The organism is Dyadobacter sp. HNCC25DJ185, from assembly GCF_056895195.1.
On the sequence record NZ_JBXHAR010000004.1, the window covers coordinates 57672 to 115342 of the forward strand.

Here is a 57671-nt window from a genome sequence, read left to right on the forward strand (position 1 = left end):
TGCATTACGCTGAAGATAAATTGCAAGATCACCTTCCTTGGACTGCAGGGGCATATATTTGACTTTTTCTTCAGTTTCTTTCCAGGGTTCTTCTTCCACAGCGACGGGTATCGGGTAGCCGGGCCCTACTTTAATCACATAGCCGCTTTGTACCTGCTCTCTTTCCGTGACGGTCGGAGGGAGATAAAGACCGCTGTTGGTACGTTCATTGGGGCTTTTGGGCCGGATCAAAACCCGGTCACCTACTACAATTAGACTTTTTAACCGGTTGTCAGATGTTACTTCGTACATTTTTTATAAAAAACTTTAATCTGGATTACGAATATCAGTTGTTCCTGTGTAACAAAAATGAAGAGGAAATGTGCTTCCTTTTACTCCTAAAATTGAAAATAGATAAACTGATTTTCCGTCGTAACACCTAGGAAATAGCTCAGAAATGCGGTGATTGGAAATAAAATGAAGAACAATACAGTATTTCGCGTCGGGATTTTCTCATAAAAATGCTCCTTAATCAACAGGAACAATATCAGAAAAACGCAAAACCACATTTCGACTGCATTGAAGGGGGTAAGAACCTGGTCCGATAGTGACAGGTTTGCAATGTTTCTCAAAATGGCAAACGACCGGCTGATGGAATTTCGAAAAAAAACCCAGGCGAGCGTAACCAACGTGAAGGTAATCAGCACGTTGATTGTCTTAATAAATGCGTTATCAGGTACGGTAATATTCAACTTCTTCAACCACTTGTCCTTTAAAGCCGCCAAAATCTGGAACAATCCGTGAAGCCCTCCCCAGACTACAAAACTCCAGCTCGTCCCGTGCCACAACCCACTCACCATAAAGACAATCAACTGGTTGCGGTATTTCATGAATTCGCCTTTGCGGTTACCGCCCAGTGGAATGTACAAATAGTCCCGGAACCAGGTCGACAGGGAAATATGCCATCTTCCCCAGAACTCCGGAATAGATCTCGCCTCATAGGGAGTCCGAAAATTGTCCATTAACGTAAAACCCATCACCCGCGCTGCGCCAATGGCAATATCGGAATACCCGGAGAAGTCGCAGTAGATTTGAAATGAATAAAATACCGTAGCTACCAGTAAAGTAAGCCCATTGTGATCGGCCGCAGGATCATACGCATAATCGACCATCATCGAAAGCCTGTCCGCAATGACCATCTTCTTAAAAAAACCAAAGGCCATTTGCATCAACCCCTGCTTGACCTGCTCAAAATCATATTTGAAATAGGAATGAAACTGAAAAAGCATGTTTTGCGGACGCTCGATGGGCCCTGCCACGAGTTGGGGGTAAAACATGACATACAATGCATAAATCCCGAAATGTGTTTCGGCTTTCTGATTGCCACGGTACACCTCGATGGTGTAGCTCATGGCCTGAAAAGTATGAAAGGACAATCCGATCGGCAGCAAAACTTTTCCTTCGCCGGTCGTAATCCAGTCTACGACCGGGCTGGGGATAAACCGGGTTAAAGGCGGAACAAGCGGGCGAAGATGAATACCGGCAAGGATGTGATTGACCGAATCCTGTAAAAAATCGTAGTATTTGAAAAATGCCAGGATACCAATGTTTGATATCAGACTGATGATAAGGAGCAGCTTTTTTTGCTTTTGATCTTCTGATTTTTCGATCCAGATCCCCGCGTAGTAGTCTATGATGATAGTACCAAAAAGGATCAGGATAAAAATCGGCTTGAAAACCATGTAGAAATAGCAACTGGTTATCAAAAGCAGTATCCAGCGACCTTTCCACGACAGACTAAAATAAGCCAGCGTAACAACGATAAAGAAGAGAATGAATTGGATCGAGTTAAACAGCATCAGATCAAATGTACTCGCGGTTGACTATTTCCTCTTTGATAATGAATAAAGGGCGGTTTTTGGATTGGAAAAAGATACGCAGCACATATTCCCCGATGATGCCCAATGCCAATAGCTGGACACCACTGAACAGAATGATCACAAAAAGCAATGCAGTAAAACCCTCAATCACATGCGCGAAAAACATTTTCTTCACCACGACTGTCAAAAAGTAGACAAGTGAAATCAGAATAGCCATAATTCCAACCCTGCTCATAAATTTGACCGGAAACTCGCTGAAGTTGAAGATGCCGTTGTAAGCCAGCCTGAATAACTGCTTGAAAGAATACTTTGATTCCCCCGCAGCCCTCGCGTCCCGGTCGTATTCGTAACCAATTTGTTTGAAACCGATCCACGATCGCATACCCCTGAGGTATCGGCTCTCTTCGGGCATTTTGTTCAGGACATCTGCTACCCTGCGGCTGATTAATGCAAAATCTCCGCTGTCCAGGGGTATTTCCACGTAGGATATGGAGCGCAGGATCCTGTAAAAAAAATGATAGCCCATCCTTTTTAGGAACCCCTCTTTACGCTTTTTGCGGACGGCGTAAACGACGTCATTGCCTTCTTGAAAAAGCTTGTAGAATTCAGGTAACAGCTCTGGCGGGTCCTGCAGGTCGCCATCGATCACAAATAATGCCTCTGAGCCTCTCGCAGCCGAAATACCGGCAGTTAATGCCAGCTGATGACCGTGGTTACGGGAAAGAAAGACGCCATGATAGCGCTCGTCTGTCAGGGCCAATTGCCTTATCCTGAGCGCCGTGTCATCCTTGCTCCCATCGTCTACCAATACCACCTCTATCTCAAGCGGGCTCGCGTCCATCAAAGCATTGATGCGCTGAACCAAGATGGGAAAAGATTCGGATTCATTGTAAAGTGGTGCGACGATGGATATCTGAGGGGTTTTCAATATGCTACGGTTTTCGATGGAACCAATGCCGGTAAAAATACACCTTTAAGTGTATTATAGAAACATTGATTTATTTAAGGTATTATGATTTTTCGAAGGACACCGCCAGAAGTACCCTCTTCTGAGGTTCGTCCGAACCCTAGCTCGTAGGCGCCTGGCAAAAGGGATGAATATGGGATTAGCACATCCGATCCCTTGTCGTATTGACGGAAAACATTCCTTCCTGAATACTTATGGGGCTCCATTTTGAACAGATAGAGACGCTCCTGGTTTCTTACAAATACATACTGGATATTCGTCCTGGAAAGGGACATTCTGCTGGTCTCGTCATTGATATACAAAGTTGAATCACGATTTTCCACCCATATATTTTTCGGCGAAACCATATTGGAACCGATCAAAGCGGCTTCATGACCCAAACGATTCCCTTCGGACGGATACTTGTAAATACCCCTTCTGACCATATCTTTCATCAACACATCAACATAAGCTGCGCTCTTGGAATAAGGGACATGACCCAGACCATACCCGTTTACTTCCTGATTATACCCGTTGAGCGTATAGTATTTTTGTCGCTCCGAGATTTGAGGCAGATAACTGTACATAGACATCCCCCAAATGAACGTGGCCGCTGCGGCAGATATCCTAAAACCCAGTTCGCGAACATGCTCGCGACTTGCGGAACTTATAAAAGACAGATACGCAATGGTTAAAAACAGCGCCGGATACAATTTGTAGTTGCTGACAATCATGACAAAAAAACCGAACCTCGTTCTTAGAAGTCCGATAATTACCGCATCGACCAGTAAAAACGTAAGGATACCCAGCAAAAAAGTCTGAAAAGTCCTGATTTCAGGGGAGCTTTCGGAATACAGGCTAATCCATTGGGGCAGCTGCTTTGGCCAGTTCAAAATGTTCCGGACCCAGGGAGTTATTTGGCGAATAAGCCAGATCAAAATCCATATCATGCATAAAAAACCCATGATCACCGGCAATGCCGAGCGGACCACAATCGTCTTTTCGGGAAAGAAGTCAAACAGACCGCCCAAAAAAGCGAAAAAACCCAATACCGGTAAATGCGGATTTTGAATAAGAAAGGCCAAACTGGACTCATTTCCCTGGGCCGATAGCCCGTAAAAATAAAACCCAACCGCCAGAACCGCAGCAACAAGCCAGATCATCAATTCTTTGTAGCGCGATCCCACCAGCAACACCACTGCACCCGCCGGCCAGACGAAGATGCCACTACTCATCGCATAAGTGGCGCATATACCCGCTACGGCTGCCCAGACAAACCGCTTTCTGGCCAGGAAAAACATAGAGAGTGTGGCAAAAAAGACCACTGGCGGATGTTGCAGGCCGCATATCGCCCAAAGAAACGACAGGTGAAATTGCAATTGAAATAACAGGAACGGAACGGGTAAAAAGTACCACCATTTCAGCCCGCTCTTTTTAAATGACAGCCAGAACAAAATCAATGTACCAACCGTAAAACAGCCTCCCGCGATATGCAGAAATGTGAAATTTAAATGGCCGGTGATCCAGAAATACCCCAGCGTTACAAGTTTCCCAATGACCATCCGATGCTCATTATTAGGCTGAAAAAGCAGTGTCAGACGAGTTGATAATTGCGCGTCCGTAATCCATTTGTGCAAAAAATCCGGAAATGGGTCGAAATCGTCGTACCAGGGCAGGTTGACGGAATAATAAAAAATAACAAATACCCAGACCAGGATGGGCACGAACATGAGAAGGCCTGAAAAAAGCTTACTGTTTTTGTTCACTTTCTATCGGTTTCATAATAATCGCCTTTTTGCCATAGTAACCCGCCAGACATTTGTTCCACCAATGCTTGGGGTCTGTCTTGATGTCATCATCCACGAAAATAGAAAAGGGCTTTGTCTGGATCGGCGGGAGGTATACGACGTCTTCTTTTGAATTTCGAAGCATGGCATACCGATCAAACATTTCCTTATCGAATGCGGCCGCCCTTCCTTTTAACAGATCAGTATAAAGCAATCGCACATTGGGGCTCCGGAAAAATGACAGCGCAATGGAAATAACCAGGATGACATACAATGCACCGTACCTCACCATGGTAAAGTGGAAATAGTCGATCTTTCTTTTTTTGAAATAATGGAAAATCACTCCAATCACATAAAACCAGCCGATCAGGAAGAAAAAATATACACAGTTGACAATTCGGGGTGAAGGTTCGATGCCCACGCCATAGTAATTAGGAAATAGCTGTGCAGCGAGTATGCCAATAAACAACAACAATGCATACCAGACCGGAATTGAAAAGTAATTTCTAGCGCCGTCGGATAACCTGGACAGCACGACCAGCCAAGCAACGGAAAAGAAAATTAAAGGCGTGGTGAAAATCCATTCATAACTTAGTCGCGCCAGCTTTTTAAAAGAAGAAACAAGAGAGAATGGAATATTTCCGCCCAGCGGATTGGTTCCAATACGGGCGTTGTTACCCTCCGCGCTGAAATAGAAATAGCAGGAGACGAGGGAAACCAGCAACATCGCGATCATAAAACCATCCACCTTTCTGTAATAAAGCAGCCGGTAAACCCACCACGCGCCAATGAGGAGCACGATTGTAAGCAAGGTAGCCTCTCCGCTGCCAATTACGGCGAAAACCAGAAAACCGGACAATGACCCCACCAGTATTTTTGCAGGCGGGGTATCCTGTCGATACCAGCGCAATACGAGCACAATCCAAAATAATGTAAAGACACTCGGTATGGTAAAAGTCACAAAAGATGCCATCCAGTAAAATGCTTCCGCCATACTGGGCATTTTCAATACATATAAAAAGAAGACGATGCCCGCAAAACCGATGTGCGCCATCCGGGACAAAGTCGGCGTCAGATGCCTGAACAGACTGTACAGCGAAAACACAACGGCCAGCAGCAAAATACCTGGAAGTATCTTAAAGCCGGTCACAGAATGAAAAAGAAGTGGATTGCTGTGATTCAGGAAAATGCCGAAGTAACGTCCGGTCCAGCCCGAGTAATAATAATTCATGGCTTCCAGCCAGCCAAACTTGAAAACGGTATCTATGTAGCAATAATCGTCTGCCGGAGAAGGATGATTGAAGTAGCAAAGCGCCAGCATCGGCAGAAGCACCGTGAGCATCAAGCCAATGTTGATCCAGTTACCAACGACCCTGTATTTTTTATAAAATCTATTCATTGACTGTTTTTTCAATAATGTACCGCGGACGTCCTTTTACTTCCTCATAAATTTTCCCAATGTACTCGCCGATCAAGCCGAGCGCCATCATATTGGACCCGCTGAAAAATGTGATCGGAAGCATGGTCGATGTCCAGCCAGGAACGGTGAAACCTACCAGGTAAGAAAAAAGGATATAAACCACGATGATCATGGCTATAAAAAAATTGAAAACACCAAAGTAAAGTACCAGCCGCATCGGAAACGTCGAGAACGAAGTTATGCCGTTCCATGCGAAAAGGAGCATTTTGGTGAGCGGATATTTGGTTTCCCCTGCCTCACGTTCTAGGCGGTTGTAATAGACTTTGTCGTTCCTGAAACCAACGAGCGGTACGATGCCGCGCAGGAACATGTTGATCTCCTTAAAATTCCCGAGCTCCTGCAAAACCCTGCGGTCCATCAGCCTGAAATCAGCGTGATTGAAGACTACCGGAACGCCCATTTTTTGCATTAAGACATAAAATTTCTCGGCGGTAAAACGTTTGAACCAGGTATCGGAGCTCCTGTCGCCCCTTACCCCATATACCACCATTGCCCCTTCGCGGTGCTTTTCAATCATGGCTGTGATGGCGTTGATATCGTCCTGAAGATCGGCGTCTATGGTAATGAAACAATCGAAGTTATCAACATGTTTTTCCAGGCCCGCCATGATGGCGCTCTGATGTCCAAAGTTCCGGGATAACCCTACACCAATCACGTTGGGATCCTTTGCGCACAATTCTTCAATGATATGCCAGGTACGGTCACGACTACCATCATTCACAAAGCACATACGGCTGTTGTCCGCAATCAGACCTCGTCTTTTGATATCAGTAAAGTAAATGTTTAATTTAGAATACGTCAGATACAATATGGCTTCTTCATTGTAGCAGGGTATTACTAAAAGTAAACGTGCTGGATTCATATGTCCTCAGTTGATTGAATCGACAAAAATAGCAGTAATAAGTTAATATGTGCTTTTTGTGCCCAAGGCCTGTTGCAATATGGCTTATTTCGCCCTATCCGTCACTTTTTGGATTCTTCCTGCTCAGGACGATGTTGAACAGCACCGGATATAACAGCACGGCCAGCAGGATCAGCAACGTACCCAGATAGAACTCCCGAGTCATGCGCTCCTTTTCTCCAAAAAAGAAAAATGCCAGTGCAATGCCGTAAACAGGTTCAAGATTAATGGTCAGGTTGATCAGGTAAGCTGAAAATTGTTTCATCAGCTGGGTAGCCATGGTACTTGCATAAACGGTGCAGATCAGTGCCAGGAACAATATCCAGATCCAATCTTTGCCCGACGGGATAAATGGCTCGCCGCCTGTCCAGCGCTTCCATTCGGAAATAGCCAGGAAAACCAGCGAAAAGAATGTCGCGCCGATCATCTCATAAAAAGTAATGACATACGCGTCGATCCGCTGGACGAGCCTGCTGTTGGCTACTGTGAAACAGGCAGCCAGCAGCGCTGACCCCAATGCCAGCATCAACCCCAGCGCATGATTGAATTCAAACCGGAAAACGACGTACAGGCCGGCAAATGCCAGGATACCCAGTCCAACTTCCAGCGGACGTACCTTTCTTTTATTAACAAGCGGCTCAATCAGGCTGGTCCACAAAGAGGTAGTTGCCATCCCTGCCAGGCAGACGGACGCCGTGGAAACCCGGGCCGAAGCAAAAAACAGCATCCAATGCGCAGAAAGAATAAACCCCACCGCTAACATGCGTACCAGGTCCGGAAATGCGGTTTGAAAAGATTTTTGTTTGATCAGAATGATGCCGCCCAATCCGACGGCCGCAAACAAGGTACGGTATAAAACCAGGGACACCGGGGAAATGGTGACGAGCAGACCCACTATCGCGGTAAAACCCCATATCAAAACCAGAAAATGAAGGTGCAGATAAGAACGTAATGCGGTGGGTGAAAACATGGTTATCTGGGCAATGTTTTGTACAGCACGACGCCGATCAATGAAAAGACGATATTGGGTAGCCAAACGGCAAATAAAGTATTAATCGTGCCCGCTTCCGCGACCCCTTTTGATAAAAGGAAAAACAGGATATAAATAAAAGCCAGCATAAAGCCCAGGGCAATTTGCCAGCCAACCCCCCGCCTGCTCTTCCGTGCAGACACAATGACACCGATAGCCGTCAGAATCAGAATAGCGAAGGGCTGCGTGAAACGAATGTATTTTTCAATCAGATACACTTCCAGCCCATCGGCGCCACGGCTCCTTAACAGCTCAATATAAGCATTGAGCTCGGGAAGCGTGAAAGTTTCGAACAGGTTATAGTCGCTTTCAAAATCTTTGGGGGAAAGGTTGATGGTGGTATCGATCTCGCTTCCGTGACTGAGCGTTTCTCCAAGGCTGTCCAATGTCCTGATCTGGTAATTTTGAAGGGTCCATTTCCCTTTTTTGGGCTGCCAGATAATTTTATCCGCATAAAACTTTTGTAAAAGCTTGGTGCCTTTAATCGTTTCCATGGTAAACTTGTTACCTGTTTTGGAAGCCGTATTATAGCTCTCGAGGTAAGCATACACATCCGGCGCAATGGTAATATGCACATTATGCCCGCTGAAATAAAATTCCTGCTTCACATAAGTCTTTTCGAAATTGTTCCGGATTTTGTTGGCCTTGGGTAAAACCCAACCTACCTGAATAAAAGTGACCGCGCCCAGGATAGCTGCACCCAGCATATAAGGAAGCAACATTCTTCCAAAACTGATCCCGCTGCTCAGCATGGCGATGATCTCCGTGCGGGCAGCAATGCGTGAGGTAAAAAAAACAGTCGCAATGAAAACCATCAGCGGACTGATATAATTGATCCAGTAGGGAATCAGATTGAGATAATAATCAATAAGGATCTCCTTGATCGGTGCTTTTTTATCCAGAAAGTCATCCACTTTCTCGGTGTAATCGATCATACAAATGATGAGCACGATCACAAAGGCAACGAAGACGTAGGTAATGAGGAAATTTTTGATCAGGTAACGATCGAGTATTTTAAATCTCATGGCTGGTTAAATCTCATCTGCGCTGTACCAATAGGTTTTTAGATACCTCGAGACTGATAAACAACGTCTGGCCGCCATTTATTTGTACAGAAGCGGATTTGTCGTACTCATTAATTTCCTTGACCTCGATCAACGCGCCCAGCGTAATGCCCGACCGGTCGAGATGTTGCAGGAACGAAGGCGCATGGTCCAGCACGCCCATCATTCTCACTTTTTCACCGATCTGCACGTCTGTGAGCACCCAATAATCCGGTTCTGTCAGGTTTCCTTTTGCATCGGGAATCGGGTCGCCGTGCGGATCAAATTTGGGATGACCAAGGAATGTGTCGAGCTTTTCCACCAATATTTCTGATGGCACATGTTCCAGCTCCTCTGCGATATCATGTACCTCGTCCCAGCCGAAACCAAGCTTTTCGACCAAAAACACCTCCCATAGCCTGTGCTTACGGATCACTTTGATAGCTACTTTTTCGCCCAGTTCGGTAAGGCGCACTCCCTGGTATTTCTTGTAGTGGATCAATCCTTTTTCCGCCAGCTTACGTAACATATCTGTAACAGAAGCTGCGCGGGTAGCAGTGCTCTCCGCCAGCGCATTGGTGCTCACTTCTACCCCATCCCTGCCGGAAAGGGAATGGATGATTTTAAGATAATTTTCTTCTGTGAAGGAGTTCTGCATTTTTGATTAGCAGCGTTGGCATGATATCTGAACAGTGACAAAAGTACAACTTACAAATCGTAATAATAAAATTTAGACCAGCCTAAAATATATTTGAGAATTTCCTTATCTTTGTTTTCAGCAGGTTGAACTGTTTTTTCGAACAACACTAAAAATGATAGACGGCGTAAATATCAATAGATCATTGGAAAAGCAAACCCCTGATCCTGCGGATCGCCTGGCGTCCTTATCGGAGGTGCACTCTTCCATAGAAATTCCCGAAGGTGCAGGGTTTTGGAAAAAAATGATGGCATTCGCAGGTCCGGGGCTGATGGTATCCGTAGGATACATCGATCCTGGCAACTGGGCTACCGATATTGAAGGAGGTTCCCGGTTTGGCTATGCACTGCTTACTGTCATCCTGATTTCCAATCTTTTTGCAATGCTTCTTCAGCACCTTTCGCTGAAGCTGGGCATCGCCTCCGGCCGCGACCTGGCACAAGCTTGCCGGGACTACTATTCCAGGCCGGTTTCGCTTATCCTTTGGGTACTTTCTGAGATCGCCATTGCCGCTACGGACCTTGCAGAGGTAATCGGCTCTGCAATCGCTCTTAATCTGCTGTTCGGCTTGCCGCTTCCCATCGGCGTACTGTTTACCGCTTTTGATGTGTTGATTGTACTTTATTTTCAGCAAAAAGGGTTTCGCATCATCGAAAGCATTGTCGCTGGCCTGATGGGTATTATCCTGCTCAGCTTTCTTTACGAGATGGTAGTATCCCAACCCTCCGTTTCGGGGATCCTGGGAGGGTTACTTCCTAAAACAGAAATCGTCACCAACTCTGGCATGCTGTACATTGCAATCGGCATCCTCGGCGCGACGGTCATGCCCCATAACTTGTACCTGCATTCCAGTATTGTGCAAACCCGCGCATTCAGAAAAGACTACGAAGGGAAAAAATCCGCTATCCGCTTTGCAACGATCGACTCAACCTTTTCGCTGGCGCTGGCTTTCTTCATTAACGCATCCATACTGATCCTTGCCGCCACCGCATTTCATGCAAACGGCCATTTTGAGGTCGCCGATATTACCGATGCCTACCACCTGCTCGATCCCATACTCGGAGTCAGTTTCGCCGGGATTTTCTTTGCATTGGCATTGCTCGCTTCGGGCCAGAGTTCAACGCTCACCGGCACGCTTGCCGGGCAAATTGTCATGGAAGGTTTCCTGAACATCCGCCTGAAACCATGGGTACGGCGTTTAATCACCCGCGGTATTGCCATCGTTCCTGCTTTGATCGTATCCTATCTGTACGGTGAGAAAGGAACTGCCGAATTATTGGTTTTCAGTCAGGTTATCTTGTCTTTGCAACTCAGTTTTGCGGTGGTGCCACTCGTTTTATTTACTTCCAACAGTAAAATCATGGGCAGTTTTGCCAACTCAAAACTGGTGACTGTCGCCAGCTGGGTTATAACACTCACCATTATCAGCCTGAATGGCTACCTTCTGTTCAATACCTTAACCAGATAAGGCACTGTTTTCCAAATTAAATTTGCCTGTGACCGTCATTTCTTTGCAAGCGGTTTCCTAACTTTCGCCGTTTTTTAAAAGGTGAATGGAATCGAAGCATAAAATTGATAAGTTATCGGCCGCTGGTGTCCTGGTTGCTTTTGGAATAATTTACGGGGATATTGGCACCTCACCCCTCTATGTAATGCAGGCCATTATCCTCAACGAAACAATCACTGAGGAAATCATTTACGGAGCGATATCGTGCATTTTCTGGACACTCACGCTTCAAACTACCATCAAATATGTAATCCTGATATTGCGGGCGGACAACCGCGGTGAGGGCGGTATCTTCGCACTTTACGCACTGGTCAGGAAACATGCCAAATGGCTCACTGTGCCTGCAATTATTGGCGGAAGTACTTTGCTGGCCGATTGTGTCATTACGCCACCTATTTCTGTTTCCTCTGCTGTAGAAGGATTGAGGTTGCTTTACCCCAATATTCAGACCGTTCCGATTGTCATTGGCATTCTCACGTTCATTTTTGTCATCCAGGCATTTGGGACAAAGGTGGTTGGAAGGGCCTTTGGACCGCTGATGGTCACCTGGTTTGTCATGCTGGGGGTTCTTGGCTTGTACCAGATTATGGAACATCCCGAAATTCTGAAGGCACTCAATCCCAGATACGGTTACGATCTGATTACCAGGCATCCCGGCGGTTTCTGGATATTGGGTGCCGTGTTTCTCTGTACCACTGGCGCGGAAGCCTTGTATTCCGATCTGGGGCACTGTGGGCGCCAAAACATCCGGATTAGTTGGATTTTCGTTAAAATATGCCTGTTGCTTAACTATTTTGGCCAGGGAGCATGGCTCATTACGGAAATGGGCAACCTGCTCAACGCACGCAAACCTTTTTACGAGATCATGCCCGAATGGTGGCTCTTGCCCGGCGTTGTCATTGCAACCCTGGCTGCAATCATTGCCAGCCAGGCAGTGATTACAGGTTCCTTTACCTTAATTTCAGAAGCGATCCGGCTCAACTTCTGGCCAAAAGTGAGGCTGATCTATCCCAGTGATCAAAAAGGGCAATTGTATGTTCCAAGTATTAACTGGCTTTTATGGCTCGGATGCAGCGGGGTTGTGCTTTACTTCAAGCAATCGTCCAATATGGAAGCGGCCTATGGCCTGGCGATCACGCTGACGATGATCATGACAACGATTTTGTTTTCGTATTACCTCTATATCAAACGGGTAAATCTCTGGATCGTAATTGTTTTCATGCTGCTTTACCTGTTCATTGAAGGCTTATTTCTGGGTGCAAATCTATTGAAATTTACCCACGGAGGTTGGTTTACTATTCTGATCGGCACCCTTGTTGCAGGCTTGATGGCTGTTTGGCTCAAAGCATTTTACATTAAATTGAAACTCACGGAATACACCAAGCTGGAAAGATATTTACCCGCGTTGCATGAACTTAGCCGTGATATCAGCATCCCCAAGTATACCACGCACCTGGTGTTCATGACTAACGCTTCGCGGGCTAACGAAATAGAGACAAAGGTCATCTACTCCATTTTCCAGAAACGCCCCAAGCGCGCGGATGTGTACTGGTTTATCCATGTGGACATCACAGATGACCCCTACACCATGGAATACAAGGTCCTGTCCGACGAAGATAATGGCGACAATGTGATCAAGATCAATTTCCGGCTTGGCTTCCGGGTTGATCAGCGGATCAACATGTTTTTCAGAAAAGTAGTGGAGGACATGGTTTTGAACAAAGAAGTGGATATCACCAGCCGGTACGAATCGCTTAGCAAGCAAAATATTACAGGAGACTTTCGTTTCGTGGTACTGGAACGCTTCCTGTCTTTTGAAAACGACCTGCCTTTGATCGAGCAGCTGGTCATGAAAACTTACTTTTTTGTCAAAGATTTCACTACTCCCGAAGACAAATGGTTTGGACTCGACAGCAGCTCGGTGAAGATCGAAAAAGTACCGTTGATCATCCGTCCGGTCGAGAATGTGAAACTGCGCAGGGTTTTCACCTGATAATCAATATCAGATGCGTTTTTACCGATAAAAGGATCAGGAATACTAAGTAACAACCGGTATTTCCGGTCCTTTTTCATTTTCTGACCACATCCTTATCTTCTCTGCTCAATGAATTCTGCCTTCCGTATTCCTTTTGTTTTGACAATCCTGATGATGATGAATCATGTTCTGCAGGCTCAAAACGGCGTTACGATCCCCATTGAGACACTCCACCATGCATTAGTCCTGCAAACGGACCGGGAAAATCATCTTGGAATCACCTATTTCGGCAAAAAACTCGGATCATTGTCGGAGTACCAACTGGTACCGTCTCAAAGCAGGCAGCGTGATGGCAATGCTGGAATTTATAACTCCGCCTACACGCCCGCCGGTTCCTGGAATGTGTCGGAACCAGCTTTGCAGCTCACCCATCAGGACGGTAATAAGTCGCTGGATCTCATTTACGTAAGCCATAAAACTTCCAGAGAAGACGATAACGTTTCGCTCACCAGCATTGTACTGAAAGACCCGGTTTACGCTGTAGAAGTAACATTGAATTACAAAATCTACTTCAATGAAGACGTTACCGAGCAGTGGAGCGTGATCAAAAGTGCCGAAAAAGGCGAGGTTACTTTGCAGAAATACGCCAGCGCCAACCTGTATTTCATTGCAAAGGATTATTTTCTGACTCATTATAATGGCACATGGGCAAAGGAAATGAATCCCGAGCAGGAGCAGCTGACAGCGGGGATCAGGGTATTGGACTCTAAGCTAGGTACCCGCGCTAATCTCTTCCAGCCTCCGAGTTTCATGCTCTCTTTCGACAAACCCGCAACTGAAACGGAGGGGAAGGTCTTATTGGGAACATTGGCCTGGTCCGGGAATTTCAGAATGGATTTTGAAGTAGATTCCTATCATAACCTGCGCCTCATCGCCGGGATTAACAACTATGCTTCTGAGTACCCTTTGGCTTCGAATCAGGAATTCAAGACCCCTTCGTTCATTTACACATTTTCGGAAAACGGAAAAGGAGTTGCCAGCCGCAACCTGCACAACTGGGCACGGAAGTACAGGGTACTGGACGGCGAAGGCGAGCGCCTGACCCTGCTAAACAATTGGGAAGCCACTTATTTCGATTTTAACGAAGAAAAACTCTCGGAGCTTTTTAAAGACGGGAAAAAACTGGGTGTGGACCTTTTTCTGTTGGACGACGGGTGGTTTGCCAACAAATACCCAAGAAATAACGATCGCGCCGGGCTGGGCGACTGGCAGGAAAATGTGAAGAAGCTACCGCACGGCATTGGTTTCCTGGTAAAGGAGGCCAAGAATGCAGGCATCAAATTTGGTATTTGGGTAGAACCGGAAATGGTGAACCCAAAAAGCGAATTATACGAAAAACATCCCGATTGGGTGATCAGGCAACCGCAGAGGCCGGAACATTATATGCGTAATCAGCTGCCGTTGGATTTGTCCAATCCCGAGGTTCAAAATTTTGTTTACGGCATCCTGGATAAGCTTTTCACAGAAAACCCCGAGATCGCCTATATCAAATGGGATTGTAATGCAATCACATTTAACGCGCATTCCGCCTATCTGGAAAAGAGCAAGCAAAAGCAATCGCAGCTTTACGTGGATTATGTGAGAGGGCTGTATAAAGTGTTAGAAAAATTAAGAGCGAAATATCCGAAAGTCCCAATGATGCTCTGCTCAGGCGGAGGCGGTCGCGTGGATTATGAAGCGTTGAAATATTTTACCGAATTCTGGCCCAGCGACAATACCGATCCGCTCGAACGCATTTTTATGCAATGGGAATATTCCTACTTCTATCCCGCGATCACGCACAGTGCGCACGTGACCGATTGGGGTAAGCAACCTTTGAAATACCGTACCGACGTTGCAATGATGGGAAAACTGGGTTATGATATTGTAATAAGCCATTTGAATGAAAAAGACCTTCAATTCAGCCAGCAGGCAGTTGCGACCTATCATTCAATTAAGGATGTCGTGTGGCATGGCGATCTTTACCGGCTTGTCGATCCAAGAGAAAACAGCTTTGCTTCTCTGTTGTTCTCTACCAAAAATAAAGACAGGGCAATCCTGTTTTCATATCTGACCGGAAACCGTAATGGGGACGGATCTGATACGCCTTTCAGATTGCAAGGTCTTGATCCTGCGAAAAAATACAAGGTGAAAGAGTTGAATTTATATCCCGAAACGAAAACCGGCATCAGGGAGGACCAGGTTTATTCAGGTGAATTTCTGATGACCGTCGGTTTTAACCCCGCCGTCAGCGCCAGAAGGACCAGTGTTATTATAGAGATCTCAGCTGCGCCTTGATGCCAGGCTGCAATTTCACAATAAATTCATATTACTTGAGATAAACGCCCTCTTCGTCCGCATTGCTCAGGACTACTTCCACATGCTCGGTAAGTGTGGTGCTCAAGGAATACCCCACATAATCCGCATGCACAGGGAACAGATGATGCCCGCGGTCTACCACCACAGCGACCTGAACTTTCTTCATACGTACTTTGAGGAAAGGCTCTAATGCAAATGCCAGGGTACGGCCCGTATTCAATACATCATCGGCAACAATGACTACCTGATTTTCAACATCTACCTCTCTGTCAAAAAGGATAGGGCTCTGATAATGAATATGTTTATCAAACATCAGCTCCACGAGTTGAACATCCAGTGGAGAAATATCCAGGAGTTCGGCGCTTAACCTTTTTGCAAACGCATAACCCTCTCCTGCTATCCCGGCAATGATGATCCCGGTTTCTTCAAAATTCTGCTCGTATATTTCAAAGGCAATTCTGCGTATTTTCTGGCCAGTCTGATGGGAGCTGAGGATTTGTCGGCCGGATGCCATGTTGCTGTCACTCATTGGGGGTACTGATTCGTTGAATAAGGAAAAGTAAAATTAAGAATACAAATCAGTTCTTCATAACGCCCGCAAAGTTCTTCATCCACCGCGCCATAATAGTCCCGTATATGGGTAGCTGCAGGCTTTTGACGCCTTCATCTACTTTCTGCTGTCCGATCCGCTCAACCCTCAATTCCATCAATGCCCGGTCGTACGATTTCGAGAATTCTGGATGTGCCTGAATACCAAGCATATTCGTACCGACCCTGAACATAGCAACGGGGCAGTCGGGCTCAGTTGCCAATACGGTACTTTCGGCCGGCAGTACGGCCACCTGATCCTGGCACATCATCAACAGGTTCAGCGATGGCATGGATGGGGTCATCCAATCTTCATTCTCCACCATGTCGAAAGTATGCACACCAACACACCATCCCTTTTCAGACTTCTGTACTTTCCCACCCAAGGCCTCGGCCAGCATCTGGTGCCCAAAACATACGCCCAGGTACATTTGGCCGGAATTGTAAATCTCTCTTACCAGTTGCTTCAGACGAACGATCCAGTCGAGTTCGTCATAAACAGAAAAGCGGGAACCCGTGCAAATGTAAACGTCACACTCGCTGGCAGAAGAGGGAAACTGTCCGTTGCAGACGTCATAAAAAACAAAGTCCCATTCTGGTGCTACGCCTGCGAATAACGACGGGAACATCTGTCGATAATCCCCGTCAATATGCAGCAGCTCTTCCCGCACATGGTCGCACTCGAGCAATCCGACTTTCATAAGCGGCTTAGGCGTTGATTTTCAAATGGAACGATTTCGGGCGGGTCAATGCTTCGTACCCCACCGTTGAAAGTGTGCAACCCCTGCCCGAATTTTTTACACCTGTCCAGGCCAATGCAGGGTCCAGGTAATCGCAGCGGTTCATAAACCACGTTCCGGTTTCGACCTGCTCACCTATTTTGATGGCCGCATCGATATCTTTGGTCCAGATCGAGGCTGTTAACCCATACTGGCTATCATTCATTAACTGGATCGCTTCCTCGTCGCTGTTTACCGGCATAATTCCTACAACCGGCGCGAAAGTTTCTTCCTTCATCACTTCCATGGAATGGTTTACGTTGACCAACACCTGCGGTGCCAGATAGGGCGTACCGCTTTGATGCGCAGGGAATAGATCAGTATCAATTAAAGCAGTAGCACCTTGCGCGATCGCTTCATCGATTTGCTTTTGAGCGAACCCGGCCGCCGATGTGCGAACCATTGGCCCCAATGTAGTATCCATATTTAAAGGATCGCCCAATGTGTACGTTTTTGTCAATTCGGCAAAATCATTGACAAATTGCTCATAGATATCCCTATGCACATAAATGCGTTCGATACCACAGCACGACTGGCCCGAATTGAAGAAAGAACCGTCAACCAGATTTTCCACCGCATCGGCCAGATTGGCATCTGCGCGAACATAGGCAGGATCTTTTCCGCCCAGTTCCAGCCCGCCAATAATGAACCGCTCATTGATTGCCTTCTGAACGGCATGTCCACCTTCAACAGAACCCGTAAACGCAACATAATCGACGCGTTCGTCCCCAATTACCTGTGCTACCTGTTCATGGCTCAAATGTAAATATTGAAAAACCCCTGTTGGCAGGCCGGCGTATTCAAATGCAGCGGCATATCTTTCGGCGCAAAGCGGTGTCTGCTGTGCATGCTTCAAAACCACCGCGTTACCCGCCATGATGGCCGGAATAACCGAGTTCACAGAAGTCAGGTAAGGATAATTCCATGGAGCGACCACAAACACAACGCCTAATGGGTCTCGACGAATAAATCTTTTAAAACCCGAAATTTCCTCAACCTCAACATCCGCAAGTGCCTTCCCTGCGACCGAAATCATATAATTGGCGCGTTCCTGAAACCCTTTTCTGATTTCGTTGGCTGTATAGCGGATCGGGCGCCCCATTTGCCAGGTCAGTTCCAGGCCAATTTCGTCTGCGTTAGTAAGAAAATATTCAACCGCTTTACGGCAAATGGCTCCCCGCTCGATAAGAGACGTTTTTCTCCATTCCTTTTGAGCCTCAATCGCGTTGGTTAATGCTTTTTCAACAGCATCCGAATCCGCCAGCTCACGCTCTACGTACACAGAGCCATCGATCGGGCTTATAGTTTTTTGAATTGGCATCTTAAAAAAGATAAAAGATTTGGCTTTAAAAAAGTTAAGGACGAACCGCAAAGAGTGACAAGATTAAGGGCCATATTTTAATCGAATCCCTTAACCGTTCACCTTTTAACCCTTAACCATGACTTTTAAAGCGGTGTGACATATGCAGAAGTGATCCCACCGTCGACCAGAAAATCGGTACCGGTTACGAACGACGATTCGTCGGAAGCAAGGAAAAGAGCAGCATAGGCCATTTCTTTGGCTTCGCCGAAGCGTCCCATTGGAATGTGTACCAGTCTTCTCTGCTTCTTTTCTTCTGTATTTAAAAACTTCATCAACAATTCAGTACGTAATGGGCCAGGGCACAACGCATTGACGCGGATGTTTTCACGGGCGTGAATAATCGCCAATTCCCGGGTAAGTGCCAGCACCGCGCCCTTGCTGGCCGTATAGGCAACCTGCGGAGTCGCCGCGCCAAGGATCGCCACAAACGATGCGGTGTTAATGATCGATCCGCCGCCGGCCCTTTGCAATGCAGGAATTCCGTATTTGCAACCCAGAAAAACACCCTTCGCGTTGATATTCATTGTCAAATCCCAAATGGATTCTTCGGTGGTCATCGCATTGTCATCGTCGCTATGCATGATCCCGGCGTTGTTGAAAATGATATTCAGCTTACCGTATTTCTCTTCCGTAAATTTCACAGCACCTTCGCAATCGGCCGCTTTGGATACGTCGGAGCGGAGAAAAAGCGCCTCGCCTCCATTCCTGACAATTTCATTAGCGGTTTCCTGTCCAGCCGCTTCATTGACATCGGTCACGACGACCCTTGCTCCTTCTTTTGAGAACAAAAGGGCAGTTTCCCGGCCGATGCCACCGCTGCCTCCTGTAATGAGGGCTACCTTATTTTCTAAACGCATTGATTTGATTGTTAACAGATTATATGATTTTAGTAATTGAGTTATTTTTTGTTTGAATTACATAAGTGGCCCCGCAGGGGATTTAAAAATTGTTCGCGCTTCCATGCTAGAAACAGGGATCCGCTCTGCGACTTATCAGCCAATACTTTCATCATCTGCGGGAGTTTGCTCCGGAGGAGCTTCCTGTTTGTAGAAAGCATTCATGTTGATAATTGGTCATGCCCCTTAGGAGCATCCTGTTTTTCATCAATGAAATCGAATAAATATTTTTCTTCAAATGTTATTTCAAACTTTTTCAAAAAATCGAGATCCTCTTCCCTGAATGTTCGCTTTTTATGATGTTCTTCCTGATTTTAAATGTACTTGACGACTGCATCGATATGAGAATGTGAGTATGAGAAAACACCGTATCCCTCCTGCCATGCAAATTTATACCTTGTCCATTTCTTTGCGTTTATGAATTCATTGCATTCGATTTTAATTTCTTTGATAAAATCAGAAATGGATAAAGTTGGTTTTAATCCTACAAAAATATGTACATGGTCAGGCATGCAATGGACCGCCAGCATCTTTGCATTTCTATGCTGTACTAATCCGGTTATGTATTTATGCAGCTCCTCTTTATGATCTTTTGATATCAGGCTCTGCCTGCTTTTCACACTAAAAACAAATTGTAAATAAATTTGAGAATAGGTATTTGCCATCATTTTCACAATTAAGTGTGTGTCTTATGAATTCGTCAACCGGAGGCCCTGCAGGGGCCATGGTAACTTCTATGCTACCTTGTTACTAGAAACAGGGAGCCGCTCCGCGGCCAAAAATATCTTCTGTCTTTCTGTTGGCCAGGCCGTATTAGTAGAAACAATACTATATCTGCTCGAAATAGCGCTTCCTCTCCCAATCCGTTACCGATGTATCGTATGCGCGTTGTTCGCTCCTGAAAAAATGGGTATAATGTTCGACAACCTCGGGCCCGAAGGCATTTTTTGCAAACTCACTGCCTTCAAAAAGGGCTACAGCCTCTGCGAGTGTATAAGGGACCCGCGGTAAATGCGCGGCTGCATAAATATCCCCGACAAAACATTCCGGCGGCTCGATTTTATTTTTGATCCCGTCCAAACCAGATGCCAGTGAAGCCGCAAATGCCAGGTAAGGATTACAATCGGCTCCCGGTATCCTGCATTCGATCCGCAAACTTGCACCACTACCTACTACACGAAATCCTGCGGTACGGTTATCGTAGCTCCACGCCAAACGGGTGGGTGCCCACGAACCATCCACAAATCGTTTATATGAATTAATCGTCGGCGCGTAAAATGGCATAACATCCGGTACATGCCTGATCCATCCTCCTAAAAACCATCGGAACAAATCTGAGCCCTTTACCGGTCCGAGTTCCTGGTCGCCGGCAAATGCGTTTTTGCCATCTTTCCATAAACTCATATGGATATGACTACTGGAGCCAGCCTGGTCGGAAGCGAATTTCGCCATGAAAGTAACCGAAACACCCATTGCATCTGCGACTTCCTTCATGCATTGCTTGTAAATCACATGGTTATCGGACATCGAAAGTACATCAGCGTACTTCACATTCAGCTCGTGCTGCCCAAGCCCCCACTCGCCCTTGGAAGTTTCGACCTGGATGCCTGAATTTTTCAGATGCCGCCGTACCGCAGAAGTGAATTTTTCATTCCGTGTGCCTTGCAGAATATGATAGTCTTCCAGATAATAACCTGCCGGGGTGAGATTTTGATAGTTCTGTTGAAAGGCCTGCTTATAGCTGTTTTCCAGCAAGTAATATTCCAGCTCGGAAGCGGCAAAGCATTCCATACCGTCGCCGGAAAGTACTTCCAGCTGTTTCCGCAGGACCGACCTTGGCGCTATGGATTCTAATGCGTGTGATTTTTCATTGTGAACATCACAAATCACAATTGCAGTATTTTCGAGCCAATCTGCAACGCGTAAAGTCTGCAGGTCAGGAACGAGGTGAAAATCACCGTAACCCAATTCCCAGTTCGCATATTGATATCCGGGCACGGGATCCATCGCCATATCAGTGGTTAACAGATAATTGCAGCCATGGGTACCGGACAGCAGAACCGAATCCAGAAAATAATCAGCATCCACGCGCTTGCCCATTAACCTGCCATAGTGGTCAGTAAAAGCAACTACTACGGTTTCTATCGTACCCTCTCCTATCCTGTTTGTCAGCTCTTGTTGTGTCAGAAATCCTTTTTTACTCATCGAAAAGGGAAATTATATAGCGTTATATGTCAGCGTAACTTGTCAATTTTTGCGTTCAGCGGGAATTTCAATACTACTTTTTTGCCTGACGCCTTTTCAAGGACCGGGGTCAGTATCTTCCTTGCATTTTCTTTGGTCTGTTCCAGGATACCCATATCCAATGCCGATTTCTGGATCTGCTTTTCGGCTTGTTTATAAGCTTCCTGCACCAGCTTACCTTCGTCGGTAAAAGCATATTCGGTATTGTAAACCTTTGACTTACTGTGATCTATTTTAAAAACACACAGCTCAGGTTCCGGAAGATTGACGACCAAAGTTTCTTCGTCCGAAGTAATATCTGCTATTTCGAGCTGAGTTAAGTCTACACAGCCGATCGCCTCTCCCTGCACGATCAGGACCGCTTTTGCATTGGGTAGCCATATTTTCACGATCTCCTGCTCCACCACATCTTTAAAATTGTACTTCACCAGTTCCAGCTTTCCCATCGAACTGATTTCCTGCAAAACCAATGTGTGCATGGTCTCGGTCTTATCCTTCCCGCTGACCCAGTCCGGCAGCCAGTTGCCTGAGCGAAAACTACCCCACAAAGACTGGATCCCTGAAAGCAAAAGTATCAGCACCAGCAATCGCACCAACCATGATATCCACCGCATAATTTTATTTTAGTATTAAACCGACGCGTCTCCATTCGCTTCCCGTGCCATTCGCTGGGCGATCATACTGGCTGCAATAAGCTGCAAAGCATGATAAAGCATAATCGGGAGCAGCATGATACCAGCCTGCGGGCCTGTGAAAAGTACTTTTGACATCACCGCACCCTGGACCAAAGACTTTTTTGACCCACAAAAAACGGCTGTAATCCGGTCCTCCCGGGTAAAGTTCAGCAGATCGCCAATGAATGTGAGCAAAAAATAAATCGCAAAGAACAGCGCCAGCATTCCTATTCCTAAAAGTACAATTTCTTTTATTCCCAGTGAACTAAACAAATGCTCCCCGAAAGATTCACAGAAAGAAGTGTAAACAATCAGGAGGATCGATGATTGGTCGAAATAACGGATGTACTTTTTGTGGCGCTCGGCAAAATGGCCCCAGCGTTTATTCAGAAAAATACCGGCAAATACTGGTAATAGTACTTGCAAAGACAACTTTCCGACTACTGAAAGCAAGTCGAAATGTTCCGGACCTGCATCCATCACCAGGCCCATCCAGAGAGGCGTAACAAAAACACCGATCAGGCTGGATATGCTTGCATTGAAGATGGCAGCGGGGATGTTGCCCCTGGCAATGGAGACCATCACGACGGAGGAAGAAACTGTTGACGGCAAAGCTGTCAGGAAAAATATCGCAAGCCACATGGTTTGACCTTCTGAAGATCCGAACAGCGGCTTAAATGCCAGCGCAACCAATGGAAATAACAGAAATGTTGACAAATGCACCATCAGGTGCAACTTCCAGTTTCCCAAACCGGCCTTTAACTTTTCCGGGCTGAGCCGGAGCCCGTAAAAAAAGAAGATGATCGAAACCGCATAACTTGAAACTTCAGAAAGATGCAACGGGCTTTCCTTCATTCCCGGAGCAGGCCAGAGCCAGGCCAGGACAATCATGCCAAGCAATGCAAACATAAAGCCGTCCAATCCTGCTTTTCTTGCTGTCTCGAATATTTTACTCATATGTGTAGCTATTAGCTGTCAGTATTTGGCCTCTAGCTTCCGAAGCGCCCTTTCGCAAAAAAAGGGTAAAAGAATGTTAAATAAAATTCACGAGGCTTATTAAAAATGATCCCGGCAGAACCCGTTTCCATTTGTCAGGTAGATTGTACGGGCCGCCCGCTTTTCTGAGATGAATTACCTGGCGCCTTTTGAAGCCTTACTGACCGCGCAATGTCATCTACTTTCAAAATATTACTCCTTTCCGCTTTTTTCTTATCTAAACTAGCGCCCTGCAAAGCACAATGGAAACTGGTATGGGCCGATGAATTCAATACGGACGGCCCTCCTGACCCTGCCAATTGGGCGCCTGAAAAGGGTTTTACCAGAAACCATGAAGCCCAATGGTTCCAGGCGGAAAATGCTTTTTGCAAAGACGGTTACCTCATCATAGAAGCGCGAAAAGAGCGGGTTAAAAACCCAAATTATGTAGCTGGCAGCAACAATTGGAAGGAAAACAGGGAATTCGCTAAATATACGTCTGCAAGCCTGATTACCAGGGGAAAGCATAGCTGGCAGTATGGAAGATGGGAAATGAAAGCACGGATCGACACCAGGCTTGGCATGTGGCCCGCCTTCTGGTCTCTTGGGAATAAGGGCGAATGGCCCGATAACGGTGAAATCGATATCATGGAATTCTATCGGGGCACGCTCCTGGCGAATCTCGCTTGGGGATCAAATGAACAATATAAGCCTGTCTGGAATTCGGCAAAAACACCGCTGGCCAAATTCAATGATCCGGAATGGCCAAAAAAATTCCATATCTGGCGCATGGACTGGGACGAAAAATCGGTCAGGTTATATGTGGATGATACACTGCTGACCTCGCAGGATATCCATGCGGAGATGAACCTCAAAAACAAGGGCATTGCTCCTTTCAACCAGCCTCATTACATGCTTTTGACGCTGGCCATTGGCGGTGATAACGGCGGCGACCCGTCGCAAACCGAATTCCCTGCGAGATTTGAAATTGATTATGTGAAAGTTTTTCAGAAAGAATAGCGATCATCGTCCGATCAAATCAGGCTTCCTACTTTTGAGGCCCTTCTTCACTTTTTTAGAGGATTTCTTTCCGCGTCCCCACCAGATGATCGTTCCGGTCACCGGCAAACTGGCACAAATGAGGCTTGCAAAAAACATCAGCATTTTTCCGGGAAGTCCAAGAATTGCCCCTGTATGCATATCATAGTTCATCCGGCGGAGCTTTTGAGCAAAGTTGGCTTCAATGTATTTCCCGGTATAAGGGCCTTTAGCGTCAATCTTTTTTAATGAGTATTGATCAAAATAATTGTAGTCTACTTGATAATACGTTCCTTCCAGAAAATTCACATAGGAATAAATGGACTCGGACCTCAATTGCGGAAAAGAGATGTTAAGGCTCGAGTATCTGGGATATTCCTTCTGCAGAGTATACCAGGCGCGGTCCACCGCCTGCATGGGCTTCGCAACGCCAGAAACGATCGTTGTGTCCGAAGTCGGATTATAGTATTGGTCTGAGCCCTCTCCACCGGTAACCTTATATAACCCTTGTGAAAACCATTGAAACCCCCATACAAGGCCTGTTAGCGACAAGATGATACCGATTGACATCGCATAAAATCCCAGCACATTGTGCAGGTCGTAGTTTTTACGACGCCAGGCAGCACTCCATTTAATTGAGAACCTTTGTGTAGCGGCCGACTTATTCTTGGGCCACCACAATACCAGTCCGCTTACCATCATTATAAAAAAGACCAGCGTTGCAGAAGCTACCACTGGCTGGCCGATGTTTTCGGGAAGCCAGAGATAATAATGCCCATGCAGGATGAAATGAAAAAAGTCCTCGTCCTCGTCCCATACTTTGGCCACCTTTCCGTTGTATGGATTAAGATATACAACATAGTAAAATTCAGGGTCAGCATTGTAGAACCCGACCTGGGCATTTTTTCCGGGAACGTCGTATAACACGCCATTTGCCTTTTTCCCTGGCAGTTCCTTCTCCGCGATCGCCGCTAGGGCGGATGGCGGCAATAACTTTCCTGTTGCGGGTTGATCGGAAAACAGATAAGGCTGGGTAAAACTTTTGATTTCCTGCTCAAATGCCAGTATGCATCCGGTAATCGATATAACAAATACGATCATACCCGAACCAAGCCCCAGGTAAAGATGAATCTTTCCGATCAGTTTTTTCATCAACTTTGCGCCTTTCTTCTTATTTAGACTTAATCAAAATGCTAAGATATAACTTAGTGGCATTTCAAGCCTAAATAATTTCTTAAAAACCAAAGCTACTGGTCTTGGAAATGGTAAATTTCATTCATCTAATCAAAATCATACCTGTAAATCCCCTTTACCTCCGTACCAGGCGGCATATGAACAATGGTTTTGATAATCCCGTCGTGCAAGCCAAAAACCCAGCCGTGCAGTGATAATTCCTCTCCTCTGTGCCAGGCTTTCTGAACGATGGTTGTTTCCGACAGGTGATTTACCTGTTCTACCACATTTAATTCCACCAGGCGATCGAAACGTTGCTTTTCATCTTCAATAGCTTCCAGCTCGATCGAATGTTTGTCGTAAACATCCTTGATATTGCGAAGCCACTTGTTGATCAGTCCGAGGTCACTGTGGGTCATAGAAGCCCTTACCCCCCCGCATTGATAGTGACCTACTACCAGGATGTGTTTCACTTTCAGCACCTCCACCGCGTACTGCAATACACTCAGCATATTCATGTCGGTGTGGACCACAAGGTTGGCAACATTGCGGTGAACAAACATTTCGCCGGGGAGGGATCCGGTAAGGTCTTCGGCGGGTACCCGGCTATCGGAGCAGCCAATCCAAAGAAAATCCGGTTTCTGGTCTTTTGAAAGATTGGTAAAATAGTCTTCATCGAGATTGAGCTGCTCCTGAGCCCAGGTTTTATTTGCCAGCAAAAGTCGTTTATACTGTTCCATTCGATTTTTGTGTTGAGATTGTTTTCGGACCTGACTGGTCAATTTAGGCTACAATATGCTACATATTCATTTAAAGTCACCCATCCCGTTTAGGAAAAAAAAACTGTAATTTCGCACCTTTAAAAACCTGAAAGGGTTATAAAAAATAATGCGATTTACATGACAAGCTAACAGCCAGCCGCTAATAGCTACCAGCTTCTATGAAATATAACGAATATAAAAACCTGAGTTACCCGCAAATCGGGGACGAAGTCCTGCAATTCTGGAAAGATCAAAAGATTTTCGAAGCTTCGGTCGACACCCGCGAGGGAGCCCCGACATTTACGTTTTTTGAAGGCCCCCCTTCGGCAAATGGAACGCCCGGGATTCACCACGTTATGGCGCGTTCGATCAAAGATATTTTTTGCCGTTACAAAACACTGCAGGGTTTTCAGGTAAAACGTAAAGGCGGCTGGGATACGCATGGCCTGCCCGTAGAGTTGCAGGTTGAAAAAGAGCTTGGTATTACAAAAGACGATATCGGAAAAACCATTTCGGTAGCAGAATATAACGAGAGATGTCGCCAGACGGTCATGAAATTCACGGACCAGTGGAATGACCTGACCGAAAAAATGGGCTATTGGGTCGATCTCGAAGACCCCTATATCACCTATAAAAGCGAGTACATCGAAAGCCTTTGGAACCTGCTTAAAAAGCTGTACGACAAAGGGTTGCTATATAAGGGATATACTATACAGCCTTATTCCCCCGCCGCCGGAACCGGGCTTTCGTCTCATGAATTGAACATGCCGGGGACGTACAAGGACGTGAAGGATACCACCATCGTGGCCATGTTCAAAGTGACCGGCGCACAGACTTCCCCGGTATTTGGAGCGTTTGCAAATCTGGATATCCGGATATTGGCATGGACCACAACTCCCTGGACGCTTCCGGCAAACTCTGCCTTAACAGTGGGCGCCCATATCAATTATGTATTGGTAAAAACCTTCAACCCCTACACTTATGAGCCGGTTGCGGTAGTGCTGGCGAAAGACCTGCTTGGAAAGTATTTTTCTGAAAAAGGTCTGGACGGTGATTTCGAGGGATTTGCAGCCAGTGATAAAAAGCTGCTTCCCTGGTCGATATTGTCCGAGTTTAAGGGAAAAGACCTGGAAGGGGTCAAATACGAGCAGTTACTTCCGTATGTGCAGCCTGATAAGCCTGCTTTCCGGGTTATTCTGGGCGATTTTGTCACAACCGAAGACGGTACCGGTGTTGTCCATACCTCGCCAACTTTTGGCGCGGACGACTTCCGGGTTGCGCAGGCCAATGATATCCCGGCCATCATGGTCAAAGATGAGAACGGCAAAGAAGTACCGATTGTAGATCGCCGGGGACGTTTTGTGAAAGAAATAACCGATTATGCCGGCCGTTTTGTAAAACCTGAGTATTATTCCGAAGAAGAGCAAAACGACCCGGAATTCAGGGCGACCGATGTGTTGATCGCGATCAGGCTGAAAGAAGAAGGGAAAGCATTTAAAGTCGAAAAATACGAACACCCTTACCCACACTGCTGGCGCACGGACAAGCCCGTTTTATATTATCCGCTTGATAGCTGGTTTATCAGAACAACTGCATTAAAAGACAGATTGGTTGAATTGAACAAAACAATCAACTGGAAACCTGAAAGTACGGGAACCGGGCGTTTTGGCAACTGGCTCGAAAACCTGGTTGACTGGAATTTATCACGTTCGCGCTATTGGGGAACGCCACTTCCAATCTGGCGCAACGATCACGGCGATGAAGTATGTGTGGGTTCTATTGAAGAATTGAAAGATTTATTGGAAGAAGCCATCATCTCAGAGCACCTGACAAAAGAACAGGCTGCCAAAAATTCGGACTATCTTTTGAAACTGCAGCATGGTGACTTCGATTTGCACCGACCTTATGTAGACGACATCGTGCTTGTTTCTAAAAGGGGCAATGTTATGCACCGGGAACCGGATCTGATCGATGTCTGGTTCGATTCCGGGGCAATGCCGTACGCGCAGTGGCATTACCCCTTTGAGAATCAAGATATATTCAACCAGAGCTACCCAGCCGACTTTATCTCGGAAGGTGTAGACCAAACCCGCGGCTGGTTCTTCACGCTCCATGCGATCGCCGGAATGCTGTTTGACTCGGTAGCATTTAAAAATGTCGTGTCGACAGGCTTGGTTTTGGACAAAAACGGCAACAAGATGTCCAAGAGGCTCGGAAATGCTGTGGATCCTTTCAAAACAATATCGGAATATGGCCCCGACGCGACGCGCTGGTACATGATCACCAATGCCGAGCCCTGGGATAACCTGAAATTTAATATAGATGGAATTGGCGAAGTTCAGCGCAAGTTCTTTGGTACACTCGTGAATACCTATAATTTCTTTGCCTTATATGCCAATCTGGACGGATATGAATTTCACGAGACCAATTCCGTTCCAGTCGAGCAACGTACCGAACTGGACCGGTGGATCTTATCAAAACTGAATACGCTGGTAAAAGAAGTCGGTGAGCAATTTGATGACTATAACCCGACGAAAGCCGGTCGCCTGGTCCAGGATTTCGTGACCGATCAATTGTCTAACTGGTATATCCGTCTGAACCGTCGTCGTTTCTGGAACCCGTCGCAGGGGGCAGGATCAGGACTGACTGAAGATAAAAAAGCAGCTTACGAAACATTACAGCATTGCCTTGTAACTGTTTCCCAGCTTATGTCCCCAATTGCGCCTTTTTTTGCAGAATGGCTCTACAAAAGCCTGACAGACGGCGACCGGGAAGCATCTATTGTGAATAACACAGGCTATCGGTATGAGTCGGTACACCTTACCTACTGGCCGAAAATCGAAAACGAAGTGGTAGACTTGGACCTGGAACAATCAATGGAACTGGCCCAAACGATCAGTTCATTGGTACACTCGATCCGGAAAAGCCACAGGCTCAAAGTTCGCCAGCCTTTGTCGAAAATATTGATACCTGTTTTGAGCGATAAGACAAAACAGCAAATCGAGCAGGTAACTTCTATCATTCTGACAGAGGTGAATGTCAAGACGGTCGAGTTTGTCCACGACGATAGCGGTATCCTTAAAAAGAAAATCAAGCCTAACTTCAAAACCCTGGGTCCCAAATTCGGACCGCAAATGAAGGCTGTGGCGGCGGCTATTTCCGCTATGAGCGAAGCTGAAATCAAAGAAATCGAGAAGAACGGGAGAATTAGTCTGCTAACTTCCACCGCTCCTATCGACATTGCAATCAGCGATGTCGAGATCATCGCTGAAGATGTTCCTGGATGGCTGGTAGCCAGTGAAGGCGGTTTAACTGTTGCATTGGACATCACCGTTTCAGACGAATTAAGACTGGAAGGTATCGCCAGGGACTTTGTTAATCGTGTCCAAAATTTGAGAAAAGACAGCGGATTTGAAGTAACCGACAAGATCCGGATCATCTTGCAGAACAACGACAGCCTGCTCGCCAATGCCGTAACAGCCAATAAAGATTACATCTGCCAGGAAGTCCAGGCACTGGACCTGAGCTTGGTAGGCGACCTGAATGGCGAAGCCAAAGAAATTGAAATGGACGAGTTTCTATTGAAGGTGAAGATCGAGGTGGTTTAATCATAAGAATTAGGAAACCTATTCATTCTTAATGAAGAAAAGACCCAGTCCCAATTTGCAAGTGCCGGAAAACGAGATATATTTCAAAAGCATGTAGTAGTCTCGCCAATCGATAGAAATATTAAAAAACATCTTGTTACCGAACATTTGTTTAGGAAAAGTAAACAATGCAGCTAAAAAATGCCACAGCAATTATAACAGGCGGTGCTTCCGGATTAGGGGAAGCCACCGCCCGTTTGTTTTTAGAGCAAGGTGCAAATGTGGTCGCGCTCGACCTCAACGAAGCTGCCGGGGAAAAACTGGGAAGCACATATCCTGGCAAGCTTAAATTCATAAAAACCGACGTTTCCAGCGAAGCCGACGTCCAAACAGCGATTAGTACGGCCCTGGCGATATTTGGTTCATTCCAAATTGTTGTGAATTGCGCAGGTATTGCGCCTGTAGGGAAAATTGTCGGCAAGGTTGATGGCCGCTACGGACCGCATTCATTCGAGGTTTTCGAAAAAACGATCCGTACCAATCTGATAGGCACGTTTAATGTAATGCGGCTTGCCGCATTTGCAATGGAGAAAAACCAGCCCAATGAAGATGGCGAACGCGGCGTAATTATCAATACTGCCTCCGTTGCAGCTTATGATGGGCAGATGGGCCAGGTTGCTTATGCGGCAAGTAAGGGAGGTATTGTGAGTATGACGCTGCCAGTTGCACGGGACCTGGCAAAATCAGGTATCCGTGTCATGGCTATTGCGCCGGGCTTGTTTGAAACACCTTTAATGCTTGGTTTGCCCGAAGAAGCACGTATTTCGCTTGGACAACAAATTCCATTTCCTTCCCGTCTCGGTCGTCCGTCGGAATATGCAATGCTGGCCAGATCTATTGTTGAAAACCCAATGCTGAACGGCGAAGTCATTCGCCTCGACGGCGCTATCAGAATGGGACCGAGATGATGAAAGCAATACTCAGCTATTTGTTCCTTGTAGTTCTGTCGACCGGAAATGCTTTGTTTGAAGAAAACTGCAGTTCTCCATTTTACAGAATAGAGCAAACGGTTGCAGGAGGTTCAAGTGGAATATCGCGCACTCAGAGCCTATTTGACACCTACCCATCCGGGATTGGGGCAAGTTACCATTTCTCCAGGAGCAAAAATCTGCAGAATCTACATCTAAATCTGCTGGCGACAGCGCTCGAAATAGCTGTTCCCAAACCCATTGATTACCCTAATTTTTGCATTACCCATATCGTCCGCTGCCAGCATTACCGAAGCCGGACCTTGCCTTCCGAATACTCCTCCATTTCTCCTTCCTGAACAGAGTTTTCTGCTCTGTATCACTAGCCCGCAGTCAATGGCGGCTGAAATCTTCTCATCACGTCTTTTCCAGGTTCCCTTCGGGAATGTGGAATGATTTTTCAATGGAAAAATGGAAATCAGAAAAATAGTAGTCGGTGCAAAAAAATGGCTCCTGAGGTTTACAATGGCATTTATGCTCGGATTTGCAAACGCAATAAACCAGGAAACAAAAACCATGGATGATACTTCATTTAAGACTGAGCAGCCGGACAAAAAATAAAATTACTTAAACAAATCTGGTTAAATCATACGTATGCCCATCCTGGTGTAGATGCCAAAAGCTTCCTTGTCTTCCGACTGATCGGTTATGATCATCGATAACCGTTCGGTCGGGCAGACGTAGTGTGCTTCTGCAGTTCCCAGCTTTTCCATTGTCGCAAGCGCTACAATCTCTTTGCTCGAATCGACCATGGCCCGTTTTACTTCACTTTCATCGTAATCTGGCCCGGTCACGCCGAGATCCGGATGAATACTGCAGATACCCAGCAAGCAAACATCCGGTCTGAATTTTTTGAAAAACTGAATGGTATCATTGCCTATCGTGACAAAGGAAGTTTTGAGAAGACGCCCTCCGGCAAACAACACTTCTACATATTCATGCTCTTCAAGCAACGATGCAATGGGAAAGCTGTTGGTTACAACGGTAAGACGTAAATCCTTAGGCAACAGCTGTGCAATAAGCATGGCAGACGTGCCTCCGTCAAAAACCACGACCTGTCCCTCTTTCAATAATCCTACCGCCTTTTCTGCAATAATTTGCTTCCTTTCCCGGTCATGTGACATCCTGTCCCTGAAATGGTGTGGCCCGGGAGCATGCGGAACAGCGCCGCCACGCACCGATTTAAGTAAGCCCTGATCCGCCAACTCCTTTATATCCCGGCGAACTGTGTCTTCTGAGACATTTAAAAGATTGCTCAGTCCTGCTAAATGGACTTTTTGATCATGCATCAGCCTTTCAAGTATGATCTGAAAGCGTTCTTCTTTTAACATAGTAATCTGCTTTTTGCAAAATTAACAGATATTTAAAGAATATATTTGCAAAATATTGCAAATAATGAATATTTTTGGAGCACAATATTGCAAATTATAAAATCTTGGAAAATGAGTAGGAAATCAATTGCAGTCGACATGGATAATGTGATCGCCGACATTGAAACCAATTGGATCAGCAGATACAATGCAGAATTTCGCACAAAAATTTCAAAGGAAGACCTGAGAGGAAAGCCCGAAGACGAAGCTTTTCCGGATCCTGTGGGGGCGCGAAGCCTGATTTATAAGCCCGGATTTTTCAGAGATGCGCCAGTTATAACCGGAGCACAGGAAGCGCTATTGAAACTTCAGGAGCATTTTGACGTGTACATCGTTTCCGCTGCAATGGAATTCCCCAACTCCCTCCCTGAAAAATATGATTGGCTGACCGAACATTTTCCTTTCATTCATTGGAAAAATATCGTTTTCTGTGGTAACAAGCACGTTATTGCCACAGATTATCTGATTGACGATCACCTTAAGAACCTAGACTTTTGTAAAGGGAAACCAATCCTTTTCACGGCCAGCCACAATGTGGATGTACAAAAGTACCAGAGAGTTAATAATTGGTGCGAGGCATTGGAGTTACTGGAGGCTGAGTTGGCTCCATAAAATACCTCTTGCCCGAACAAACTGCGCTCAGTGAGTTACTGCTTCATAAAAAAGGCATTCGCAGCAGGAAAAACCAAGTCAAGATCCTGGCAAGATATGAAAGCTAATCGTCGGTCTTTAATAACATTCCAATTTCAAAGACAGCGTAATTGGAATTTTCAGAACCTCTTTGATTGGGATGAAGAAAAGGGACTTGGTGGTCAATTCTTAAAAAATATCCTACTCACTGAAAGTCATTGCAAACAACACCTTAAGGTTCGCTACCCAGCATAACAATGAATTCTTATTCTGACCCCTTAAAATCCTTCTCCAAATCATAGCACATTGGGTTAACAAGGATCAACCTGCGGTATTTGTAGTTTCACTTTTCGTGCAAACCGAAATTCAGTGACTACATAAATTAGTGGCTCAAACCTTCTCCTTTGCTCGATCCTTCAATTGTAGCAACTCGTCACGAAGCCTCGCAGCTTCCAGGAAGTCGAGATCCCGCGCGGCAGCTTCCATTTTTCTTTGCGTTTCAGCTATGAGCTTCTGAAGATCATTTTTACCCATATATTGAACAACAGGATCAGCGGCAATGCGCACTTCGCTTGGCTCGACATATACTTTCCGAATTTTGGAATCAGCCACCGAGGTCTGTTCCATGATCGCCTCCCTGGATTTCAAGATGGTTTTGGGGACAATGCCGTTTTCAATGTTATATTCAATCTGAATGCTCCGACGGCGGTTTGTTTCATCGATTGCCAGTTGCATGGAACCGGTGATCACGTCTGCATACATAATTACCTTTCCCCGGTCATTCCGCGCTGCTCGACCGATTGTCTGGATCATCGAGCGGGTATCCCGTAAAAATCCTTCCTTGTCCGCATCCATGATTGCCACGAGGGAAACTTCCGGCAGATCCAATCCTTCTCTCAGTAAATTGACGCCTACAAGGACATCAAAAACACCAAGCCGCAATTCACGCAGAATTTCAACCCGGTCCAGGGTCTTGACTTCCGAGTGGATATAACGGCATTTTATACCCACCCTATCCAGGTATTTGCTCAGTTCCTCCGCCATTCTTTTCGTTAGGGTGGTAATCAGCACCCTGTCACCCATCTTGATTCGCTTCGTAATTTCTTCTAAAAGGTCATCGATCTGATTCAGACTTGGCCTCACTTCAATTTCCGGATCCAGCAATCCTGTTGGCCGGATAATTTGCTCCACAACGACCCCCTCGGATTTCCTCAATTCGTAATCGGCCGGCGTGGCGCTCACAAAAATGGTTTGGGGTGTCATATCTTCAAACTCCTGGAATGTCAGTGGGCGGTTATCCAGTGCGGAAGGCAGACGGAATCCATATTCCACCAGCTGCTCTTTCCGGGAACGGTCGCCACCCCACATCGCCCGTATCTGCGGCATGGTAACGTGACTTTCATCCACCACCATCAGAAAATCATCCGGAAAGTAATCCAACAGGCAAAATGGCCTTTGCCCGGGCAGCCGGCGGTCGAAGTAACGGGAATAATTCTCGATCCCGGAACAATAACCCAGTTCGCGCATCATTTCCATATCAAACTCCGTGCGCTCTTTTACCCGCTCTGCCTCAGCCAATCTACCCTCCTTTGTGAAGTATTTGATCTGCATGGCCAGGTCATCCTGGATCTCTTTAATAGATTGCATCAGCACATCGCGACCGGTCACGAACAGGTTTGCCGGAAAGATTGCAATGGCCCGGTCGGAAGATATTTTCTTACCTGTTTCGGGTTCGATACGCTGGATTTCCTCGATTTCATCCCCGAAAAAAATAAAACGGTAAGCAAAATCAGCATACCCCGGAAAAACGTCCACCGTATCACCCTTTACTCTGAAAGTACCTCTGTTGAATTCAACTTCTGTTCTGCTGTATAAAATCTCCACCAGCCTGAACAAGAACTGGTTACGACTAACGATATCGCCAACTTTCGCACTTACAATGCTTTTCTTGTATTCGTTCGGGTTTCCGGCACCATATATGCAGGAAACAGAAGCCACGACAACAACGTCGCGCCTCCCGCTCATCAATGAAGAAACGGTGTGCAGCCGGAGTTTTTCGATTTCCTGATTAATCGCCAGATCCTTCTCTATGTAGGTATTGGTACTCGAAATGAAGGCTTCCGGCTGGTAATAGTCGTAGTAACTGATGAAGTATTCGACTGCGTTATTGGGGAAAAACTGTTTGAATTCGCCGTATAATTGTGCGGCTAGTGTCTTGTTGTGGCTGAGTACAAGTGTGGGTTTGTTAACGCGGGAAATTACATTGGCAACTGTAAAAGTTTTCCCGGAGCCAGTTACACCGAGCAGGGTTTGGGAAGGTTCCCCGGCCTCAATTCCCTGAACTAATTGGTCAATTGCATCTGGCTGATCGCCTGTAGGTAAGTAATTGGAAGTGAGTTCGAAGTCCATAGTAAGTTAAAAAGCCGTACCTGAGTAAACGCATTTCAAAGATAGATTAGTTCTTTCAAACGGGTAATTCCGGTACGGCCCTTTCACTTATGCTTGTTGTCTCAGCACAGATTCCGCGTTTTCGACCGCTTTCTTTTCTTTCCAGTGCTGCCATTCAAGACCAAGCAACTTGGTCATGCTTTTATCCACAAACGTGTGGCGTACCAGGTTCATACCACCTCGTACTGCGGTAAAAATGGAGTTATTAGCCCTCAATGCCAGACTGAAGCCGCCATCCACATAACGGATATAATGCCACCACAATGAAGGAATGAAAATGGTTTCGCCGTGGTACAATGTGGTTTCGTGGCCTACAGCCCCTTTAAGTGCCGGAAAACGTTCGTAATCGGGGTTCAGAGGATCCACTTTGCTCATCACCGTGAAGGGGTGGTGATAAAGTCTGCGGCTTTCTTCAGGGGAAAACAAAATGAGCTGTTTGCGCGTCTGAAATTGTGTTAAGAACACATTGGAGCAATCCATATCATAATGCAAACTGGTGATAGAACCCTCGCCCCCAAAAAATACGAATTTATAATATTTCAGGAAGCCGTCCATGATCGTTGGAAAACGTATATCGTTGGCCAACTCGGGGATTTTTTTGAAAATATCAAAAAGAAAAATACGAAGATCGGTAGGCCCGTTTTCTATCAGGGTAAGATAGTCCCCAAACTTCATTGTCTTGGCTATCTGAAAATACTTGTCGGCGTCGTGAATGTGGTTATCGACCAGCGGGACATCCAGGCTCCCGTGATTTTCCCTGAGCCACTCAAAAGTCCATTTTTCAATTGCAGGCCAGTCCTTTGCAAGATCGGTAAAAACAACAGGCTTACTTGGCTTCAAATAATTTTCAATAAATTCTTCACGGGTAAGCCCGCTTCGCTTCTCTATGGGCACTAATTTCATAATAGAAACAGAGTAATTGGTAATCGACTATGTTAAGATATCGTCAGATCGAATGTCAACAACGTCCATTACGATGCATTTTTGCTGTACGTATATCTGATCAAATGTATTAAAGAGATTTCAAAAATATAAATTTCATCGTTACCTTTCTTTTCCGGCTTTCTGAAACGTCCATGTAATGAAATACCTCACTTTCAATCCCCCACCTTACCTTGCCAGTTTTGTCAGGTACTATTGGGCACTTGAAAATGAAGTTTCAGCCGGATCACCGTACTTTCACAGGACAATGGCCGACGGCTGCGCCGAGCTAATCTTTCATTACCAGGGAAGGTTCGACGAAATTGCCGCTGACCAGACAACAGTTCTTTCCTTTACGTCGGGCATCTCAGGGCCAACGAAGCGTTTCAGAAGATTTGCAATCGGCGAAAACTTCGGAATCTTTGGTGTCTATTTATATCCATTTGCTATTCCGGCGCTTTTTGGAGTTCCTGCTGCCGAAGTTTGTGACGAAATGCCCGACCTCATTACTTTTCTGGGTCAACCCGGCGCCGATCTTGAAGAAAAAATGATGCTCGCTCCCGACAACCTGACACGGGTCGAAATCGTTTCAGGATTTTTGAAATCCTGTCTCAATCGGTCGCAAGTGCAGGAACCAGCTGTTTTTTCTGTGATTAACCAGATCATTCAAGGTAACGGTCTGTCCAGTATACCGGATCTTGCTGCGCAAAGCTTCCTTTCCACGCGGCAGTTCGAGAGAAAATTCAAAGAGTTTTCGGGCCTCAGCCCCAAATTATTCACTCGCATTATCCGTTTTCACGGTGCTATGAATGCTTATGGCGACCGAGGCAAGACGCTCACCCAAATCGCGTACGACTGCGGCTATTACGATCAATCCCATTTTATTCATGAATTCAGGGCTTTTTCCGGCCAGCATCCCCGGGAATATTTTTCTGGTAAGACAGAGAGCACCGAATATCGGGATGTATGAATGTCGTATTTTTCCAATTTTGATCTCGTACCTGCATTTACATTTGCTTAAACAATAAACAAAAAAGCAATGAGCACTGTAAAAATCCCCAATGGCCATCAGGCCGTAATGCCCTATCTTATGCTGGATGGCGCTACAAAATTCAAAGCATTCACGGTAAACGCGCTGGGTGCCGAAGTTACTTCGACGCATTACCACGACAATGAACCCGAAATGATCAAACATTCGGAGCTGAGGATCAATGGGAGCACCATCATGTTTTGCGACAGCCGTCCGGAATGGCCCGCCCATCCCGCTAACCTGTTTTTGTATGTGGCAAATGCTGATGACACTTATCAAAAAGCGCTAGAAGCCGGCGCGACAAGTGTGATGGAGCCCGCGGATCAGGATTATGGCCGCAGCTGTGGGGTGACAGACCCTTGTGGCAACGTTTGGTGGATTACCTCCGTATTATAGTCAGCAGAATTAAACTTTTTAACCTGTGATCAATTACAATAATAAAATTTTTGTAGCTGTTTCTAATTCAGAAAATGGCGAAGTCGATTCGGGAATGGAGTTTCTGTATCATCAGTCGGGCAGTATCGTTACATCGACTTACCATGGCGATAAGATCCTTTATGGTCATCTTATCGCTTTGGTGGATAAAACCGGAAACCTTGACATGCGTTATCACCAGGTCAATCTGAAGGGTGAGATCATGACGGGAACCTGCCATTCGACACCAGAAATTTTGCCCGATGGCAAGATCCGTCTTCATGAAAAATGGAAATGGACATCGGGTGATTTTTCCGAAGGGGAATCACTTTTGGAAGAAAAATAAATCACAGACTTACGATCAAACTCATGAACACCCTGAAAAACCTGTCTTTTACCCTAATGGCAATCTTTTGCTCAGTTACTTGCTTCGGACAAACGTCGAAGATAGTTTCAGGAGCTACAAGTTTCAGCGTCAAATTTATCCTGGGAACTTGCAACGGCACTTTCGATGGCCCCAGGGGGACCGCAATTTTCGATGAAAAGAATGTCGGAGCGTCATCATTTGACTTGAAAGTGGCCGCCGCCAGCTTCAAAACCAATAATAACTCAAGGGACAAGGACATGAAGAGTGATAAATACTTTTATGTTGAAAAGTACCCTGACATCCATTTCAAATCTTCCAGAGTCGAAAAAAAAGACTCCAAATTCCAGGCAACCGGCACACTTACCATGCGCGATGTTTCTAAAACCGTCACTCTGCCTTTTGAGGCAAAAAAGAATGCGGATGGTAGCTATTCGCTGACGAGCACGTTTGAAATCAACCGTCTGGACTTCAAAATTGGCGAGAAAGACTGGAAGCTGAAAGACATTGTAACCGTCACGCTTTCAGCCATTATCAAATAAGTTTCTTTTATTTTCAATAGGGCTCATCTAAAAAATTTAAATGTTTAATTGTAATTAGTCTAAATAATATTTTTATTCGCAAAATATATTTAGTCTAAATAATTATTCGATGAGATATCTCTTTACCGTTCTGTTCATTTTGCTCTCTTTTACGATAGCTGATGCACAAACCAGCGGCACGGTGCAAGGCAGGCTTATTTCGCAAGATGGAATGCCGTTGAGTGGTGTGAGCGTATACCTCAAAGGAACTCCTCACGGAACCGAAACTGCCGAAAATGGCACATTTTCTCTCAAAGCCCCTGTCGGCAACTACACGCTGATCGCCAAAACAATTGGAAATAAAGACAAACAGACGGCGGTAGAGATCATATCCGATAAAACACTGAAGTTAGCAGACATCGTGTTTTCTGAAACCCCGCTGGTATTGAATGAAATGGTCATTACAGGCCAGTCTGAGTCACAATCACTTAGAAAGTCAGTTTACCAAGTAAGGACCATAGATAGTGAAAGAATCAGGCAACGCGGCGCAACCAATCTGCAGACAATCCTGAATACCGAACTTGGTATACGCTTTTCCAATGATCTCACACTCGGAACCACTGATATTCAGCTGATGGGTATGACGGGCCAGAGTGTCAAAATACTGCTGGACGGCGTTCCGATGGTCGACCGCGGAAGTACGCGCGAAAGTCTGGGCCAGATCGACATCAATACCATCGAACGTATAGAGATCGTCGAAGGGCCGATGTCGGTGATCTATGGGACAGACGCATTGGCAGGCGTTATCAACATTATTACCAAGAAAGGGCGCAGCGGCTCCAATATCACCTTAAATGCGCGGATGCAGGAGGAAACGGCAGGCGAAGAATACGATGCATTCACCAAACGCGGCACACATAATCAAAGCGTAGGAGTAACCTGGCAGAACCTGCACTTACAGTTAACCGGTAATGTTACCAGGAATAATTTCGGCGGATGGCAGGGGGCTTCTGCGGGCAGGGCGAAAGACTGGATGCCCAAAGATCAAATGTTTTACACAGCAGGAGCGGGATATCAAAGCAATAGATGGAACATCTGGTATCGCTTCAACGGAACGGACGAAACGATCCAATACTTCGGTAACCGTAACCCGATCAGCGGGATAGCTGCCGACAAAGACTATCACACTTACCGGTGGTTCCACCAGTTCCAATCACAGCTTAATGTTACCGAAAAACTGAGACTCACAGGCGTTCTTTCTTATACCGACTATTCCAGAAAAACACTCAGCACCAACGTCGATTCACTGGGTCGACGGACACTTTCCCTGGATCCCGGCTCCCAGGACAAATCCATTTTCACTACTGCTTTCTTCCGCGGGACCATGTTCTACAAGTTTACCGACAGCTTTGTATTACAGGCCGGAATGGACCTTTCGGACAATAAGAGCTCAGGTGCACGAATCCAGGGCTCACCATCCATTTCGGAATATGCAGTGTTTCTGGCACCTGAGATCCGGATCGGGCACATGTTTAAACTTGCTCCCGGTTTAAGATTTCTCAAAAACTCCGTTTACGATGCTCCTCCGGTAATCCCTTCTGTAAACGGCAAGCTGGCCCTTACAAGGACACTTGATTTTCGATTTGGCTATGCACGGGGCTTCCGTTCGCCGGCTTTGAGGGAATTGTATTTCGACTTCCATGATGCCTCCCACTCCATCAGCGGCAATGTGAATCTTAAAGCGGAATACTCCAATAGTTTCAATTCGTTTCTGGTATGGCAATCGGTAACCAAGCCAAATGTGCGCGTCAGCACAACCTTGGGAGGGTTTTACAATATATTCCACAATCTCATCGATACCGGAATTGACCCAAAAAATCCGAGCGAAACGACTTACCTCAATGTGAATCTCTTTAAGACAACCGGATTTACATTGGACAACAAAATCTTCGCCAAAAATCTGCAGGCCAGCCTGGGCGGCTCATATATAGCACGTTACAATCAGTTCTCGGAATATCCGGAGGAATACGGAGCGCTGCCGCAATTTGTCTGGTCGCCAGAGATCAACGCCAATTTCCTCTATACTTTCAAAAAAATCGGTACAAGCGTTAACCTGTTTTACAAATATTCAGGCAAAAGACCGATTTACGAAATAGTCGGCCAGGTCAACGTGCACCTTGCCGAAACCGCCGCATTTCACATGGCCGACCTTACGGTAAACAAGACAATCGGCAAATACATTAACCTTATAGGTGGAGCTAAAAACCTGCTGAATGTGACTACGCTCAACAATTCTTCCACAGACACCGGCGGGGCGCATAGTACCGGTGGAGCGGTGCCGATGTCATACGGCAGGTCTTATTTTCTGGGACTTCATATTCAATGGTCAAAAAATTAAACAATACCCTTTCAATAAATCAAAACAAACATGAAGAAAATAGTTAAGTCGCTCCTGCTGATTACGTTCCTGGGAAGCTTCAATGCCTGTAACGACGATGAACCACCATTGCCCGACAATCTCGCAGGATTTGAAAGTTCCGCAAAAGGCTTCGAAGGTGACGAAACCGAAATTAAAATTGTGCTTACCCGTGCCGTCGATACTGCGACGCCCATCAGCATATCGCTGACACCCACCCAGCTTACCTACAATACAGAGTTCACTACAACACCTGCCGCCACAAACGATGCCATCGCATTGTCGGTACCTGCCGGTCAATCATCCGTTTCTTTCAAAGTGACAAAAAAAGCGGGAATTTTTCTGGATGGGGATGAAAGCATTGCTTTTAAGATCACTTCCGTAGGAACGCCTGCGCTGATCGGGACCGTTGCGGATTTGAAATTAAGCTTCAAGGCGATCATTTCCGAAGGTACCAGCATCCAATTAAATGGTATAGCCGGTTCGGAATTAGGCAGCAGCGCCGCCAACTCTGTTTTCCTTGATCTGAGCAGCAACACGCAAACTCCTGTTTTGCGCGACAGCTGGGACCTCGGATTCTACGGGGCCACTGATTTCCGCGTCATTATCAATGGGACAAATGGTGCCTCTGCGCTGATGGTCGACAAATCGGACATCACCACGGTAACCGATAAAGACCTCGTTGCAGATTCGCTGGCTGTCGGGCAGGGAGTAGGCAAGCTGAGCCTTGTAGATGACGCTACTGGCGACCTTACCAAAACAGTGATTAAAGAAATATCCGCAACCGATACCGACAACAAAGTATATGTTTTGAACCGCAAAGGAGGATCAGGAACGGTCCTGCCAGCTGCTGACTTATACAAAATCAGAATTCTGCGCAAAGGGACCGGTTATACGCTTCAATACGCCAAATTGAATGATACCACATTCAAAACATTGGACATCACCAAAGACGCAGCCTATAATTTCGAATACGTTTCACTTGAAAAAGGGGCAACCTTGGACGTTGAGCCAGCAAAAGATCGCTGGGATATCGAATGGGGATATCGTATGTACTACACCAATTTCGGTACCGGCCTGATCCCTTATGGATTCTCCGACCTTGTATTTATCAATAAGTTTGCCGGTGTGCAGGCGGCTGAAGTTCTTACTACCACTGCCACCTATGATGCGTTCGCAGAGGCAAGCCTGACCGGAATTACTTTCTCATCGGCGGCAGACGCCATAGGTTCCAAGTGGCGCGTGACTTCGGGCGGTACTGTCGGGGTAAAAACAGACCGTTTTTATCTGATTAAAGATCCGGCCGGTAATATCTACAAGCTTCGGTTTGTAAGCTTCCATCCAAACGACGGCGGTGAGCGCGGCAAGCCGAAACTGGAATACAAACTGGTTAAAAAGGGAGCTTAGTCCTTCACACGCTCCCAGAGGCTTGCATCATGTAACTCTCTGGGGGCATAACACTTAAAGGTATGTTACTGAAGACAATTATTTTTCCCGTTTCATTATTACTGGTTTCCGGAAATGAAATAATCTCCCCCATTGCAAAGAACGATGGCATGACAATCGCTCCTGCTAAATCAGAAGTTGTCGTCATCAAAGACCTCGACGCCAATACAAAACCTTACATCTATTTCAGCCTGGTAACCGGCAAAGCGGTTCCCGCGACTGACGCCAAGAGTAAAAACTGGGACATTGCGTTCAGCAAAACAACGATCGCAGTCAATGGTGGTACCAGCGGTCCGGGGGAAGGTGGAGCGATCGTCCTGGAAAAACCTTTTGATCTGATTGCGGAGGCTGTAAAAGAAGGCTATAAATCCGACGGTGACGCGGGTTTTGCAATTCCCGGCGGCAGCGGCAATTCCTGGTATAAATACGATATGGGCGTACATGCGATTTTACCAATTATTGGTCGCACAATTCTGGTTAAAACCGCAGAAGGCAAATACGCCAAAATAGAAATCATCAGCTATTACAAAGGTGCGCCGGAAGACGTGCCTACCGAAGAATCAAGCTACTACACTTTTAGATATGCGCTGGCTGATACCAGCGGGAAGTTTTAAAAAGGACAATACTTGCCAGGTTTTCAAAAACCTGGCAAGCCTCCTGATTACTTCCTTTCATACTTCCAATTACGCGACTTTCCTTCTTCCATCCATTCGAGTGCCGTTTCAATGCGTTTATTACGCGTTGCTTCAGTTTTGGCTTCCTCGAACCATTCTATGTATTCCTTTTTATTGGAGTAACTGAACGCATCAAAAGCCTTCTGAGCTTTTGGATTTTTTCCTAATGCCTCGGGTAAGTAGTCCGGAATAACCAGTTCTTTTGGCTCAGTAGGCTTCTCTGGTCTTTTTTGTTTTACACCGCTGTCAATCAATTCCATAGCCTCCTTAATGAAGCCGACCAAATATTCCTCTGCCGGAAGATCTTCCAGGCTTTTGATCTTCCCCAGTTGGCCCATAGAAATTTTTCCATCGCCGGTAGCTAACAGGTTATGCGGGTCGGTCATCCTGGATGCAAGCCAGAATCCAAAAGAACAGTGCTGCTTGAACGACGCCATACTGCACATAATGCTGCCATGATAGTCGAAATTAGGAAAACTCCATTTAATGGTTTCCCTGACATCCGGACAGGTGGCATGTACCAACGCCCGGAGATATTCTAAAATGGGTATTGCAAAATCCGCCGATTTGACAATGTAGGCATCGACACGAGGATCTGTATGGCTCATTTATTTTTCCAAAATTCCCTTTAAGTGGTTCAACCCATCCTGAAAATCCTTGCCAACCGACTCTTCCATACCTATAAATGGCAGCATGACGTTCATGGGTATAGGCATAACGCCGGTAAAGCCCCATTTTACTTTTGTCGAGCTTGAATCGACGGGCTCGGTAATCATAAAAGCATCGTTGGTACTTTCAAATGGTTCCAAAAATCTCAGTTCCGTATCGATACGCTTTCCCTCTTCAATTTTTGTAATTTCCTGTTCGCCTTTACCGACGTCCTTATTTCCTTCCCACCTTGAAGTGAAGCCGACCGTACCGTCTGTACCCGAATAATTTTTCTTAATGTTAGGGTCCTTGCTATACCAAACACTCCACTTATCCTGATTTTTGAGGGATTTCAGGTAGGCAAACACCTCCGCATTGGGCTTGTTAATAACAACTTCTTTTTCCACCGCATAATCTTTTGGCATGATGAACGCGGCAATCAGGACAACAGCGATCAGTCCTAGGATAATGTAGAGCGCTTTTTTCATTGATAGATTTTTTTGAGGTAAACAACTAAACTTATACTTGATTTCGTCAATATCTTCTACAGTCTGTACATTGATCATTCCGGACTTTTCAAGTACCCGGATAGAGGCCGCATTGTTTACGTTCACATAAGCAATCACGTCCTTCGCTTTCAGTTTTTCCTTTGCAAATTTGATTAACCCCGAAGCTATTTCGGTGGCTACCCCCCTACCCCAGTGCTCTTCCAGAACGCGGTAGCCAATTTCAATTTCAGAACCCACTTTATCCAGTTTGGCCGCCCCAATCAGGTCTCCTGTTAAAATCTCCTCGATCAGGTACCGGCCCAGGTACGTATTGTGACCGTATTCCTCTAAAAATGCTTTCAGCATTTCATCGGACTCCTGACGGGATAACGGATATCCCGTGACGTACTTCATCACTCGCTCATTATTGCTCAGCCGGAAGTACTTGTCGCCGTCGGCCGAAGTCATTTTAGTAAGAATAAACCGCTCGGTCCGGATCGTTTTAATGTCCATGGAACAAATTTTTCGATGCATGGATCAACCATGAAAAGTTGATGATTTTTTTGGAGAAAATCAGTATTAGCTTATTTTTTCTTTTGTAAAACCCAATGTTAACACACATTAACGATTGTTTAAATTTGGATTATACATTCGAATCGTTACATTTGAAACTTGTGTTGATTGTATTAACATTCCGTTATAAAAATTCCAACCAATCTTGAATTCATTATAAAAGTATAAATTTTTAATGAACTGACTTCAATCAGCCTCATGACAAAAAGAACTTTTGTATTGTTTTTCAGCCTGATACAAATCATGGCTCTCGGGCTGCTTCCACAGCAGTCGGCAGCCTTATGCAAATTACAATCCAGCTTAGGTAGGTTTGCTCCGTACACCACTCAACCGTCCGAAGGCCTAGAAGATTTCGTCTTAGCCGACGACGCCGTTTGCAAAAATGAGACGATTGTCAGGGCCGACGAGTTTGAATGGAAAGAAAACCTGTCAAGCCTTTTGCGGCATAGGCATTCAACCTACCGGTTTCTATCAACCGTCACACCAGCCGTTCCGGATTACAACACTGCGCAGTTTCCTAAAATTGTCCGGGAATCCGTAGCATTGCCCGCCATGAGCAAGGGCGCAATAGCTCTGCCCGGTTACTACGGTTTTCTTCATCGACTTTGCCCTTTTTGAACTCGCCGCAAGCGTTCTCTCACATTCCGTTTATTAAAATAGACATATGCACGCCCTGAAAAGGCTGTAAATGTCCTCTTGCATACATTTCTGTCACGCGCTCTCAGCCCAAGGCAGACATATGCTGTAACACTACTCTTTAAACTCAATTCAACTCAACATGAAAAATTTCCAATTGCTATTATTGCTGGTATTGAGCGTATTATTTTACAGCTGCAGCTCGAAAAGCGAAACCGCCGACAATGCCAATGATAGCATTCTGACCATTCCGGTAACTGAACTCAGACCGCAAAAAACCGACTTGCACCGGGAATATGTGGGGGATATACACGCCATCAGAAATGTCGAAATCTATGCCCGTGTAAAAGGCTATCTGGAGGAAGTATATGTCGACGAAGGCAAGGAAGTGAAGAAAGGACAGATTCTCTTTAGGATTAACAATGAAGAGTACGAGGCCCAGCTTGCCAAAGCCAAGGCCAATCTGCAAAGTGCAATCGCCGAAGCCAAAGGTGCCGAGCTGGAACTGAAACGGGTAAAGCTCCTGGTGGATAAAAATGTGATCACCAAAACAGAAGTGGAAGTGGCAGAAGCCAAACTCGCTGCCGCCAACGCCAAAATCGAGGAATCGCGGTCCGAGAAGTCAAATGCTGCAATCCATCTTGCGCGTACCGAAATCAAAGCACCATTTGACGGGGTAATCGACAGGATTCCGCAGAAAATGGGGAGCCTGATCGATGACGGCACACTGCTTACCACATTATCGGACACCAAATCTGTTTTTGCTTATTTCAATGTTTCCGAAAACGAGTACCTCGAATATGTGAAAGCCCGGGGCAAAAGCGACAATAAAGAAGCGATCGTCGAGCTTGAACTTGCGGACGGCTCTTTTTTTAAACACAAGGGCTCCATTGAAACCATGGAAGGCGCTTTCGACGAAGGAACCGGCTCCATTGCATTTCGGGCAAGATTTTCGAATCCTGAAAAATTGCTGAAACACGGTTCAACAGGAACCATACGCCTCACCAACACCGTGGAAAATGCGATCCTGATACCCCAGAAAGCTGCATTTGAAATCCAGGATAAAAACTTCGTATATGTTCTGGGTAAGGATAATAGGATCAAGACCCGCAGTTTTGTGCCAAAATCAAGATTATCAGGATACTATGTGGTAAAATCAGGATTGGAGCCAGGAGAAACGATTGTTTGCGAAGGGCTGCAAGGGCTTAGGGACGGTGCTACTATCAGGCCCAAAAACATTTCCCCTGACAGCCTGCGCGTTCCCGCCAGCAAAATACAGCTCACGGCACGCTAGGATCTTTTTGTCTCACCTGAATTTTCAATCATGTTCCAAAAATTTATTGAGCGACCGGTCTTATCGCTGGTGATCTCCATTTTCATAACCCTGCTTGGGCTTTTTGCCTTTCTGGAACTCCCTGTTTCCCAGTTTCCCGACATTGTGCCGCCCTCCGTTGTGGTTACAGCAACCTATACCGGCGCCAATTCCGAGGTTTGCGTCGATGCGGTAGCCGTACCATTGGAAAAAGCAATCAATGGAGTGCCCGGCATGACCTATATGACCTCTGTTTCAGGAAATGACGGAGTAACCACCATTACGATCTCATTTAACGTCGGTGTTGACCCTGACCTGGCAGCCGTAAATGTTCAAAACCGCGTCCAGACGGTTATCGACGAACTTCCCGAAGAAGTAATTAAAGCTGGCGTTACGACTGAAAAGGAAGTGAACAGTATGCTGATGTATCTGGATATTATGAGTTCGGATACATCGGTAGCAGAGGACTTTGTGTACAATTTCGCCGATATTAATATTCTTAAGGAACTGAAAAGGATCGATGGTGTCGGCAGGGCGCAAATCATGGGAAGCCGGGATTATTCCATGCGCGTATGGCTCAAGCCCGACCGGATGAACAGTTACAGCGTCTCGGCTGACGAAGTCGTAAAGGCAATCCGCGATCAGAACGTGGTAGCCGCACCCGGGAAAACCGGTGTGAGTTCCGGCCGGGAAACGCAGGTTTTACAATATGTCCTGAAATATACCGGCAAGCTCTCCGAGCCCGCCCAGTACGAGAATATAGTACTGAGATCCAATCCCGATGGTTCTATGTTGAAACTGAAAGATGTGGCAGACATTGAATTCGGCACATTGGAATATGATATGGCTTCCAAATCAAATGGAAAACCGTCAGCTTCCATTATGATCAAGCAACGCCCTGGTTCCAATGCGCAAGAGGTGATTGCAAATATCAAAAGCAAAGTAGCTGAGTTAAAAAAAACCTCATTCCCTCCCGGAATGGATTACTTTGTCTCCTATGATGTTTCCCGGTTTCTGGACGCTTCCATACACGAAGTCGTGCGGACGCTGATCGAGGCTTTTATTCTCGTTATCATCATCGTATATCTTTTTCTGCAGGACTTCCGGTCGACACTTATCCCGGCGCTGGCTGTACCGGTTGCCCTGATCGGCACATTCGCGTTCATGCAATTGTTCGGATTTTCGATCAATCTTTTGACACTCTTTGCGCTGGTCTTGGCAATCGGTATTGTGGTCGACAATGCGATTGTCGTGGTGGAAGCAGTGCATGCAAAAATGGCTGAAAAGCACTTGGGTCCGAAAGAAGCAACCATTGAATCGATGAAAGAAATGAGCGGGGCAATCATCGCAATCACCCTGGTAATGTCGGCGGTGTTTGTTCCGGTAGCATTTATGTCGGGGCCGGTCGGCATTTTTTACCGGCAGTTTTCCATAACCCTTGCCATTTCCATTGTCATATCGGGTATTAATGCATTAACGTTAACCCCGGCCCTTTGTGCCCTAATGTTAAAAAATTCCCATGCTCAGCCTTCCAAAAACACATTGCTTGACCGCTTCTTCGAAGGTTTCAATCGAGGCTATGACAGTGTATCAAACAAATACCGTCGGCTGCTTTCCCTTATTGTCGGCAGGAGAATAATCACTGTAGGGCTCCTGCTCGCATTTTGCGTGGGTACTTATGGCATCAACACCATTCTGCCTACCGGCTTTATACCAACGGAAGATCAGGGGGTAATTAACGTCAATGTAACTACGCCGGTAGCCGCCACAGTAGAAAGGACGGAGGCTGTTCTGGACGAAATCCAGAAGGTAGCTAAATCGCTGGAACCTGTCGAATCCGTATCATCACTTTCGGGATACAGCCTCATCACCGAATCCGCTGGTTCTTCTTATGGAATGGCAATGATCAATTTGAAACCATGGGACCAGCGAAAAGCCTCGGTTCAGGATGTCATTGCAGAAATGGAGCAAAAAACGAAACACATTACGGATGCCGATATCCAGTTTTTCCCGCCGCCAACGGTTCCCGGATTCGGTAATTCGAGTGGTTTTGAGTTAAGGGTTCAGGACAGAACCGGGAGCGAAGATTTGCAAAAAACGGCTGAAGTAACCAATCAGTTCGTCAAAGATCTGATAAGTTCGCCCGAGATTGCAACCGCATTCAGCAGTTTCGACGCAAGTTTTCCGCAATATATGATCCACGTAGATGCGGATATTGCGGCAAAAAAAGGGGTATCCGTGGATGTAGCCATGGGTACGCTCCAAACTTTGATTGGCAGCTTGTACGCCTCCAACTTTATCAGGTTTGGACAGATGTACAAAGTAATGGTTCAGGCCGACCCAAGCTTTCGGAAGACACCCGAAGATATCCTTAAACTATATGTAAAAAACAATCGCGGTGAAATGGTGCCGTTCTCCACTTTCATCAAATTGGAGCGGGTTTATGGGCCAGAGCTTCTCACCCGCTACAATATGTATACCTCCGCAATGATCAATGGGGATGCCGCCCCCGGATACAGCAGCGGCGACGCCATCAAAGCCGTTGAACGCATTGCAGCTACGAGCCTGCCAAAGGGTTTTACCTATGACTGGTCGGGAATGACGCGGGAAGAAATCCTGTCCGGAAACCAGGCAGTTTATATCTTCGGAATATGTCTGATTTTCGTTTATCTCTTGCTCGCCGCACAGTATGAAAGTTTCTTACTCCCTCTGCCAGTTATTCTCTCCCTGCCAACCGGTGTTTTCGGGGCGTTTTTAGCCCTTAAGTTAATGGGCCTGGAAAATAACATTTATGCACAAGTCTCACTGGTAATGCTAATCGGGTTATTGGGGAAAAATGCCATACTGATTGTTGAGTATGCCATCATCAGACAAAAGGAAGGGCGATCGGTTATTGATGCGGTCCTCGAGGGAGCCACAGAAAGGCTCCGGCCAATTCTGATGACTTCACTTGCATTCGTCGCCGGACTTGTTCCGCTCGTGATGGCTTCCGGCGCGGGGGCTATCGGGAATCGTTCCATTGGAACTGCGGCAGCAGGCGGTATGCTCGTCGGAACGTTGTTTGGCGTAATCGTCATTCCAGGACTCTATGTGCTTTTTGCAGGAATCTCCAGCCGAAAGAAATCACAGAAAATAGCAGCTCAAAAAGAAGAGGCTGTACTCGGCTAAAACGCGTGCGTTCCATCAAGACTATCCATTCATGAAAACATATAAAAAACTAGTATACCTCCTCTTCTTAGCTGCTATGGCTACGCTCTCAGGCTGTAAACTAACGCAGCCCGTTGAGCAAGCGAAAAGAACCGAGCCTCCCAAAACCTTTCAGGGCCAAACGGACACAGCGGGCATTGGGAATGTACAGTGGAGATCATTTTTCAAAGACCCTTATTTGGTCGCGCTGATCGATACTGCGCTGCAAAACAATCCGGACTTGAAAATGGCGGCACAGCGCATTGAAATGATCCGGTCCAATATCCTGATTGCCCAAGGTGCATTGCTACCATCTGTTTCAGCCGATGTGTCTGCCGGGGGCAGAAAATTTGGTGATTATACCATGGATGGCGTTGGAAATTATGATACCAACTTTTCCGAAAACCTGGACAACGATAGAAAACTGCCTGCGCCTTTTATGCCGGATTATTTTGTAGGGTTGCGAAGTAGCTGGGAGGTTGATATCTGGGGGAAACTTAAAACAAAGAGAAAGGCCGCTTACCATCATTTTCTGGCGTCGGAGAAGGCTCGACAAGCAATCATAACAGGTTTAATTGCACAGGTAGCGGGTTCGTACTACCAGTTATTAGCGCTGGACAATGAGCTTGACATCATACAAAGAAATATTGCGCTTCAGCAATCCGCTGTCGAAACAATAAAAATTCAAAAAGAAGGCGGACGTGCCAATGAACTGGGCGTGCAACAACTAACCGCACAGCTGCTCAATACACAAGGACTGGAATATGAGGTACGGCAAAAAATAGTAGATTCAGAGAATTTTCTAAATGTACTGCTAGGCCGTTTTCCTCAACAAATTGTACGGGATAGTACATTCGGGCAACTTCTCCCGGAAGTGATCGGGGCCGGTATTCCTGCCAACATGTTAAAAAGACGGCCGGATATACAACAGGCTCAACTGAATCTGCTGGCATACTATTCGGAACAGCAGGCTGCTCAGATGGCTTTTCTCCCGTCCCTAAACATTACCGCATTCCTTGGATTTAATGCTTTCAAAAGTGACCTGCTTTTTTCCCCAGGCTCCGTTGCATACAGCGCGCTGGGCGGTTTAACAGCCCCTCTTGTGAATCGAAAGGCTCTGAAAGCTGGTCAAAAAAGTGCAGAAGCTGCAAGTAGGGAAGCTTATTACGCATATAATAAGTCCGTTTTGATCGCCTTTCAAGAAGTAAGCACCAGTTTAAAAAAATTGGAAAACACCAGGAAGATAAACGATTATAAGCAGCGGGAATTCGTGACATTGCAACAGGCCGTTGCCACTTCCAAAGATTTATTCTTAACAGGATATGCCTCTTACCTGGAAGTTATCACGGCACAGCGAAGCGTTCTTGAAGCTGAATTGAACCTTACCAATTTGCGCAAGGAGCAATTTTTAGCGCTGATCGAGCTTTACCGATCACTAGGTGGAGGCTGGGAGTAAGTTTCGTTTGAGGAAATAAAAAAAGCACGGATCGGCGATCCGTGCTTACCTATTCTATTACCCGGTTTTATTTTTTCTTGGTCCCGGCAAGGCTTGGCTCCTTAGAAATAACAATCAAATCTGCCAGCATCCTTCCTGTTTCGGTCAGATAGATGTCTTTTTTCTTTTTAACATCTTTGGGGGCCTCGGCAACTTTCGTATCCACTTCTTCCTCATCGTCATCGACGTTGTCGTCCCCGAGTTGTTTCATGGCAGCTCTTTTCTTCTCAGCCACATCCCGCTCCACTTTGCGTTTTGACTCCTGAAGAGATACGATTTTATTCTCACGAGCTTCTTTGAACTCGTCCAGTGTCTTAACCAATGTTTTCAATTCTTCATCGGATTTCAGACGTTGGTTGTGTTTTTCCCTCAACTGGTCAACAATCTTAGGGCTGATATTATTGGCCAATTCATATTTCGACGAAGGTATCTGATCCCACGGAAGCGCACTTGGCTGAGAACCTTCGCCATATTCATTTACCTTGAAAGCTGTAGGCAATTCCAGGTCCGGCATAACTCCCTTTAACTGGGTGCTACTTCCATTGATACGGTAGAATTTCGCGACGGTCAGTTTTACCTGGCCCAGCTGATCCGTTTCCTTAGGCACCCACTGGTTCAAATCGATCAGGGTTTGCACGGTGCCTTTGCCGTAAGTTTGCTCTCCAACAATGATACCACGCTTATAATCCTGGATAGCCGCAGCAAAAATTTCAGAAGCCGATGCACTGAACCTGTTGACCATAACCGCCATCGGTCCATCGTATGCAATGCTTGGATCGTTGTCAGATTGTACCTCAATTTCGCCTTGCCCTTCTTTCACCTGAACGACCGGGCCTCGGTTAATAAAAAGACCGGTTAATGAAACAGCCTCCGTCAAAGACCCACCGCCATTGTTTCTTAAATCAATTACAATACCATCGACGTTAGCTGCCTGCAGATCTGTGACTAATTTTTGAACATCGCGCGTCGTACTCGAAAATTCCTTTTCCTTGTGTTGAGCGCCTTCAAAGTCCCTGTAAAAAAGAGGGATATCAATCACACCGATCTTAAAATCCTTGTTACCTGAATTGATAGAAACGATTTCACTTTTTGCGCGTTGCTCTTCGAGCTTGATCTTCTCACGAACCAGACGATATTCTTTGGGAGGAGTACCCGGCAACGCATCGGCAGAAATAACCTGTAATCTTACCACGGTTGATTTAGGTCCTTTGATCAGTTTCACCGCGTCGTCAACAAACCAGCCAATGATGTCGACCATCTTGCCCTCATCACCCTGCGCTACAGCTATGATTTTATCCTCTTTTTTGAGCTGTTTGCCTTTGAAAGCAGGACCGCCCGGAATGACGTCTTTAATTTTGATGTAATTATCTTCCTCTCCCAACAATGCCCCTATTCCTTCCAGCGACTGGCTCATTTCCTGCTTGAAACGGTCGGCAGAAGTCGGCGCCATGTAGCTTGTGTGAGGATCCATGGATTCCGCATAAGCGTTCATAAACATCTGAAAAACCTGCTCTGTGCGGATACGCCCTAAGGCGCGGTCGCGGTTTTTGTAACGGTCTCGCAGCATGGTTACGACCGCAGTGTCTGCTTTACCAGAAAGTTTCAGATCTAATGCTTCACTTTTAAGATATTTTCTCCAAGTGTCGTTCAGTTCATCTGTGTTCTTGGCCCAGGCCGCCTTTTCACGGTCTGTATTCATCGATTCGTCCACAGAAAAGTCAAAGGGCTTGGCTTCTTTCAGAAGTGTCTGGATATAGTCACTCCTTTCTTTGTAGCGCTTTCTGAAAACGTTATACATTTCAAAAGGCACGTCCAATTCCCGTTTTTGAAGATAATCGTCAAAAGAATCTTTGTATTTATCAAAATCGGCGATGTCCGTAGCCAGGTAATAAAGCTTGCTATGGTCAATCGCATCAATGTATTTGTCGAACATCGCCTCGGAAAGCGAATCGTTCAGTTTTGTTTTCCGATAGTGATAACTGGATAAAATACGAGTGGTCAGCTCCTCCGCTTTATATTGAGCAGGAACGGGCTTAATATCTTCCTCCATGGAAGTTTCAACACCAGGCGTAAAAGCCACTTGTTGTTGATCAGGGCCGCGCTGCCATCCAAGCAATACAACCGGAATAAGAGTGATCAAGTACTTTTTCATTTCGAACTTTTGCTATTTAACAATTTCCAATAATTCAACCTCAAAAACCAGTGCGGAATATGCTGGGATCTGAGGGCCTGCTGCGCGCTCTCCGTAAGCAAGTTGATATGGAATAAACAGTTTCCATTTTGAACCCACAGGCATGAGCTGAAGCGCTTCTGTCCATCCCTTGATAACACCATTCACCGGAAACTCAACCGGCTCACCCCTATCCACCGAACTGTCAAAAACCGTTCCATTAATCAATGTACCATGATAGTGGGTCTTCACTTTATCGGTGGCGGTCGGTTTGGGACCGTCGCCGGTTTTGATGACCTGGTACTGTAGTCCGCTTTCAGTTGTTGTAACTCCCGGTTTCTTCTTATTTTCTTCTAAAAATTTCTCACCTTCCACACGTACCACTGCGCCCTTCTCTTCCATCATTTTTTGGAAATAATCTCCTATAAATTTATTCGCTTCTTCGGGAGTGAATGTCGCTTTTTCTCCCTTTAAAGTTGCATTAATGGTTTTTGTAAGTACTTCGGTATTAATATTCTCTATTCCCTGTGAAGATAATGAATTCGAAAAACTGACTCCAATAGCTGCGGACAAAGAATCCATCTGATTTTTGAGTACAGTTGCCGATGAAACTGCTTTTATCGGAGCGGGGGGTGTCTTTTTTACAGTTGTCGCTGGTTTTGTTGGCTTCTTGATAGTCTGTGCGTTGCCTTCCGATGTTACTAAAACTCCTAATACTAAGGCTGCTAAAACGGTTTTTTCTAATTTGTACATTATACTGAAGGATGGTAGATAAGAATGGTTTTAAATGTGTAAGTGATATTAACGAATTCAATTACAACAAAAACACAATTAACACCTAAAAAAGTTTTAAAAATGTTCTTTATCGAGGATAGACGGCTATCAGATGTAAGCGCTTGGGGATATATGACATACCTTGGAAAAATCTAATTTTTATCTCTCAGGTTTTAATCAAAAAATACTGTTTTTACCAAAATAAACTTCTACCTTTGCGGCAGTTTTCAAAAACTTACTACTATACTCTAAATAAGTTAATTATACTATGGTATCTGTTAGACCGGATGAAGTTTCGGCCATCCTGCGCGAACAACTTGCAGGCGCTCGATCAGAAGCAGAACTCGAAGAAGTAGGGACAGTTCTTCAAATTGGCGACGGTGTTGCCCGTATTTATGGTCTTTCCCAGGTGCAGGCAGGTGAGCTGCTTGTTTTCGAGACTGGCCTTAAGGCCCTCGCTCTTAACCTTGAAGAGGATAATGTAGGAGCTGTTTTGCTGGGAGATTTCAGCGATATTAAAGAAGGAGCTACAGTAAAACGTACAAAAGAGATTGCTTCTGTAAAAGTAGGCGACGGAATTATCGGACGCGTCGTCAATACACTGGCAGAACCTATTGACGGGAACGGACCTATTTCAGGAACACTTTATGAGATGCCGATCGAGCGCAAAGCCCCCGGTGTTATCTATCGTCAGCCTGTAACAGAGCCTCTTCAAACTGGTATTAAAGCGATCGATGCCATGATCCCCATCGGACGTGGCCAGCGTGAATTGATCATTGGTGACCGCCAGACCGGTAAGACGGCGGTGGCGATTGACACCATTATCAACCAAAGGGAATATTTCGAAAAAGGTGAGCCTGTATTTTGTATCTACGTAGCTTGCGGACAGAAAGCTTCCACCATTAAGTCGATAGAAGCGACACTTCGCAAATATGGTGCGATGGATTACACCGTAATCGTTGCTGCCGGCGCTTCGGATCCTTCGCCTATGCAATTTTATGCCCCATTTACTGGCGCAGCGATTGGTGAATACTTCCGTGATACTGGTCGGCCTGCCCTGGTTATTTATGATGACCTTTCAAAACAAGCGGTTTCTTACCGCGAAGTATCCCTTCTTCTTCGCCGCCCGCCAGGACGTGAAGCGTATCCCGGGGACGTTTTTTATCTGCACAGCCGCCTTTTGGAACGTGCCGCAAAAATCATTTCAGATGATTCCATTGCAAGAAACATGAACGACCTTCCACCGTCTCTTCAGGGAATTGTAAAAGGTGGTGGTTCATTAACTGCACTTCCAATTATTGAAACACAGGCTGGTGACGTTTCGGCTTATATCCCAACCAATGTAATATCTATTACAGACGGTCAGATTTTCCTCGAATCCAATCTTTTCAACTCAGGTATCCGTCCTGCGATTAACGTAGGTATTTCGGTATCCCGCGTGGGTGGTAATGCGCAGATCAAATCGATGAAAAAGGTTTCAGGAACCCTGAAACTTGATCAGGCGCAATTCCGTGAATTGGAAGCCTTTGCGAAATTCGGTTCGGATCTTGATGCAGCTACAAAACTGGCTATTGACCGCGGACGTCGTAACCAGGAAGTGCTGAAACAACCTCAATACGCACCGGTACCGGTTGAACTTCAGGTTGCCACTGTTTATGCTTCTACAAAGGGTTTGTTGGATAAGGTGGACGTTAATCGTGTAAAAGAGTTTGAAAAAGACTTTCTGACAGTGCTCAGCGGCCAGCATAAAGAGACATTAGCTGCTCTCCGCGCCGGTAAACTGGACAACAGCGTGACCGATGTAATCGAAAAGGTTGCAAAAGAAGTTGCTGTAAAATATCACTAAGACTCTGACATATTCCATTAATTAGCGTCGGATCGCTTTAAACTTCCAAATAATGGCAAGCTTAAAAGAAGTACGTAGCCGGATTATTTCGGTCAACAGCACCCAGCAAATCACCAAAGCCATGAAAATGGTGGCCGCCGCGAAGTTGCGCAGAGCGCAGGATGGTATTCTGCAAATGCGCCCCTACGCTCAGAAGCTGGGCGAAATGCTTTCAACGGTTTCCGCGGGTGCTGAAAGTGCCGTGGATAGTCCTTTGAAAACAGTCCGCGTAGTAAATAAGGTTTTAATTATTGTTGTTACCTCGGATCGCGGACTTTGTGGTGCCTTTAATACAAACATTATTAAAGCCGCCCTGCAGCTGATCGAAGAGAAATATGCTTTTCAGGCACGCAATGGTAATGTTGAAATCTTTGCAATAGGAAAGAAGGGAGCCGAAGCTTTCGCCCGTCGCGGCTTTGCCGTCAACATCGGTTACACCGACACCTTTACCCGACTAAGCTTCGTGACCGTCAAGCAGGCGGCAGAAGAAATTATGAAGGATTTTTCTGAAGGACGATACGATGCTGTGGACTTGGTTTATAACGAATTTAAAAACGTTGCTACCCAGATTATTCATGCTGACCCGTATCTTCCGATACCCAGCGACGATAAATCATCCAAAGCAAAAAAGACTGAGGTCAACTATATTTTCGAACCCAACGAAGAAGAAATTCTTGCTGAATTGATTCCAAAATCTTTGAAAATAAAGTTGTACCGGTCTGTTCTCGAGTCGAATGCTTCGGAACAAGGTGCGCGTATGACCGCAATGGATAAGGCAACTGAAAATGCCCAGGAACTTTTGAAAGAGCTTCGCCTGGTTTATAACCGCACACGTCAGGCGGCTATTACCAAAGAAATTCTTGAAATTGTTGGTGGCGCGGAAGCATTGAAGAACTAGGTCCTGGTTTATTATATCATACTTGAACGAGCGGTTTTCATAATCCGCTCGTTTTTTTGTTGTTATATTTAGTGCACCGAACTACAATATAGATCTTTCAAAAGAGTTCAAAAATAAACAACCTCATAGCTGATGTTTAAATTCGCCCTAGCCAAAACACTTGCTCTGCTCGTCATAGCAGGAATTTTCAACTCGCTTTCAGCCCAGAACCTGGATGAAATCATTGCAAAACATATCCAGGCAATGGGAGGCGCTGAAAAGCTTTCCAGACTGAAAAGCATGAAGATCACCGCCGAAATGGATGTTATGAATATGAAAGTCCCCATTACGACAACCATCATTCAAAACCAGGGTTTCAGAAGTGAAACTACCGTGCAGGGAATGACGGTCGTACAGGCGATCAACGGCAATACCGGCTGGGCGATCAACCCCATGACAGGGCAGACTAAAGCGACAGCACTGCCAGAGGAAGCAATTAAGTCGATGGCCGCAGAAACGGACCTTACCGGATTGTACGATTATAAGGCAAAGGGTTATATATTAACCCTCGACGGAGAAGAAGATCTCTCCGGAGCCAAAGTCTATAAAGTTTCTATGACATTGAAAAATGGCATAAAACGTATCAACTATATTTCCAAAGACACATTCTATATCCTTAAAATCGTTGTTCACGCCAACATGAA

The 57671-nt window shown here is 45.9% G+C and carries 48 protein-coding genes and 1 pseudogene (2 of these 49 cut by a window edge); 23 read left to right on the top strand and 26 right to left on the bottom strand.

Features of this window, described 5'->3' with window-relative positions; genetic code table 11:
- The 9 genes from AC1XUF_RS12140 to AC1XUF_RS12180 form a co-directional block, all read right to left on the bottom strand.
- Positions 1-291, bottom strand: the 5' portion of a protein-coding gene (locus AC1XUF_RS12140; protein WP_483342067.1) for a co-chaperone GroES. 90 nt of this gene lie to the left of the window's left edge; 291 of the gene's 381 nt are visible here — the first part of the coding sequence; it begins with the start codon at positions 289-291; its stop codon lies off the left edge, out of view.
- A gap of 86 nt (positions 292-377) precedes the next feature.
- A complete protein-coding gene (locus AC1XUF_RS12145; RefSeq protein ID WP_483342068.1) occupies positions 378-1838 on the bottom strand; it encodes an MBOAT family O-acyltransferase in 1461 nt (486 codons plus the stop codon).
- A gap of 4 nt (positions 1839-1842) precedes the next feature.
- The gene (locus AC1XUF_RS12150; RefSeq protein WP_483342069.1) at positions 1843-2787 is read right to left on the bottom strand and encodes a glycosyltransferase family 2 protein; all 945 of its coding nucleotides are present in this window, start codon (positions 2785-2787) and stop codon (positions 1843-1845) included.
- A 74-nt stretch (positions 2788-2861) separates the two neighbouring features.
- Positions 2862-4571, bottom strand: coding sequence for a hypothetical protein (locus AC1XUF_RS12155; RefSeq protein ID WP_483342070.1), 1710 nt, complete (start codon positions 4569-4571; stop codon positions 2862-2864).
- Complete coding sequence (locus AC1XUF_RS12160) at positions 4555-5991, bottom strand: DUF6056 family protein (protein ID WP_483342071.1); 1437 nt, start codon at positions 5989-5991, stop codon at positions 4555-4557. The genes AC1XUF_RS12155 and AC1XUF_RS12160 overlap by 17 nt, the downstream gene beginning before the upstream one ends.
- Complete coding sequence (locus AC1XUF_RS12165) at positions 5984-6934, bottom strand: glycosyltransferase family 2 protein (protein ID WP_483342072.1); 951 nt, start codon at positions 6932-6934, stop codon at positions 5984-5986. Before AC1XUF_RS12165 ends, AC1XUF_RS12160 begins: the two co-directional genes overlap by 8 nt.
- A gap of 94 nt (positions 6935-7028) precedes the next feature.
- Positions 7029-7943 carry a DMT family transporter gene (locus AC1XUF_RS12170; protein WP_483342073.1) on the bottom strand — a complete coding sequence of 305 codons (915 nt, stop codon included), beginning with the start codon at positions 7941-7943 and terminating at the stop codon, positions 7029-7031.
- A gap of 2 nt (positions 7944-7945) precedes the next feature.
- A complete protein-coding gene (locus AC1XUF_RS12175) occupies positions 7946-9028 on the bottom strand; it encodes an LptF/LptG family permease (RefSeq protein ID WP_483342074.1) in 1083 nt (360 codons plus the stop codon).
- 13 nt (positions 9029-9041) lie between these two features.
- Entirely contained in the window at positions 9042-9704 is a 663-nt protein-coding gene (locus AC1XUF_RS12180) for a metal-dependent transcriptional regulator (protein WP_483342075.1), read from the bottom strand.
- A gap of 154 nt (positions 9705-9858) precedes the next feature.
- Between AC1XUF_RS12180 and AC1XUF_RS12185 the strand changes: the two genes are divergently transcribed.
- From AC1XUF_RS12185 to AC1XUF_RS12195, 3 genes are all read left to right on the top strand, one after another.
- A complete protein-coding gene (locus tag AC1XUF_RS12185; RefSeq protein WP_483342076.1) occupies positions 9859-11211 on the top strand; it encodes an Nramp family divalent metal transporter in 1353 nt (450 codons plus the stop codon).
- A gap of 85 nt (positions 11212-11296) precedes the next feature.
- Complete coding sequence (locus AC1XUF_RS12190; protein ID WP_483342077.1) at positions 11297-13243, top strand: KUP/HAK/KT family potassium transporter; 1947 nt, start codon at positions 11297-11299, stop codon at positions 13241-13243.
- A gap of 111 nt (positions 13244-13354) precedes the next feature.
- On the top strand, positions 13355-15562 hold the full coding sequence (locus AC1XUF_RS12195; protein WP_483342078.1) for an alpha-galactosidase: 2208 nt from the start codon (positions 13355-13357) through the stop codon (positions 15560-15562).
- A 31-nt stretch (positions 15563-15593) separates the two neighbouring features.
- On the opposite strand, the gene AC1XUF_RS12200 is transcribed toward AC1XUF_RS12195, so the two are convergent.
- The 8 genes and pseudogenes from AC1XUF_RS12200 to AC1XUF_RS12235 form a co-directional block, all read right to left on the bottom strand.
- Positions 15594-16112 (bottom strand): phosphoribosyltransferase family protein, encoded by a 519-nt coding sequence (locus AC1XUF_RS12200; RefSeq protein WP_483342079.1) that lies wholly within the window; start codon positions 16110-16112, stop codon positions 15594-15596.
- 49 nt (positions 16113-16161) lie between these two features.
- Positions 16162-16872: a glutamine amidotransferase-related protein gene (locus tag AC1XUF_RS12205; RefSeq protein ID WP_483342080.1), complete on the bottom strand. Its 711-nt coding sequence runs from the start codon at positions 16870-16872 to the stop codon at positions 16162-16164.
- Between the two features lie 7 nt (positions 16873-16879).
- Complete coding sequence (locus tag AC1XUF_RS12210) at positions 16880-18271, bottom strand: aldehyde dehydrogenase family protein (protein WP_483342081.1); 1392 nt, start codon at positions 18269-18271, stop codon at positions 16880-16882.
- Positions 18272-18396: 125 nt separating this feature from the next.
- Entirely contained in the window at positions 18397-19170 is a 774-nt protein-coding gene (locus AC1XUF_RS12215) for a glucose 1-dehydrogenase (protein WP_483342082.1), read from the bottom strand.
- Between the two features lie 200 nt (positions 19171-19370).
- A pseudogene (gene tnpA / locus AC1XUF_RS12220) lies at positions 19371-19874 on the bottom strand (IS200/IS605 family transposase).
- Positions 19875-20037: 163 nt separating this feature from the next.
- Positions 20038-21414: a glutamine synthetase family protein gene (locus tag AC1XUF_RS12225; protein WP_483342083.1), complete on the bottom strand. Its 1377-nt coding sequence runs from the start codon at positions 21412-21414 to the stop codon at positions 20038-20040.
- A 29-nt stretch (positions 21415-21443) separates the two neighbouring features.
- A complete protein-coding gene (locus AC1XUF_RS12230; protein WP_483342084.1) occupies positions 21444-22067 on the bottom strand; it encodes a DUF4230 domain-containing protein in 624 nt (207 codons plus the stop codon).
- A 15-nt stretch (positions 22068-22082) separates the two neighbouring features.
- Positions 22083-23084 carry a bile acid:sodium symporter family protein gene (locus tag AC1XUF_RS12235; RefSeq protein ID WP_483342085.1) on the bottom strand — a complete coding sequence of 334 codons (1002 nt, stop codon included), beginning with the start codon at positions 23082-23084 and terminating at the stop codon, positions 22083-22085.
- Positions 23085-23294: 210 nt separating this feature from the next.
- Between AC1XUF_RS12235 and AC1XUF_RS12240 the strand changes: the two genes are divergently transcribed.
- Entirely contained in the window at positions 23295-24122 is an 828-nt protein-coding gene (locus tag AC1XUF_RS12240; RefSeq protein ID WP_483342086.1) for a glycoside hydrolase family 16 protein, read from the top strand.
- Between the two features lie 3 nt (positions 24123-24125).
- On the opposite strand, the gene AC1XUF_RS12245 is transcribed toward AC1XUF_RS12240, so the two are convergent.
- On the bottom strand, positions 24126-25292 hold the full coding sequence (locus AC1XUF_RS12245; protein ID WP_483342087.1) for a PepSY-associated TM helix domain-containing protein: 1167 nt from the start codon (positions 25290-25292) through the stop codon (positions 24126-24128).
- Between the two features lie 128 nt (positions 25293-25420).
- Positions 25421-26053, bottom strand: coding sequence for a carbonate dehydratase (can, locus tag AC1XUF_RS12250; protein WP_483342088.1), 633 nt, complete (start codon positions 26051-26053; stop codon positions 25421-25423).
- 200 nt (positions 26054-26253) lie between these two features.
- Between can and ileS the strand changes: the two genes are divergently transcribed.
- The 4 genes from ileS (at position 26254) to AC1XUF_RS12270 (ending at position 31250) form a co-directional block, all read left to right on the top strand.
- Positions 26254-29682: an isoleucine--tRNA ligase gene (gene ileS / locus AC1XUF_RS12255; protein WP_483342089.1), complete on the top strand. Its 3429-nt coding sequence runs from the start codon at positions 26254-26256 to the stop codon at positions 29680-29682.
- Between the two features lie 167 nt (positions 29683-29849).
- Complete coding sequence (locus AC1XUF_RS12260; protein WP_483342090.1) at positions 29850-30629, top strand: 3-hydroxyacyl-CoA dehydrogenase; 780 nt, start codon at positions 29850-29852, stop codon at positions 30627-30629.
- Complete coding sequence (locus AC1XUF_RS12265; RefSeq protein WP_483342091.1) at positions 30626-30988, top strand: hypothetical protein; 363 nt, start codon at positions 30626-30628, stop codon at positions 30986-30988. Before AC1XUF_RS12260 ends, AC1XUF_RS12265 begins: the two co-directional genes overlap by 4 nt.
- 112 nt (positions 30989-31100) lie before the next feature.
- Complete coding sequence (locus AC1XUF_RS12270) at positions 31101-31250, top strand: hypothetical protein (protein ID WP_483342092.1); 150 nt, start codon at positions 31101-31103, stop codon at positions 31248-31250.
- Between the two features lie 20 nt (positions 31251-31270).
- Here AC1XUF_RS12270 and AC1XUF_RS12275 read toward each other — a convergent pair whose 3' ends face one another.
- The gene (locus tag AC1XUF_RS12275) at positions 31271-32020 is read right to left on the bottom strand and encodes a DeoR/GlpR family DNA-binding transcription regulator (RefSeq protein WP_483342093.1); all 750 of its coding nucleotides are present in this window, start codon (positions 32018-32020) and stop codon (positions 31271-31273) included.
- Between the two features lie 111 nt (positions 32021-32131).
- Between AC1XUF_RS12275 and AC1XUF_RS12280 the strand changes: the two genes are divergently transcribed.
- Positions 32132-32671: a 5' nucleotidase, NT5C type gene (locus AC1XUF_RS12280; RefSeq protein ID WP_483342094.1), complete on the top strand. Its 540-nt coding sequence runs from the start codon at positions 32132-32134 to the stop codon at positions 32669-32671.
- A 408-nt stretch (positions 32672-33079) separates the two neighbouring features.
- Here the strand turns inward: AC1XUF_RS12280 and uvrB are convergent, their stop codons facing one another.
- On the bottom strand, positions 33080-35098 hold the full coding sequence (gene uvrB / locus AC1XUF_RS12285) for an excinuclease ABC subunit UvrB (RefSeq protein WP_483342095.1): 2019 nt from the start codon (positions 35096-35098) through the stop codon (positions 33080-33082).
- 87 nt (positions 35099-35185) lie between these two features.
- Entirely contained in the window at positions 35186-36040 is an 855-nt protein-coding gene (locus AC1XUF_RS12290) for a cupin-like domain-containing protein (RefSeq protein ID WP_483342096.1), read from the bottom strand.
- Between the two features lie 178 nt (positions 36041-36218).
- Between AC1XUF_RS12290 and AC1XUF_RS12295 the strand changes: the two genes are divergently transcribed.
- The 7 genes from AC1XUF_RS12295 to AC1XUF_RS12325 all read left to right on the top strand — a co-directional run bounded on the left by AC1XUF_RS12295 (position 36219) and on the right by AC1XUF_RS12325 (position 42863).
- On the top strand, positions 36219-37028 hold the full coding sequence (locus AC1XUF_RS12295) for a DUF6597 domain-containing transcriptional factor (RefSeq protein ID WP_483342097.1): 810 nt from the start codon (positions 36219-36221) through the stop codon (positions 37026-37028).
- Positions 37029-37097: 69 nt separating this feature from the next.
- Positions 37098-37484, top strand: coding sequence for a VOC family protein (locus AC1XUF_RS12300; RefSeq protein WP_483342098.1), 387 nt, complete (start codon positions 37098-37100; stop codon positions 37482-37484).
- Positions 37485-37509: 25 nt separating this feature from the next.
- Positions 37510-37848 (top strand): avidin-fold protein, encoded by a 339-nt coding sequence (locus tag AC1XUF_RS12305; RefSeq protein WP_483342099.1) that lies wholly within the window; start codon positions 37510-37512, stop codon positions 37846-37848.
- Positions 37849-37871: 23 nt separating this feature from the next.
- Positions 37872-38408: a YceI family protein gene (locus AC1XUF_RS12310; protein WP_483342100.1), complete on the top strand. Its 537-nt coding sequence runs from the start codon at positions 37872-37874 to the stop codon at positions 38406-38408.
- A 109-nt stretch (positions 38409-38517) separates the two neighbouring features.
- Complete coding sequence (locus AC1XUF_RS12315) at positions 38518-40785, top strand: TonB-dependent receptor (protein ID WP_483342101.1); 2268 nt, start codon at positions 38518-38520, stop codon at positions 40783-40785.
- Positions 40786-40815: 30 nt separating this feature from the next.
- On the top strand, positions 40816-42210 hold the full coding sequence (locus tag AC1XUF_RS12320; RefSeq protein WP_483342102.1) for an HmuY family protein: 1395 nt from the start codon (positions 40816-40818) through the stop codon (positions 42208-42210).
- A 62-nt stretch (positions 42211-42272) separates the two neighbouring features.
- Positions 42273-42863: an HmuY family protein gene (locus tag AC1XUF_RS12325; RefSeq protein ID WP_483342103.1), complete on the top strand. Its 591-nt coding sequence runs from the start codon at positions 42273-42275 to the stop codon at positions 42861-42863.
- Between the two features lie 47 nt (positions 42864-42910).
- On the opposite strand, the gene AC1XUF_RS12330 is transcribed toward AC1XUF_RS12325, so the two are convergent.
- On the bottom strand, positions 42911-43531 hold the full coding sequence (locus tag AC1XUF_RS12330) for a YdeI/OmpD-associated family protein (RefSeq protein ID WP_483342104.1): 621 nt from the start codon (positions 43529-43531) through the stop codon (positions 42911-42913).
- Positions 43532-44572, bottom strand: coding sequence for a GNAT family N-acetyltransferase (locus AC1XUF_RS12335; protein WP_483342105.1), 1041 nt, complete (start codon positions 44570-44572; stop codon positions 43532-43534). It lies immediately after the preceding gene.
- Positions 44573-44830: 258 nt separating this feature from the next.
- Here AC1XUF_RS12335 and AC1XUF_RS12340 point away from each other — a divergent pair, with 258 nt between their 5' ends.
- The 4 genes from AC1XUF_RS12340 to AC1XUF_RS12355 all read left to right on the top strand — a co-directional run bounded on the left by AC1XUF_RS12340 (position 44831) and on the right by AC1XUF_RS12355 (position 51222).
- On the top strand, positions 44831-45250 hold the full coding sequence (locus AC1XUF_RS12340) for a hypothetical protein (protein ID WP_483342106.1): 420 nt from the start codon (positions 44831-44833) through the stop codon (positions 45248-45250).
- Between the two features lie 160 nt (positions 45251-45410).
- Positions 45411-46562: an efflux RND transporter periplasmic adaptor subunit gene (locus AC1XUF_RS12345; protein ID WP_483342107.1), complete on the top strand. Its 1152-nt coding sequence runs from the start codon at positions 45411-45413 to the stop codon at positions 46560-46562.
- Between the two features lie 30 nt (positions 46563-46592).
- Positions 46593-49748 (top strand): efflux RND transporter permease subunit, encoded by a 3156-nt coding sequence (locus AC1XUF_RS12350; RefSeq protein WP_483342108.1) that lies wholly within the window; start codon positions 46593-46595, stop codon positions 49746-49748.
- Positions 49749-49779: 31 nt separating this feature from the next.
- Complete coding sequence (locus AC1XUF_RS12355; protein WP_483342109.1) at positions 49780-51222, top strand: efflux transporter outer membrane subunit; 1443 nt, start codon at positions 49780-49782, stop codon at positions 51220-51222.
- 67 nt (positions 51223-51289) lie between these two features.
- Here the strand turns inward: AC1XUF_RS12355 and AC1XUF_RS12360 are convergent, their stop codons facing one another.
- The gene (locus tag AC1XUF_RS12360) at positions 51290-53413 is read right to left on the bottom strand and encodes a carboxy terminal-processing peptidase (RefSeq protein ID WP_483342110.1); all 2124 of its coding nucleotides are present in this window, start codon (positions 53411-53413) and stop codon (positions 51290-51292) included.
- Between the two features lie 12 nt (positions 53414-53425).
- Positions 53426-54184 carry a BamJ family beta-barrel-assembly machinery protein gene (bamJ, locus tag AC1XUF_RS12365; protein ID WP_483342111.1) on the bottom strand — a complete coding sequence of 253 codons (759 nt, stop codon included), beginning with the start codon at positions 54182-54184 and terminating at the stop codon, positions 53426-53428.
- Between the two features lie 289 nt (positions 54185-54473).
- Here bamJ and atpA point away from each other — a divergent pair, with 289 nt between their 5' ends.
- From atpA to AC1XUF_RS12380, 3 genes are all read left to right on the top strand, one after another.
- Positions 54474-56051 carry a F0F1 ATP synthase subunit alpha gene (gene atpA / locus AC1XUF_RS12370; RefSeq protein ID WP_483342112.1) on the top strand — a complete coding sequence of 526 codons (1578 nt, stop codon included), beginning with the start codon at positions 54474-54476 and terminating at the stop codon, positions 56049-56051.
- 52 nt (positions 56052-56103) lie between these two features.
- Positions 56104-56988, top strand: coding sequence for an ATP synthase F1 subunit gamma (gene atpG / locus AC1XUF_RS12375; RefSeq protein ID WP_483342113.1), 885 nt, complete (start codon positions 56104-56106; stop codon positions 56986-56988).
- 132 nt (positions 56989-57120) lie between these two features.
- Positions 57121-57671: the 5' portion of an outer membrane lipoprotein-sorting protein gene (locus tag AC1XUF_RS12380; protein WP_483342114.1), read on the top strand. It continues 184 nt past the right edge of the window; the window shows 551 of its 735 coding nt (coding positions 1-551); it begins with the start codon at positions 57121-57123; its stop codon lies beyond the right edge, outside the window.

What these genes read in the sequence shown, in the direction of transcription:
- AC1XUF_RS12145 (WP_483342068.1), bottom strand. Translation starts at nt 1,838, where the DNA reads ATGCTGTTTAACTCGATCCAATTCATTCTCTTCTTTATCGTTGTTACG.
- AC1XUF_RS12160 (WP_483342071.1), bottom strand. Translation starts at nt 5,991, where the DNA reads ATGAATAGATTTTATAAAAAATACAGGGTCGTTGGTAACTGGATCAAC.
- AC1XUF_RS12165 (WP_483342072.1), bottom strand. Translation starts at nt 6,934, where the DNA reads ATGAATCCAGCACGTTTACTTTTAGTAATACCCTGCTACAATGAAGAA.
- AC1XUF_RS12170 (WP_483342073.1), bottom strand. Translation starts at nt 7,943, where the DNA reads ATGTTTTCACCCACCGCATTACGTTCTTATCTGCACCTTCATTTTCTG.
- AC1XUF_RS12175 (WP_483342074.1), bottom strand. Translation starts at nt 9,028, where the DNA reads ATGAGATTTAAAATACTCGATCGTTACCTGATCAAAAATTTCCTCATT.
- AC1XUF_RS12180 (WP_483342075.1), bottom strand. Translation starts at nt 9,704, where the DNA reads ATGCAGAACTCCTTCACAGAAGAAAATTATCTTAAAATCATCCATTCC.
- AC1XUF_RS12185 (WP_483342076.1), top strand. Translation starts at nt 9,859, where the DNA reads ATGATAGACGGCGTAAATATCAATAGATCATTGGAAAAGCAAACCCCT.
- AC1XUF_RS12190 (WP_483342077.1), top strand. Translation starts at nt 11,297, where the DNA reads ATGGAATCGAAGCATAAAATTGATAAGTTATCGGCCGCTGGTGTCCTG.
- AC1XUF_RS12195 (WP_483342078.1), top strand. Translation starts at nt 13,355, where the DNA reads ATGAATTCTGCCTTCCGTATTCCTTTTGTTTTGACAATCCTGATGATG.
- AC1XUF_RS12200 (WP_483342079.1), bottom strand. Translation starts at nt 16,112, where the DNA reads ATGAGTGACAGCAACATGGCATCCGGCCGACAAATCCTCAGCTCCCAT.
- AC1XUF_RS12205 (WP_483342080.1), bottom strand. Translation starts at nt 16,872, where the DNA reads ATGAAAGTCGGATTGCTCGAGTGCGACCATGTGCGGGAAGAGCTGCTG.
- AC1XUF_RS12210 (WP_483342081.1), bottom strand. Translation starts at nt 18,271, where the DNA reads ATGCCAATTCAAAAAACTATAAGCCCGATCGATGGCTCTGTGTACGTA.
- AC1XUF_RS12215 (WP_483342082.1), bottom strand. Translation starts at nt 19,170, where the DNA reads ATGCGTTTAGAAAATAAGGTAGCCCTCATTACAGGAGGCAGCGGTGGC.
- AC1XUF_RS12225 (WP_483342083.1), bottom strand. Translation starts at nt 21,414, where the DNA reads ATGAGTAAAAAAGGATTTCTGACACAACAAGAGCTGACAAACAGGATA.
- AC1XUF_RS12230 (WP_483342084.1), bottom strand. Translation starts at nt 22,067, where the DNA reads ATGCGGTGGATATCATGGTTGGTGCGATTGCTGGTGCTGATACTTTTG.
- AC1XUF_RS12235 (WP_483342085.1), bottom strand. Translation starts at nt 23,084, where the DNA reads ATGAGTAAAATATTCGAGACAGCAAGAAAAGCAGGATTGGACGGCTTT.
- AC1XUF_RS12240 (WP_483342086.1), top strand. Translation starts at nt 23,295, where the DNA reads ATGTCATCTACTTTCAAAATATTACTCCTTTCCGCTTTTTTCTTATCT.
- AC1XUF_RS12245 (WP_483342087.1), bottom strand. Translation starts at nt 25,292, where the DNA reads ATGAAAAAACTGATCGGAAAGATTCATCTTTACCTGGGGCTTGGTTCG.
- can (WP_483342088.1), bottom strand. Translation starts at nt 26,053, where the DNA reads ATGGAACAGTATAAACGACTTTTGCTGGCAAATAAAACCTGGGCTCAG.
- ileS (WP_483342089.1), top strand. Translation starts at nt 26,254, where the DNA reads ATGAAATATAACGAATATAAAAACCTGAGTTACCCGCAAATCGGGGAC.
- AC1XUF_RS12260 (WP_483342090.1), top strand. Translation starts at nt 29,850, where the DNA reads ATGCAGCTAAAAAATGCCACAGCAATTATAACAGGCGGTGCTTCCGGA.
- AC1XUF_RS12265 (WP_483342091.1), top strand. Translation starts at nt 30,626, where the DNA reads ATGATGAAAGCAATACTCAGCTATTTGTTCCTTGTAGTTCTGTCGACC.
- AC1XUF_RS12270 (WP_483342092.1), top strand. Translation starts at nt 31,101, where the DNA reads ATGGAAATCAGAAAAATAGTAGTCGGTGCAAAAAAATGGCTCCTGAGG.
- AC1XUF_RS12275 (WP_483342093.1), bottom strand. Translation starts at nt 32,020, where the DNA reads ATGTTAAAAGAAGAACGCTTTCAGATCATACTTGAAAGGCTGATGCAT.
- AC1XUF_RS12280 (WP_483342094.1), top strand. Translation starts at nt 32,132, where the DNA reads ATGAGTAGGAAATCAATTGCAGTCGACATGGATAATGTGATCGCCGAC.
- uvrB (WP_483342095.1), bottom strand. Translation starts at nt 35,098, where the DNA reads ATGGACTTCGAACTCACTTCCAATTACTTACCTACAGGCGATCAGCCA.
- AC1XUF_RS12290 (WP_483342096.1), bottom strand. Translation starts at nt 36,040, where the DNA reads ATGAAATTAGTGCCCATAGAGAAGCGAAGCGGGCTTACCCGTGAAGAA.
- AC1XUF_RS12295 (WP_483342097.1), top strand. Translation starts at nt 36,219, where the DNA reads ATGAAATACCTCACTTTCAATCCCCCACCTTACCTTGCCAGTTTTGTC.
- AC1XUF_RS12300 (WP_483342098.1), top strand. Translation starts at nt 37,098, where the DNA reads ATGAGCACTGTAAAAATCCCCAATGGCCATCAGGCCGTAATGCCCTAT.
- AC1XUF_RS12310 (WP_483342100.1), top strand. Translation starts at nt 37,872, where the DNA reads ATGAACACCCTGAAAAACCTGTCTTTTACCCTAATGGCAATCTTTTGC.
- AC1XUF_RS12315 (WP_483342101.1), top strand. Translation starts at nt 38,518, where the DNA reads ATGAGATATCTCTTTACCGTTCTGTTCATTTTGCTCTCTTTTACGATA.
- AC1XUF_RS12320 (WP_483342102.1), top strand. Translation starts at nt 40,816, where the DNA reads ATGAAGAAAATAGTTAAGTCGCTCCTGCTGATTACGTTCCTGGGAAGC.
- AC1XUF_RS12325 (WP_483342103.1), top strand. Translation starts at nt 42,273, where the DNA reads ATGTTACTGAAGACAATTATTTTTCCCGTTTCATTATTACTGGTTTCC.
- AC1XUF_RS12330 (WP_483342104.1), bottom strand. Translation starts at nt 43,531, where the DNA reads ATGAGCCATACAGATCCTCGTGTCGATGCCTACATTGTCAAATCGGCG.
- AC1XUF_RS12335 (WP_483342105.1), bottom strand. Translation starts at nt 44,572, where the DNA reads ATGGACATTAAAACGATCCGGACCGAGCGGTTTATTCTTACTAAAATG.
- AC1XUF_RS12340 (WP_483342106.1), top strand. Translation starts at nt 44,831, where the DNA reads ATGACAAAAAGAACTTTTGTATTGTTTTTCAGCCTGATACAAATCATG.
- AC1XUF_RS12345 (WP_483342107.1), top strand. Translation starts at nt 45,411, where the DNA reads ATGAAAAATTTCCAATTGCTATTATTGCTGGTATTGAGCGTATTATTT.
- AC1XUF_RS12350 (WP_483342108.1), top strand. Translation starts at nt 46,593, where the DNA reads ATGTTCCAAAAATTTATTGAGCGACCGGTCTTATCGCTGGTGATCTCC.
- AC1XUF_RS12355 (WP_483342109.1), top strand. Translation starts at nt 49,780, where the DNA reads ATGAAAACATATAAAAAACTAGTATACCTCCTCTTCTTAGCTGCTATG.
- AC1XUF_RS12360 (WP_483342110.1), bottom strand. Translation starts at nt 53,413, where the DNA reads ATGAAAAAGTACTTGATCACTCTTATTCCGGTTGTATTGCTTGGATGG.
- bamJ (WP_483342111.1), bottom strand. Translation starts at nt 54,184, where the DNA reads ATGTACAAATTAGAAAAAACCGTTTTAGCAGCCTTAGTATTAGGAGTT.
- atpA (WP_483342112.1), top strand. Translation starts at nt 54,474, where the DNA reads ATGGTATCTGTTAGACCGGATGAAGTTTCGGCCATCCTGCGCGAACAA.
- atpG (WP_483342113.1), top strand. Translation starts at nt 56,104, where the DNA reads ATGGCAAGCTTAAAAGAAGTACGTAGCCGGATTATTTCGGTCAACAGC.